The sequence below is a fragment of the Micromonospora sp. CPCC 206061 genome, from assembly GCF_036906915.1.
GTDB lineage: Bacteria > Actinomycetota > Actinomycetes > Mycobacteriales > Micromonosporaceae > Phytohabitans.
The window spans coordinates 1-55998 of the sequence record NZ_JBAKHX010000015.1 but is presented as its reverse complement, the minus strand read 5'-3'; the positions used below and the strand labels follow the sequence as shown (position 1 = coordinate 55998).

Below are 55998 nucleotides of genomic sequence, written 5' to 3'. Positions count from 1 at the left end.
GCGGCCGGTGAGCGGGTCGGGGAGGGGTATGTGCGCAACGCGCTCGGCTCGATGTACTACCTCAAGGGCGATCCGGACGCGGCGATCGAGAACGTGCGGCGGGCGCTGGACTGTTTCCGGGACGCCGGCCATGGGCGCGGCGAGACCATGGCGCTGGGCAACCTTGGGCTGATGTTCGCCGACCGGGGCGATCACCTGGCCGCGCGGCGCTACGCGGAGCTGGCCCTGGAGCGGTGCGAGGCCGTCGGCTACGACCGCGGCCGCGCGCTCAACCTCGACAACCTCGGGGTCGCGCTGTCCGCGGGCGGCGACCACGACCGGGCCATCGCCTGCCACCACCGGGCCGAGGAGATCAACCGTGAGATCGGCGACGCCAACACCGAGGCCATGAACCAGCACCACCTCGGCAAGGCGTACACCGCGCTGCGCCGGCACCGGGACGCGCTGCGCGCCTTCCGACGGGCCGCCTCGACGTACCGGCGGCAGGCCAACCGGCGGCTGGAGGCGCTGGTCTTCGCCGACGTGGGGCGCACGCTGCACCGGGCCGGACACGCCGCCCTCGCGCGGGGCGTGTGGGCCGCGGCGGTGGCGACGTTGAAGGAGTTCAACGACCCGCACGTGCTCCAGGTACAGGACGCGATCACGGCGATCGACGCGGGTACAGATCCGTGAAAGGTCGTTGTGGTTTCCTGACACCATGCTGATGTTGCGAGGTGTCACGCTGGTGCTGGCCGCGCTGACGGTCGGCATCATGGCGGGGATCTTCCAGGTGTACGCGTACGCGTTCATGCCCGGCCTGGGGCGCACCGACGACCGCACCTTCGTGGGCGCCTTCCAGCAGGTCGACAGGTCGATCCTCAACCCGCTGTTCCTGCTGACGTTCATGGGCGCGTTCGTGTTCACCGCGGCCGCCCTGGCGCTCAGCTTCGGCGAGGGCGGGCGGTCGGCGCTGCCGTGGCTGATCGCCGCGACGCTGCTGTACCTGCTGGTGGTGATCATCACGTTCGCCATCAACGTGCCGCTCAACGACGCGCTCAAAGCGGCCGGCGCACCCGACACGATCAGCGACCTGGCCGCCGTGCGCGAGCGGTTCGACGAGGCGAAGTGGGTGCGCTGGAACGTGGTGCGGGCGGTCGCGTCCACCGGCGCGTTCGGAGCGCTGATCTGGTCCCTGGTCCTGCACGGCCGATCGACGGGCTAGGTAGGCGGGGTAGGTAGGCTGCCGGGCTGTGGCCCACGTCCTCGCCCGGTTGGCCGGATTCGGCGGCACGGTCGTGGAACTGGCCTACGAACACGATGGATCGCCGTGGTGGCAGGGGCATTGGGTGCTGCCGTTCGGCGCCGAGCGCTGCCTGGTGCTGACCGCGCATTCGCTGCGGTCGCACGGTCGTGAACGACGACGTGGACCGGGCCGTCCCTCTGCCCGGACTACTGGGCCGCTAGGTCTGGGCGCTCCCTCGCGTCGGTCAGAGATCCACGGATCCCAGCAGTTCCAGCAGTTCGTCGGTGTTGTCGACCGCAGCCTGCAACACCTTGCACGCCTCACGGAGCCGGCCCGCCTGCGCGGCGAGCGCCGGCACGTCGCCGGCCGCGACCGCGCCCTGAGTCGCCGCGCAGACCGCCAGCAGGGTCTGCAATCCCTCGGCTGCCTGCGCGGCTGCCAGCGGGATCGGGTCGGTGGGGCTGTCGTGCGCCATCGCCGGCAGCGGCTCGCACGCTCGCTGTACCTGCCATTGCATGAGCTCGACCCACGCGCCCATGTCGTCGGTGAGGCCGGCGACGCTCAGTTGGCGTTCCCAGATCGCGTACCGCGCGTCCCTGCTTAGCGGCAGGCTGTCCGCGACCATCGCCTCGGACTGCGCCGCGCCCAGCAACGCGCTCGCCAGCCACGCCCGGTAGGCGTCGACACCGCCGAGCTGCTCGATCTGGGCCGCCCGGTCTTCAGGCCCCTCCTCGATCCCGAGAGCGTCGAGCGCCGCGACGAGACGCCGCACGTCATCTGACTCCTCAGCCGGTTCCATGCAGGCAAGCTATCGACGAACGCCCACGGCGTGCGGTAGCCACGCCTATCGCCCCCGCCGCCCGCGCTGTCGATCAAGGGATTTCACATCGATCAAGGGCAAATGCACACGGATCGGAGATCGAACCACGTGCGTTTGACCTTGATCGGCGGGAGATGGGGTGTGGGGAGACAGGAGCCGCGGGAGGAAACCGGACGCGTGGGCGTATTAGTCTCGGTGGCGATGAGCGAGGTCGAGTTCCGCGTGCTCGGCCCGGTCGGCGTGTGGACAGACGGCCGGCGCCTCGGTCCGGCGACCGCGCAGCAGCGCACCGTTCTGGCGTTGCTGCTGCTCAGCCTCGACAGTGTCGTGCCCGTCGAGAAGATCTCGACGGCGCTGTGGGCGGGTGCGCCGCCGGCGTCGGCGCGCAACGCGATCCAGGGGTACGTGGCGCGGCTGCGGCGGGTGCTGGCCGGTGCCGGTGGGGTCGCCGAACTCGCCACCTCCGGCCCCGGCTACCGGCTGTCGGTGGATCAGGCGGCGGTCGACCTGTACCGGTTCCGGGGCCTGGTGGCGCGGGCGCGTAGCGGCGACGCGGCCAGCGGCGAGTGGCTGCGGGAGGCGCTCGGGCTGTGGCGCGGCCCGGCGTTCGCGGACGTCGCGGGGGAGTGGCTGCCCAGCGCGGTGGCTCCCGCCCTCGACGAGGAACGCCTGGCGGCGATCGAGCAGCACCTCGCGATCGACGTCGACCTCGGCCGGCACTCGGACGCCATCGCGCGGCTGTCGGCGGTGGTGGCCGAGCACCCGTTCCGGGAGCGGTCGGTCGTGCTGCTGATGACCGCCCTGCACCACAGTGGACGCGGCGCGGAGGCCCTCGCCCTGTACCGCGACACCCGCCGGCGCCTCGTGGCCGAGGTCGGCATCGAGCCGGGGGAGGAGCTGACCCGCCTGCACCAGCACCTACTCGCGACGAGCGCGGGCCCGGCGGCCCGGCCGTCGCGGGGCGCGCGAGCGCCGAGCGGCCCGGGGCCGGCCGACGAGCAGCAGCCGCCGAGCGGGGAAGAGCGCGCACCGGCGGCGTGGATCGTGCCGCACCAGCTGCCGGCCGACGTGGCCGGATTCGTCGGGCGCGCCGACTCGATGTCCTTTCTGGATGGTCTCCTGCCGGCCGAGCCCGCCTCCGGTGGGCCGGTCATCGCTGTCGTCGGCGGACCGCCCGGCGCGGGCAAGACCACCCTCGCCGTGCGCTGGGCGCACCGGGTCAGCGACCGCTTCCCCGATGGGCAGCTCTTCGTCGACATGCGCGGCTTCCACACCGGCCCGCGCATGACCGCTACCGAGGCGTTGCCGCAGCTGCTCGTGGCGCTGGGCGTCGCCGCCGACCGCATCCCGATGGGCGTGGACGCCCAGGCCGCCCTGTACCGCTCGGTGCTGGCCGGCCGGCGCGTGCTGCTCGTGCTCGACAACGCCGCCGACCCGGACCAGGTGCGGCCGCTGGTGCCCGGTGGGCCCGGCTGCCTGGTGCTGGTCACCAGCCGCGACCGGTTGAGCGGTCTCGTGGCGGTCGACGGCGCGCAGCGCCTCACGCTCGACGTACTGTCCACATCGGATGCCATGGATGTGCTGGCGCGGGCGGCCGGCCGGCACCGGCTGGGCAGTGACTGCGCGGCCGTCGCCGAGCTCGCCGAGCTGTGCGGCCGGCTGCCGCTGGCCCTGCGGATCGCCGGGGCGCGGCTGGCGGACCAGGCGCACCTGGGCGTGCGCTGGCACGTCGACGAGCTCGCCGCGCGGGGCCGGATGGCGCGGCTGCGGGTCGAGGGCGACGACAGCGCCACGGTACGGCGGGCGTTCGACCTGTCGTACCAGGCGTTGCCCGCCGCGGCGGCCCGGATGTTCCGGCTGCTCGGCCTGGTGCCGGCGCCGGGCGGCCTGACCAGCCGCGCGCTCGCCGCGCTGGCCGGCGTGCCGCCGGCCGACGTCGAGCCGCTCGCCGACGCGCTGGCCCAGATGCACCTGGTCAAAAGGTCCGAAGAGGGCCGGCTGGTCAGCCACGACCTGCTACAGGAGTACGCGGCGCAGCTGGCCGCCGAGCACGACCCGGCCGCCGAGCGGGAGACCGCCGCGACCCGGCTGCTCCACTTCTATCTGCACTCCGCCGACCGGGCCGCGATCGCACTCAACGGCGTGTCCCGGCTGCGCGTGCCCCGCGACCCGGCGCCGGACGGTCTGTGGCTGGCCGAGTTCCCCGACCTGGTGACCGCTCGCGACTGGGTGGCCGCCGAATGGCCGAACCTGGTCGCCGCGCTCGACGTCGCCGCCTCGTCCGGCCGCGACCGGCTGGCGTGGCAGCTGGCCTGCGCGATGCACTCCGTGATGCGGCTGCGGGCGCCGCTGGCCCAGTGGCTGTCGGTGGCGGAGACCGGGCTGGCCGCCGCACGGCGGGCCGGCGATCCGCTCGGCGAGGCGACGATGCGGCTCAGCCTCGGCTTCCTGTACTGGCGCACGGCCGAGTTCGAGAAGGCGGCCACGGAGTACGGTGCCGCGGCGGCCCTGGCACACCGGGCGGGCTGGCGGCGCGGGCGGTCGGCGGCGCTGTGCAGCACCGCGATCGCGTACGCGGGGCTCGGGCGGACCCGGCCGGCGATCCGCCGGTTCGAGCAGGCGCTCGCGATCGACCGGGAGATCGGCGACGAGACGGGCGAATCGGCGACGCTGACCAACCTGGCCGCCGCGTACGAGGAGGTCGGCGACCTGAGCCACGCGGCGCGCCTCGGCGAGCTCGCGCTGCCGCTACTGCGCCGCACCGGCCAGCACCAGGGCGCGGCCGTCGCGAGCGACAACCTGGCGACGGTACACCGGGAGCAGGGGCGCCTCTCCGAGGCGCGCGCCACCGCGGAGAACTCGGTGGCGATCTGCCGCACCATCGGCGCCCAGCACGAAGAGGCGTCCGCGCTGATCACCCTGGGGCTGGTGCACCGTGACGCCGGCCGGTACGACGAGGCGGCCACGGCACTGACCTCGGCGCTGGACATCGCGCAGCGCCTGTCCGACAGCCGGCTGGAGATGTTCGCGCAGACCGGACTCGCGGTCGTCGAGCTGCGCCAGGGCAGCCTCGACGCCGCCGCCAAGCGCCTCGGCGTCGCCATCGACATCGCCCGGCGCACCGGACACCGCCGCGGCGAGACCGAGGCGCTCATCGCCCAGTCCACCGTAGACGTGGCGCGCGGCGCCCACGACGATGCGCACCGGCACGCCGTCGAGGCCCTGCACCTGGCGCGCACGTCGGGGTTCGCGCTGGCGGCGGCGCACGCCGAGGCCCGGCTGGCCGCCGCGGAGGTCGGCCTCGACGACGCCGCGGGCGCGGTCGAGCACTGCCGGCGGGCGCTCGCCACGCAGCGGCGTGCCGGGCAGCGGCTCGCTCAGGGGCGTACCCTCGTGACCATGGGTCACGCCTGGCAGCGGCTGGGCAACACCCAGATGGCACGGCACCGGTGGCAGCAGGCGCACGCACTGTTCACCGAGGTCGGCGCGGCGGAGCGAGACGATACCGCGGCGCTGCTCGCCTAGCTCGCCAGTGATGATCGTCGTTTCAGTGCGCTTTCAGCGCGGGATCAGCGGGCGGCGGTAGCGTGCTCCGCGCAGGACCTCGACCGGACCCAGCGGTCACCCCACCGCGACGGTCCGCACCGGAGTTCCTGCGCAAAGCGGCGCCCGCCGGCGACACCGGCCGGGGTCCGCTTGCGGCCGGCCAGTCCCCCTGGCCGGGCGTGCGGCCTTTCGGGCGCCATCTGTGGCTCGGAGTCCGGCGGTGGCCATGCCGTCCGCCAATCGGTCTACCCGTACCGGGCCGAGGCAGCGGACGGACAGAGAAGCCCCCCAACGGCGTGACCGCCGGACTCCGGGTCGCGACCTACTCCACGTAGGCGTCCACGTACTTGGTCAGCGCCGCCTCGATCTGCGAACCGAACGGGACGCTGACCTGTTGCTTCTCGTCGACCTGGCGGCCGAAGAGCCCGAGGCGGCACTTGTCGTCTTCGCCGTCGAACCGGACCTGCCCGACGACCCTGGCGGTGCGCGCCTCCCGGATCTCCATCGCGTACCGGCCCAGCACCATGTCCTGCGTGACGTCGCGGCTGTCGTTGCCGATACCGAGGTACTCACACTTGCGGAGCACCCGGCCGGTGCTGCTGGCTCCGCAGATCACCAGCTGGATCTTCGTGACGTCTTCGGTGTACCAGTTGGCGGGCCCCCTGACACTCGGGCCGTCGTGCACGTGGATCGGGTGCGGTCCGGCGCCCTGGTAGGCGGGCGCGCCGGGGAAGCCGCGGCCCACGCAGGCGGCCGAGTACTGGAAGACGCTCTCGGGCAGGCCGGGCGATAGCGAGGGCGTCGGCGACGCGGTGCTCTCCGATGACGGCGACGCGGCTCGGGTGCTGACGGGTCCGGCCGGTTCCTCGTCGTCTGTCGGGCCGACCGCGGCCCAGGCGACGCCCGGCAGCAGAGCGAGCGCGACCAGGCCGGCGAGCGAGGCCACAGCCCGGTGCCGACGCTGGCGGACCCGCTCGGCGAGGGTCTCGGCCGGGTCCGGCATGATCACGCTGGCGGTCGGCCGGAGCCCGGCGATCACCCGGACGGCGACCGGGGCGGCCGGCACGGCACCGCTGAACCAGGCGCGCGCCGCGCCGACCTCGCCGATGACGATCCGGTCGCCGCCGACCAGGCGGACCGAGCGGAGCCGTTCCAACGGCAGGTGCACGCCATCGGTGACCTCCGCGATCGCGTCGGCGGAGACGGCGAGCGGCCCGAACACCACCTGCTCGCCGTGGCGCACCGCGGCGAGCAGATGCGCCACGATCACCGGTGTGACCCGCTGGTCGATGGCGTCGACCAGGTCGGCGTGCGGTTCGAGCCCGTCGAGTGCGACCCGGGTGGGCTCGGCGGCCCCGTCGAGGCGGACCACGATCACGCCGGCCTCGACCCGGCCCAGCGTCCACTCCCACAGCACGACGCGCGCCGGCTCGGCCCTGCGGGCGTCGACGAAGCCCCGCTCGTACACCACGAGCCAGCGGCGGCCATGTCTTGGCGGGGCGAGCAGCGCGTACCCGACACCGGAGGCGATGGCCAGCGGTGCCAGCAGGGCGCCCGCCAGCGGTATCCCCAAAAGGAGCGTGAGCAGCGCGAGCAGTGAGCCGGCCGCGGCGCCCAGCCCCCGCTCTCATCGGGTCTGTGCGGCGGGTGCGGGCTGCGCCGAGCCGTGCGCCGAGATCGTGCCTGGCCGCTTCCGCGGCGACTGTCTCAGGTGGACGGAGCAACACGGAAACCTCCCCAACCCATGGTAAGGCCGCCACGGTCCACCTCGGACCGTGGCGGCTCGCGCGGGGAAGGGCCGGCGCCGACCAGGCCACCGTCATGAACGCCGGTCGAACCGTGCGTCCCGGCCTGTCAATCGATCCCGTCCCGGTTTGCTGCCGCTATCGGGGGGAATGGCAACCTCGCCGGCCGGTGCGCGCATAGGCTGCTCGGAAAGCGGATTTCAGCGATCGAGGAGGATCGGATGACGACGCGACTGAACCCATATCTCAACTTCCCGAACAACGCGCGCGCCGCGATGGAGTTCTACCGGGACGTCCTCGGCGGCGACCTTAAGATCAACACCTTCGGCGAGTACGGCGGCGACGAGGCGATCAAGGACAACGTCATGCACGCCCAGCTGGAGACGCCGAGGGGCTTCACGCTTATGGCCTCCGACCTGCCACCCGGTATGGAGCACCAGCCCGGCACCAACATCGCGATCAGCCTGAGCGGCGAAGACGGGGATGAGCTGCGCGGGTACTGGGAGAAGCTCTCCGCGGGCGGCACGGTGACGATGCCGCTGGAGAAGCAGATGTGGGGCGACGAGTTCGGCATGTGTGTAGACAAGTTCGGCATAGCCTGGATGGTCGACATCGTCCACCCCCAGTAGCGATTCCCCCGCCCGCCCCGCCCTGCGCCCGCGCCGCCGCGCGCAGCGTCCTTGATCGACGAGATTTTCCTTGATCGCGCGGTGCCCGGAGGCCCGGCGGGGCCCCACCGGGTGATCGGCACCGCGCTGGGAGGGCCGCGCTGGGAGGGCGCAGTGCGCCGCGCGCCGGACGGGCCCGCGCGGGATGCGGCGACATCGGGGAAGGCGCGGCCTCGACCCCGGCGGGCGGGCGCGGTATCTCCGAAGTTGCGCTGCTCGGCGTGCCGGGCCACGCTGTGGGCGCACGATGAGTAACGATCATCGGGTGGTACTGACCGAGGACTTCGACACGTCGACGCTGACCTCCCGGCAGCGGGGCATCCTGACCGTCATCCGGGACTGGATCGTCAGGTACGGCTACCCACCGTCCACCCGGGAGATCGGTGACGCGGTCGGGCTGGCGTCGACGTCGTCGGTCAGCAGGCACCTGCGCGCGCTCGAAGACCTCGGGTTCCTGCGCCGCGGGCGTACGGCCACCCGGCCGGTCGACGTCCGCATGTTCCTGGAGACGGGCGGCCGCGACGAGACCGACCCGCACACGGTGGGCGTACCCCTGGTCGGCGCAATCGCCGCCGGCGTGCCCATTCTCGCCGAGGAGACGACCGAGGAGACGCTCACCCTGCCGCGCGACCTGGTCGGCAGGGGCAACCTGTTCTGCCTGCGGGTACAGGGCGACTCCATGATCGACGCGGCGATCTGTGACCGCGACATCGTCGTCGTGCGCCAGCAGCACGAGGCGTACAACGGCGACATCGTGGCCGCGATGATCGACGACGAGGCGACCGTCAAGGTGTACCGGCGGCGCGGCGGCCACGTGCTCCTGGAACCCCGCAACCCCGCGTACGACGTGATCGACGGCGACCGAGCCGTGGTCCTCGGCAAGGTCGTGTCGGTCCTCCGTCGCATGTAACGCCGCGCGCCCGCGGAGTGCTAGCGCGACGGCGTGGGGCGTTCGACGCGGGTTGGGTTGCCGCGGACCAGCTGGTCGTGGACGCGCCAGCGGGCCGTGGTGACCGCGCGCTCGGCCACGTCGTCGCCCTGCTCGATGCGCTGGCGCAACAGTTGCAGCGCGATCCGGCGGTTGAGGCTGAACTGCCGCTCGGTGTCGACCACGACCACCATCCCCGTCGGCCGGTGCGTCGCGCGAACCGCCGTGCTGGCCTTGTTGCGGTGCTGGCCGCCGGGCCCGCCGGTGCGGCAGGGGACGATCTCGACGTCCGCCTCCGCGAACGCCGTCCGCGGCGCGTCGACCTCGCACGGCTCGGAGATCACGTACCAGTTCTTGCGGCCGGTGCTGGCCCGGTACGGGCTGGGTGCCTGCCAACACAGCGTCCCGGTCCACGCGTCGGCGAACTCCCCGGCGCCGGCTCCGGAAATCCGGACCAGGACCGACCGGTACGTGCCCGGCCGGTCGCCGGCAACGGTCTCGACCCGGTGGGTCGCCAGGCCGCGCCGGGCGGCGTCGCCTTCCAGGCGCCGCAGCAGGTGGGCCAGGGCCCACGCGCATTCCTGCGGGCCGCGCCCCGCCGACATCAGCAGGTGTACGGTCACCGCCGACCCCGCCTGGGGTGGTCCGCCGTCTTGTACGTGACCAGCGGGACCGTCGTGGCGATCGGCGTGGCGAGGCCGTGGTCGACGAGGTCGGCGATCACCTGCTCGATGCGCTTGTACGCCGTCGGTGCCTCCTCGAACAGCAGTTGGCGGTCGCCGCACACCACCAGCGACCCCACCGGCGTGCGGCGCAGCTCCTCGACGGTGTGCTTCACCCGGCCCCGGCGCAGCGCGTCGGCGCGCGACATCTTGCGGCCCGCGCCGTGCGCCACCGAGTGATTGGCCTGCGGTCCGGCGTGGGCGGCCACTAGGTACGAACGGGTGCCTCGCGTGCCGGCGATCAGCACGTCGCGGCCGTCACCCGGCGCCGCGCCCTTTCGGTGCAGGTAAACCCCGTCGCGGACCTCGACGAGGTTGTGGCACACGTCGACTACCGGCTCGGTGGGCTCGGCGCCGAGGGCGTACGCGACCCGGGCGGCCATCAGGCGCCGGTTGAGCGATCCCCACCGTACGGCGGCGTCGTGCATCGCAAGATAGCCGGCGGGATCGGGCGTTGGCCCCGCGCCGTGCACCTCGGTGTGCGCCCGCAGGATCCGCTCACCCAGCCCTCGTGATCCACTGTGGACGATAAGGGCGAGGTCGCCGGTGTCCAGCCCGAGACGGCTGGCGTGACCCGGCTCGAAGACGGTGTCGACCCGAGCCAGCTCGACGAAGTGGTTGCCGCGGCCGACAGTACCCAGACCCTCGGTGAATCCGGCGGGGACGTCACCTTCGGCGGCGGCCCAAGCCGGGTCGTCCGCATCCCGTTCAGGGTCCAGCGGGCGGTCGAGGTCGGGGAAGCGGGCGGCGAGCTTTTCGGGTACGGCGCGCTTGAGCTTGATCGGGAACACGGCGATGCCGCAGCCGATGTCGGAGCCGACGAGGAACGGGTACAGGGTGGTGGACGCCATCGCGGCCCCGATGGGTGCCCCCTTGCCGGGGTGCAGATCGGGCATGCCGGCGACGTGGAGCATGCCGTCTAGGGCGGCCACCTGGTGGCATTGCGCGACGGCGTCGGACTCGATCCAACTGGTCGGTGAGGCGAGGACGGTGACGGTAGCCATCTACTTCCCTGGTGGATGGGGCGGGGACTGGCGAGGAGCTCCGTCAGTACGTCATGGCGATCACGATCCCGGATCCCGTCCGGGAGCGGCAAGCGGTTTTCGGGCGTGACAGAGTCGTGGTGTGTTGAGTGATCAGGTCCTCGTGTTGGACGGCGGGCTCTCCAACCAGCTGGCGGCCCAGGGGCACGACCTGTCCGACGAGCTGTGGTCGGCCCGGCTGCTGCGCGACGACCCGGAGGCGATCGTCGAGGCGCACCTCGCGTACTTCCTGGCTGGCGCGAGCGTGGCGATCACGTCCAGCTACCAGGCGACGTTCGAGGGCTTCGCCAAGCACGGCATCGACCGCGACGAGACCGCCCGGCTGCTGCGCCGCAGCGTCGCACTCGGTCGCGAGGCGGTGGACCGGGCACGGGCCAGCGGGATCGACCGGCCGATGTGGGTGGCGGCGTCGGTCGGCCCGTACGGCGCGATGCTGGCGGACGGCTCGGAGTACCGGGGGCGGTACGGGCTGAGCGTGGACTCGTTGGAGGCGTTCCACCGGCCGCGGATGGAGGTGCTCGCCGACGCGCGGCCGGACCTGCTGGCGGTCGAGACGATCCCCGACGTCGACGAGGCGCGGGCGCTGGTGCGGATCGTCTCCGACCTGGGCGTGCCAGCGTGGCTGGCGTACAGCATCGAAGGTGCCCTTACGCGGGCCGGGCAGCCGTTGGGGGAGGCGTTCGCGCTGGCGGCCGATGTTCCGCAGATCGTGGGGGTGGGCGTGAACTGCTGCCTGCCCGAGGACGTCGGGGCGGCGGTCGGGGCGGCCGCCGAGGCCAGCGGCAAGCCCGTCGTGGTGTATCCGAACAGCGGGGAGTCGTGGGATGCCCAGGCGCGGAGCTGGCGGGGTCGGTCGACGTTCGACCCGGAGCGGGTGTCGGCGTGGCGGGAAGCGGGCGCCCGGCTGATCGGCGGCTGCTGCCGGGTCGGCCCCGACCAGATCGCCCAGCTCGCGGCGGTACTGAACGACGCCGGCGAGGGGGACGTTCGGGCGGCCCGGCGTGGCCGTGTGGCGAAGGGGACGTAGCGGGTCGGCACGGTCTGTCCTGGTTATGCTCAAGCCACGTGCGGCTCCTGGAGGGGCGGGGGGTTCTGAATTGGCGCGTGGACTCACCGTCGGTGTGTTGACGCCGCTGCTGTCCGGCCACTACTTCGGAGGGCTGCTGCGCGGTGTCGCGCGCGCCACCGCCTCCGCCGGCGGCAAGGTCGTCGCCGTGCAGACGTTCGACCCCGGTGTGGACGAGATCGCCTACCTGGACCTTTCGGACTTCCAGCTGCCCGTCGCCTGGCAGCACGTGGCCGGCTTCGTCGTCATCCTCAACTCCGCCGACCGGCGATACCTGGACGCGCTGCGGGACGCGGGTAAGCCGGTGGTGATGGTGAGCCAGGAGGTGCCCGGGTTCGACTGCCCGGTCGTGCTGCCCGACAACCAGCGCGGCGCGCAGCTCGCCGTCGAGCACCTGATCGAGCACGGCCACGAGCGGATCGGGTTCGTGGGGTGGATGGCGCAGGAGGACATCCGGCAGCGGCATCAGGCGTACCAGGAGACGCTCGCCGCCCACGGGATCCCGTACGACCCAGGTCTGGTCTTCCCCGCCGACGACAACGTGACCACCGGTGGGGAGGCGGCCGCCGAGCTGATGCTCGGCGCTGGCATGCCGGCCACCGCGTGTTTCTGTGCCAACGACTACAACGCGGTCGGGCTGATCCGGGGGCTCACTGCCGCGGGACGCACCTTGCCCCGTGACCTCGCGCTGGTCGGCTTCGACGACGTCACGGCCGCCCAGCATGTCGTGCCGAACCTGTCGACGATCGACTCGGCGTTCGACGACGTGGGGCAGGAGGCCGGCGAGGTGTTGCTGGCGATGCTGGCGGGGCGGGAGGTGCCGCCGGGGAAGCGGTACGCCCGGGAGGGGCAGTCACGCCTGGTGACGCGCGAGTCGTGCGGCTGCCCGCCGCAGGACGCGGGTGGCGAGCCGCAGCGGCTCGCCGCCGAGAACCAGTACCTGGAAAGGGCGCTCAACAGCCAGTACGGGATCACCATGGAGCTGCTGCGCAGCGACGGCAATCCGGCGGCGCTGCAATGGCTCGAACACTCCCAGGCGACCAGCGGGTGTCTTGGCCTGTGGATGCCGGATCATCATGCAGAAGATCCGCTATTGGAGATCGTCGGGACCTATCACCGTGACCCGGCCGTGGAGCTCAAGCCCGACGAGCCCGTTCCCGTGAGCGCGTTTCCACCCGCCGAGTTGATCGAGGAGTCAGACCCCGGCGCCGGGCAGATCGCGGTGGTGGTGCCGGTGCGGCTGCGCGACAGCGACCGCGGGATGCTGGCTCACGTCGGCCCGATCGACACGCAGAAGTCGTCCATCGTCGAGACCGTCAACCAGTGGGCAGCGCTGCTGTGCGGCATGCTCGACCACCGGGCGGTGGTGACGTCGCTGCGGGAGCAGGAAGACCAGCTCCGCCACGCCGCCCTGTACGACCGGCTGACGGGCCTGCCCAACCGCACGCTCTTCCTGGAGCGGGTCGGGCACGCGCTGGGCCGCACCGGCGACGGGTACCGCTTCGGGATCCTCTTCCTCGACCTCGACGGCCTGAAGGTGGTCAACGACAGCCTCGGGCACCTGGCCGGAGACCGGCTGTTGTGCCAGGTGGCGGAGCGGATCAGCGCGGAGGTCAGGCCGGTCGACACGCCGGCGCGCTTCGCCGGCGACGAGTTCGCGGTACTGGTCGACGGGATCGGTGACGCCGACGCGCTGACCGCTGTCGCCGAGCGCCTGCAGGAGGCCATCGGCCGCCCGCACCGGATCGCCGGCCAGGAGGTGGTCGTCAGCGTAAGCATCGGCATCGCGGAGGGGACCAGCCAGTACCAGAGCGCCGAAGACCTGCTGCGCAACGCGGACATCGCGATGTACCGCGCGAAGGCCCGCAAGAAGGGGTCGCACGCGGTCTTCGACGTGTCGATGCGCGCGGAGGCGATCGACCGGCTGCGCATCGAAACCGAGCTGCGCCACGCCGTCGCCGCCGGGCAGCTGGAGCTGCACTACCAGCCGATCGTCGACCTTGCCACGGGCGGGACGGTGGCGGTGGAGGCGCTGCTGCGGTGGCAGCATCCAAGTCGCGGCCTGCTGTCGCCCGCGCAGTTCCTGCCGGTGGCCGAGGAGGCCGGGCTCATGGTGCCGATCGGCCGCTGGGTGGTCGCGGAGGCGTGCCGGCAACTGGCCGGCTGGCGCCGGGACGCCGTCGTCTCCGAAGATCTGTGGGTCAGCATCAACCTTTCGGACCGCCAGTTCTGGTACGGCGACGCCGCCGCGATCGTCGCGGCGTCCCTGGAGCACGAGCGGCTGCCCGCGCGCTGCATCGCGCTGGAGATCACCGAGGGCGTCGTCGTGCACGACGTCAAGGCCGCGCAGAGCATGCTGCAGGGCCTGCACGACCAGGGGCTGAAACTGTACGTGGACGACTTCGGCACCGGGTACTCGTCGCTGAGCGTGCTGCGCGAGCTGCCCATCGACGCCCTGAAGATCGACAAGTCGTTCGTGAGCGACGTGGCCACCAGCGCCAGGGCGCGCGAGCTGGTCCGCACGATCATCTCGATGGGGCACAACCTGGGCATGGGTGTGATCGCCGAGGGGATCGAAAACCCCGTTCAGCACGCGCTGCTGCGGGAGCTGGGCTGCGAGCTGGGTCAGGGCCACCTGTTCTCGCGCCCGGTGCGGCGGCTCAGTCCCACGCCTCGCCCAGAGCGGTGAGCTGATCGGCGTACTCGATGCGCTCGCGCCATCCCGCCGGCCAGGCGGGCATGCCGAGCCACGCGCCGAGGAACGCGCCGGCCAGGCACGCGATCGAGTCGGAGTCTCCGGACGTGGCAGCGCCGCGGGCCAGCGCGCCCACCGGGTCGTCGGCGTGCCTGATCGCGCACAGCAGGGCGGTGGCCAGGGCCTCCTCGGCGATCCAACCCTCGCCGGTGACCTGGCAGGCGTCCTGCCCGTCGTCGGGCCGCGACAGGGCGAGGTCGAGCCGGTCCAGGGCGGCGAGGCACTCGTCCCAGCCGCGCCGGATGAACTCGGCCGGCGTGGTGACGCCCGGCTGCTGCCACAGGTCGTCGAGCCAGTCGCCGCGGTACACCGTGCGCTGGTCGTGGCAGCGAGCCCGCAGCAGGGCGGGCACCGCGGCCGGTTCGGCGCCGTCGCGCAGCAGCCGGATCGTGTACGCCGTGAGCTCGCTGGCCGCCAGCCCGGTGGGATGCCCGTGTGTCATCGCCGCCTGTAGCTGTGCCGCTCCGGCCAGGGTGTCGAGGTCGTAGGTGGGGACCAGTCCGACGGGCGCGACGCGCATGTTCGCGCCGCAACCCTTGGACCCGGCCACGGTGGCCCGCGTCCACGGCACGCCGAGCGACAGGTCACCGCAGGCGCGCAGGCATGTCATGCCGGGGGCACGGTTGTTGTCGGGGCTGGCGGCCCACTCCAGAAAGCGGTCACGCAGCAGCGGTACCAACACGTCAGGCGTCGGTGCTGGTGCGGCCAGCACGGCCTTGCCCACGGCGAGCGTCATCTGGGTGTCGTCGGTGACGAGAGCGGGATCGCCCTCGAGCTCGCGCGGGCCGTCCGGGCCGTACCGCGCGCGGATCTCGGCCACGGTCATGAATTCGGTCGGCTTGCCCAGCGCGTCGCCGTACGCCAGCCCGAACAGGCACCCCGATGCGGTCGCGGACGCCATCAGAAGGCCGTGTACCCGCCGTCGATGACCAGCACCGAGCCGGTCATGAAGGCGGACGCGTCGCTCGCGAGGTAGATGAGGCTGGGCGCGATCTCGTCCGGGGTGGCATAGCGCTTCATGGGTGCGTCTTCGATCCAGTGCTGGCGGAACTCGGGGCGGTCGACCGGGGCCATCTCGGTCTTGATGTAGCCGGGGGCGAGGGCGTTGACGCGGATGCCCAGCGGCGCCCACTCGGCCGCGAGGGACTTGGTGAGCTGGTGCACGGCCGCCTTGGACGCGTTGTACGCCGGCTGCCACTGTGGACGGTTGACGATCAGCCCGGAGATCGAGCCGACGTTGACGATGGTGCCGCCGCCGCGCTGCGTCATGTGCTGGCCGAACGCCTGGCAGCAGTTCCACACGCCGTTGACGTTGGTGTCGATGACCTCGTGCCAGTCGTGTTCGGTGACGTCGAGGGCGGGGGCGTGCACGCAGGTGCCGGCGTTGTTGACGAGGATGTCGACGCCGCCCATCTCGCCGACGATCTCCTGGACCACGCGGTCGACATCTCCGCGCTGGCGTACGTCGGCCTGGAACCCCCGGACGGTCGCGCCGTCCTGAAACTCGCCCAGCACCTGGCCGGTCTTGGCGGTGTCGCGGGCGACGATGGCGACGCTCGCGCCGGCCTCGGTAAGTGCGGTGACGAACGCCCGCCCGAGCCCCCGGTTTCCGCCGGTCACGACCGCCACCCGCCCCGCGAGTCCGAACGCGTCGAGCACTGACATGTCACTCCTCCCGCATGTTGTTCAGCGCCAGTTACGGCGCATCCAGCGTCGCAGCAGCGGCGGCACCACCCAGGAGTACACGCAGAACACCAGCCACAGCAGCCCGACTATGGCCGACAGTACGGGCTGACCTATCGCGCGGAGGCCGAAGATCATCGCGGCCGCGACCGCCCAGGTTTTCAGCGCCCCGAAACGCAGCGTGGGGCGCAGCGGCAGCATCAGCGGGTGCCGCGCGATCCGCAGCTCCAGCGCCGACTCGGCGAACGCCTGCTCGGTCGGCATCGTGGCCGCCGCCTGCCGGTAGCCCTCGTACGCCGTGTCGACCTGGCCGCGGATCGCGCTGGTGCCGCCGAGCAGCGCGTGCGCGGCCGGGTGCTCCGGGTGGGCGGCGACGAACTCGCGGCTCATCCGCTGGGCGCCCTTGTCGTCGCCGCTGGCGTACGCCACCTGGATCCGCGTGGCGTACACGATCGGCGCCTCCGGCCGCAGGGCGGCGGCCCGCTCGACCAGCTTCGCCGCCTTGTCGGTCTGGCCGTTGGCCGCGCAGACGTCGGCGTACGTGCAGAGCAGCTCGACGTCCTGCGGCGCCAGCGCCAGCCCGTCCAGCAGCGCGCGTTCGGCGACCTGCGAACGCCCGAGCCGGTGCTCGGCGCGGCCCAGGTGGCGCAGCAGGTCGGGGTCCGGTCCGGAGGCGGCCAGGCCGGCGCTCGCGGCCTCGACCACCTCCTGCCAGCGCTCCATCTGGCCCAGCGCGGCGCAGCGCAGCTGGGTGGCGGCTGCCCCGACCGCCTCGGCGGGAGGCAGGGTGGCCAGCTCGGCGAGCGCCTCCTGCGGCCGGCTCGCGAGCAGCAGCGCCTCAGCGCGGGCAAGGGCGGGCGACGGCGCGGTCATGCGCCGCCTCCCGCAGCCGACACGAAGCGGAGGGAGCGGGGCGGCTTTGGGGCGCACGACCCGCGCGAGCGGAGGCGAGCGCCGGCTAGCCCTGTCATCGGACGAGGACCAGGATCAGGATGGCTTCGAGGACGCCGAAGCCGATGGCCGCCGCGATGCCGGGGCCGACCAGGCTGGCGGGCTCGCCGCCACGGTAGGTGTAGGACCGGAACGGCTTGCGCTGGAAGGCCAGCACCACCAGCGAGACGAGAATGCCGGCGATCATGGCGCCGAATCGCACAGGGGCGTTGCCGTCGACGGCCGCGGCGACCGTGAGCCGCGCGCCGAAACCGACCAGCCCGGCCGCGCCGATGGCGGCCAAGTGCCGGCTGGGCAGCGCCAGACGACCGCCATTGAGTACGCCCAGCGCGGCGGCTGCCAGCGGGCCGCCGAAGAAGGCCGGGTACAGGATGGACTCGGGACGCCACGGCGGTTTGCCGGGTGCGGGCTGCTCCCGGATCGTCGGGCTGAACAGCTCGTCCTGCATCGGTCCCCCATCCTGCCGGCGGTGCGGCGCCGGCACAGCATAATGGCCGACCATGAGCGCCCCGTTGATCGATAGCCTGATCGCCGCCGTCGAGGCCAGCCCTCAGGATCTGCCGCTGCGGCTACACCTGGCCGAGCTGCTCGTCACCGCTGGCCGCGGCCCGGAGGCGGTCACACACCTCGCTGTGGCTCTCCAGCAGGACCCCGGGCACGCCGGGGCCCGGGAGTTGATGGCGCGAGCGCTGGCTCCGCCGGCCTCGGCGGCGCCCTCGCCCTCGCCGTCGCCTTCGCCGTCTGGGCAGGAGGGCATGGACTGGCGCGCCTACGAGGAGGAGTTCGCCGAGTCGGTGCCGCCCCGGTTCGTCCGCTCGGACGACGAACCGGACCCGGTCATGGGGGAGGAGGACCGGATCGTCGACGTGGAGACCTCGTCGGTACGGCTCGCCGACGTCGGCGGCATGGCAGATGTCAAGAAGCGCCTGGAGATGGCCTTCCTGGGGCCGTTGCGCAACGAGAAACTGCGCTCGCTGTACGGCAAGAGCCTGCGCGGCGGCCTCCTGCTGTACGGGCCGCCCGGCTGCGGTAAGACGTTCCTGGCCCGGGCGGTAGCCGGCGAGATGGGCGCCCAGTTCGTCACCGTCTCGCTGGTCGACGTGCTGAACATGTGGATCGGGCAGTCGGAGCAGAACCTGCACCAGATCTTCGAGACCGCCCGCCGCAACGCGCCCTGCGTGCTGTTCCTCGATGAGGTCGACGCGCTCGGACACAAGCGCAGCCAGTTGCAGTCGTCGGCTATGCGCACGCTCGGTAATCAGCTGCTCGCCGAGATGGACGGCATGGAGGGCGTCAACGACGGCGTCTTCGTGCTCGCGGCCACCAACGCGCCGTGGGACGTCGACCCGGCACTGCGCCGCCCCGGACGGCTGGACCGGACGGTGCTGGTCGTGCCGCCAGACACCGACGCGCGCCGGGCGATCCTCGAGGTGCACCTGCGCGACCGGCCGATCGCCGGCATCGACCTCAAGCGCCTGGCCGGCGCCACCGAGCGGTTCTCCGGCGCCGACCTGGCCCACCTGTGCGAGACCGCGGCCGAGTACGCGATGCACGACTCCCTGGTCAGCGGTCAGGTGCGGATGATCGAACAGCGCGACTTCGAGACCGCGCTGCGCGAGATCCAGCCGTCTACCGGCGCGTGGATGACGACCGCGCGCAACGTCGCGATGTTCGCCAACCAGGACGGTTCATACAACGACCTGGCCAAGTACCTGAAGAAGAACAAGCTCATGTAGCCGCGCCGGCGTTACGGGATCAGGGCCTCGCGGCGGCAGAGGACGGTGATCCGGTACGACAGGCCGACGTTCGACCAGATCTCGCCACGCAGCGTCAGGCAGAGGCCGACCCGGTCGTCCTGCTCGGGGTGCTCGAAGAAGTCCGCCTGCGGGTCCGCGATAGCGCCGATCAGCCCCTGCGTGCCCTGCTTGGTGCCGGGCACCTGGAGCAGGCCGACCGACACCTGCACCTCGGCGTCGTCGAGCGCGCCGACCGTGTACCAGTGGGTGTCGGGCAGGAACAGCTGCGAGTCGACGGCGCGCCGCTGGTACAGCGGGCCCATCATCCCGGACACCGGGTCGGGGATGTCGCCGATCCAGGCCGTCCCGGCGAAGTCGGTGCCCAGCCGCAGCACGTCGGAGTGGAACTCGGTCACGAGGGTGTCCAGGCGCGGCTGGGCGACCAGGTGCACGTCGGCGTCGATCACAGCGGCACGCTAACACCAAGCTCCACCGGAACGGTGAACCAGGTCGGCCGGCGCGCTCGAACCGCCCTCACCCACTATCTCGGCTCTCCCGCCGGCTCTCCCGCCGATCAAGGGCGAACGCACGTGGAAAAGAGATCGAACCACGTGCGTTTGCCCTTGATCGACGGCGCGAGAGAGCGGGGTGCGGCGCCCCCGGGCCGTGGGAGAGCCCACAAGGTCTCTTGGTCAACCTGAACAGCCCTTAAGTCGCCACGGGTCCTGGTCCGGCGCCCGGCGTTTCGTCAGACCCGCGTGTGATGCTGAGCGCGTGGTCTTCGTTTTCGATGCTGAGCTGTGGATCTGGGATGCCAGGCGCGCCGACAGCTGGACGTTCGTGAGCCTGCCGGCCGAGACGGGCGAGGAGATCCGTGACCTGGCCGGCGGGGCTCCGCGCGGCTTCGGCTCGGTCCGGGTCCGCGCCACGGTCGGCGGCACCACCTGGCTGACGTCGATTTTCCCGGACAGCGCACGCGCCACCTACGTGCTGCCCGTCAAACGCGCCGTTCGCAAGGCGGAGGCCCTCGACGCGGGCGACACCGCGACCGTGACGGTCGAGCTCATCGCTCCCTGACGGGTTGTGCCGCGGCCGGAGCCCTGTCTACTAAACGGGCGGCACGCGGATTTCGCCCCGGGCGACCGGGGCGACCTGGCCGGTGACCGTCGCGCTGACCACCTGGCCACGGCGCGCGGTCACCCCACAGTCCAGCGTGGACGGACGCTGGATCTCGCCGCCCTGCCGGACCGTGTAGGACGACTCGGCATCGGCGGGCAGCAGGCCAGACGTGACGAGCCACACGCCCAGCCCGAGCGCCGCCGAGCCGGTCGCCGGGTCCTCGGGTACCCCGACGCCGGGGACGAAGACCCGCGCATGGGCGGTGCTGGTCGCCGCGTCCCAGGCGACGACGCTGACCTGGCGCACGCCGTGCGCGCGCGCCGCGGTGGCGTCCAGGTCGGCTTTCGCGACCGACTCAGCGTGTACCGCCAGGAAAGGAAACTCCAGCCCGCATCCGGCCATCCGCGGCGCCGGTCCTGCGAGGTCCACATCGGACAGCCCGGCGACGGCCAGCAGCGGGCCCGGGTCGAGCTCGGGACCGATCGTCGGCGCGCCGCCGGTGAGGGTGGCGTGACCCGCCTCGTACACGTCGATGGGCAGCAGCCCCGCGCCGCACTCCTGCACCACCTGGCCGGCCGGAAACAGGCCCCGGCGCAGTTGCGTGACCGCGACGCCGACGCTCGGGTGCCCGGCGAACGGCAGCTCGGCGGAGGGAGTGAAGATGCGGGCCCGGTAGGTGGCGTCCGGCGCCGTGGGCGGCAGCACGAACACCGTCTCGGAGAGGTTGAACTCCCGCGCGATCGCCTGCATCTGGTCGCCGCTCAGCCCGTCGGCGTCGAACACCACCGCGAGCGGGTTGCCGGCGTAGGGCCGGTCGGTGAACACGTCGACGATCTCGTACGGGAGCGCGGCTGACATCCGGCGACCCTACCCGCCACCTGGCCCGGCGCGGCCGACCCGCGGCCAGAAAGATCCACCCGTCCCCGATTGGCCCGCGGGGCGCCGTGGCGACCAGTTCGGGGCTGCCGTGTGGGAGCGTCTCGATCTCGTTGCCGGCGGCGACCTGCCCGCCGCGCCCTACGCGGTGGTCACGCCGATCCGCCAGCCGGTGGCGGTGCGGTCGGCGCCGAGCACCAGGACGGGGCCCGGCGGCGGGGACGACGCCGGCCAGCGCACGACGGCCGGCGACTCCTGCTCGCGGTACGGGTATACGTAGGAGCCGGTGGCGTCGACGTACGCGAACTGGGCCGCTTTCACGGCACCGGGCGGGGTGTCGATGCGCAGCCCGTCAGAGCCGTCCGGGACCACACGGAGATCGAGCGCGGCCGGCTCGGGGTCGACGCGCTCGCCGCCACCACGGCCGTACCAGAGCTGAACAGCCACTGTGGACAGTATCCGGGGTGGCGAGCCGCCATGCTTGACCAGGGCTGCCTCGCTGGGCGTACCAAAATTGATGTCATCGGCGACCTGCAGCCAGTCGCCGGCGGTGGCTGACCCGGGGGAGCCGTAGGCGGCCTTGAGCCTGGCCACGACGGGGCGGAAGCCCGCGACGTCGCCGTACCGGGCGCGGGCACCGTCGGTCAGCATCGCCCACGCGCCTTCGACGTCGTCCGCGCGGGCCAGTTCCTCGAAGCGCCGCGCGGTCTGCTCCGCCGCCGGCCTGATGTCGGGCCGGATGTCGCATCCGCACGCCACGCCGCTGTCTCGCGTCAGCACCGTCACCGTCGTCCCGAGGGCCGCCGCGAGGGCGACGAGCCCGACCCACCACCGTTTTCTCATGGGGATGGGACGGGCGGGACGGCGTGGGGCGTTCCGGGGCGACGGTCTCGGCTCGGTCACGCCGGGGCGCGGAGGACGCGGAAGAGGGTCTCGCGCCGGACCTCGAAGCCCAGGGCGGTGTAGAGGCGGATCGCGTTGGTGTTCGTGGCCGCCGTGTGGAGGAAGGGAACCTCGCCGCGGTCGCGGATGCCGGCCGCCACGGCGCGGATCAGGCGGCTCGCGTGACCCCGGCCGCGGTGCGCGGGATCGGTGCAGACCGCGCTGATCTCGGACCAGCCGGGCGGGCGCACCCGTTCGCCGGCCATCGCGATCAGCGTGCCGCCGCGCCGCACGCCGAGGTAGCCGCCGAACTCGACGGTGCGCTTGCGGAACGGGCCCGGCTCGGAGCGGGCCACCAGGTCGAGCATGTCCGGCACGTCGGTGGCGGTGAGGTGGACGGCGTCCGGGTCGCGCGCCGGAGACACGCCGGCGTCGACCATCTGCACGCCGTCGAGGGACCAGACCACGGTCCAGCCCTCCGGCGGCGTGGCGTCGACGCCCGCGACGGCGACCTCGGCGCCCGGCCCGGCGAGCTCGGCGAGATCGGCCCAGCCGCGCGCGCCCGAACCGGGGCGCAGCGTGGCGAACGCCGCGACGTCCGGGTGGTAGCGGGCTGCGGCGCCGTGCACCTCGGCCAGGTGCGCATGGGCGCCGGTCAGTGCCGCCCACGCCGCGTGGTCCAGCACGTGCGTCATCCTTCGATCCTCGCGTACGGGTCACGGCGCCCAGTGATGGCAAGCGCGGTGGTGGCGCGCGCCACAACGAACACGGTGATCCGCCCAGCCGCTGGGGTATGTTGGCCGGCGTGCGCCGCCCTGATCGCGCTGGTCCTCACCACGCCGGCGATCGCGTTGCTGGCATCGGCCACCGCCCACAGCGGCGTGCGCGCACACCATGCCTGTGCCGACATGGCCTGCGATCCCGGCCTCGCCGAGCGGGCGCGTTCCTCACCTGGCCGAGCCGGCCCGGCTTCACGGCAGACCTACGCGCTCTCCTCTAGGGCCCCGTCCCTCGCGCGCGCCGTCCCTCGCGCCCCCGCGCGACACGCCGACAGCGCGGAGAAAGTGGCGCGCGGGCGTCACCGGTTGCCGTGTTTCGTTCGACGGACAGTTAGTGCGTCGGGATGGTCGTGGATTCGTCTGACGATGCGAGTCCTGGTTCTGGGATGGCCGCTCTGCCAGCTAGGAGGAAGACATGACCAGTGGACCCTGGATTCGCCGCGGGGTGGTGAGGGCTGCCATCGCGGTGGGCCTCGCCCTCGCCCTCACCGCCACGATCGGGCCGGTACCCGCCGCCGCGGCGCAACCGAGCGCCGTCGTGACCTGGAACTCGTACGCGCAGATCGCGATCTGGGACGTCGCGCAGCAGGGGCCGCACGTGCAGTCACGCAGCTTCGCGATGGTGCAGGGCGCCGTCTACGACGCGGTGAACGCGATTGCCGGCAAGCCCTTCCAGCCGTACCTGGTGGCGCCCGCGGCGACCGGCACCGAGTCCGTGGAGGCGGCCGTCGCGGCGTCGGCGCACCAGGTGCTGATGAGCCTGTTCCCGGGGCAGTCGGCGAGCCTGCAAGCCCGCTACGACCAGTACCTCGCCACCATCCCGAACGGCCCGAAGAGGCAGGCCGGCATCGCGATCGGCAACCAGACGGCGGCCGCCATGATCGCGTCCCGGCAGAACGACGGCGCGTTCGGCCCGCAGACGTTCGCGGTGGGCAGCCAGCCCGGCCAGTGGCGGCCGGTGCCACCCACGGGCAACGACGGCGGGTGGGTCGGCTTCATGAAGCCGTTCATGATCCCGAGCCAGTCGATGTTCCGCACCAGTGGTCCGAACCCACTGACCAGCGCCGCATACGCGAAGGACTTCAACGAGGTCAAGCAGATCGGTGCCTTCGACAGCGCCACCCGCACCGCCGACCAGAGCAGCGCCGCGGTCTGGTGGCACGACCGGCGGCTGACCGAGTGGGAGATCAAGCGCCAGGTCGCCACCAACAAGAACCTCAACAACATGCAGGCGGCGCGGATGTTCGCCATGGCCAACCTCGCGGAGGCGGACGCGCTCGTGGCCTGCTACAACGAGAAGTACTTCTGGAACGACTGGCGGCCGTACCACGCGATCCGGCTCGCCGACACGGACGGCAACCCGGCAACGGTCGCCGACCCGAACTGGACGCCGTGGCTCACCACGCCGCCGTTCCCGGACTTCACCTCCGGGCACACCTGCTACACGGCGGCCACGATGGGCACCCTGGCGTACTTCTTCAAGACCGACAACATGTCGTTCAGTGCGTTCAGCCCCGCGTCGAACTCGACGCGTTCCTTCACCAAGTTCTCGCAGGCGCTCACCGAGGTCGTCAACGCGCGCATCTGGGGTGGCATCCACACCCGCCACGCCGACGTGCAGGGCGCGAAGATCGGCGCGCTGGTCACCTCGTACATGATCGCGCACCACTTCCGGCCGCGCTGACGCGCGACCGCTGACGGCGGCGTCCCCTCGTGAGAGGGGACGCCGCCCCGCCATTACCCTTGATCCACAAGGGGAGGTACGGGGATGGCTGAGGTCCGCGGACAGTCCAGGCGCGACCTGGGAATGACCGCTCTGGTACTGGGATTCTTCGCGGCGGCGTGGTTTGGCTGGGGCGGTGGGGCGGCACCCGACGGCTGGCAGCCGTTCCTGACCGTTGGCTCAGTCGTGGCGCTGATCGCGGCGGTTGCCGGTGCGGTGGTCGGGTTCACGAGCCGCTCCGCGACCAGGCTCAGCCGCGACCGGGCGGCGTCCCGGCGGTACGGGATCATCGTGGGCATCGAGTTCGCCGCCATCGCGCTCGGCGGGGTCGTGCTGGGCCTGGCCGGCGCCGCGGAGTACGTCGCGGCGTGGGTGTGTCTCGTCGTCGGCGTGCACTTCTTTCCGCTGGCGCCGGTGCTGCGCGACCCGCTGCTGGTGCCGCTGGGCGCGCTGGTGTGCGCGGTGGCCGTGGTGGCGACCGTCGTCGGCCTGACCACGTCCGTGGCGGCCAGCTCGGTCGCCGGCCTGGGCGCCGGGGTGCTGCTGGCGGCGTACGCGGCGATCGCGCTGGTGCGCGGGCTCCGCGCCTAGGTGTTGATGATGCTGCGTCCGTTCTATCCGATCAGGACCGCCCGCCTGCTGTTGCGCCCCTTCACCCGGGCCGACGTCGACGACGTCTGGGCATACCAGCGCCGGCCGGAGGTCGCCCGGTACATGAGCTGGGAGCCGCGGACCCTGGCACAGACGGAGGCCGCCGTCGCGCAGATGGCGCGCGAGGACCGGCTGGCGGGGGAGGGAGACTGCCTGAGCCTCGCCGTCGTGCGCGCCGACAATGACCGTGTCGTCGGCCAGGTCGAGCTGGTGTGGCACAGCACGACCAGCAGGCAGGGCGAGCTGGGGTACGTCTTCAACCCCGACCACCATGGGCAGGGCCTTGCCACCGAGGCGGCCCGGGAGATGCTGCGGCTCGGCTTCGAAGGGCTCGGCCTGCACCGGATCGTCGGGCGCTGCCATGCCGAAAACCACGCCTCCGCCCGGCTGCTGGAGCGGCTGGGCATGCGCAAGGAAGCGCACTTCGTCGACAACGAGCTGGTCAAGGGCGCCTGGCGCAGCCAGCTGGTGTATGCCGTGCTGGCACCGGAGTGGCGGCTCAGATCGTGATGACGATCTTGCCGCGAACCGTGCCGCCGGTCAGGTGGCGCATCGCTTCGGGCAGCTCGTCCAGCGGGTAGGTGCGGTCGACGACCGGCTTGAGGGCACCGGACTCAAGCAGCGCGGAGAGCCTGCCGGTCAGCTCGCCCTTCGGGGGCAGCTTGCCGGTCGGGCGGGGCAGCTGGCGGTTGACCGCGCTGCGCGCGACCAGACCCAACAGCCGTGGGATGCTGCCGAGCCACCGCCGCCCGTCGCGCCCGTACTGGTCGTGGCCGACAAGGACGTACCGGCCGTCGGGCGCGAGCAGCGGGCGCAGCGCGGGAAACCGGTGGTTGCCGACGATGTCGAAGACCAGGTCGTAGGGGCCGCCGTCGAGGTCTTCGCGGGTGTGGTCGACGACCCGGTCGGCGCCCAGCGAGGTGAGCAGGTCGAGCTTGGCGCCGGTGTCGACGGCGGTCACCTCCGCACCGGCCGCCTTCGCCAGCTGTACCGCTACCACGCCCACGCCGCCGCCGGCCCCGTTGACGAGCACGCGCTGGCCGGCGGCGAGGGGGCGATCGCGCGGCAGGTTGATCAGCGTGATGATGCCCGCGTTGAGCACGGACGCCGCTTCCTCGAACGTCACGCCAGCCGGCTTGGGGGCCACCACGTCCTCCGGCACCGCCACGTACTCGGCGAACGCGCCACCGTTGCGCCACGTGTAGCCGCGGATCGTCTCGCCGTACACCTCGTCGCCGACCCGGAACCGCGTCGCGCCCGGCCCGAGCGCGGCGACCTCGCCGGCCATGTCGGTGCCGGGGACGGGCTGCTTCGGCCGGCGCGGGCCCGAGCCCATGAGGCGCAACGCGTACGGCAGGCCGGTCACCACGTGCCACACGTCGGGGTGCAGTGAGGCGGCGCGGACGCGTACCAGAATCTCGCCCTCGCCCGGCGCCGGCCGCGGGATATCGCGGACGCGCAGCGCGTCCGGCGAACCGTACCCATCCTGGACGACCGCACGCATGCCGCCACCCTAGCGATCGTGAGCAACCGAGCGCGGGGTGGCGGCAGCGGGCGAGTCAGCGCGTGGGTGCCACGACGCACTTCGGGCCGGGTGCCTTGTAGAAGTCGAGCTGGACGGCGGGCTTGCCGCCGTCCAGCGGCGTGAGGGCCACTAGCACCACGACCACGCCGTCCGGGAGGCTCTCCGGCCGTACCCTGACTCGGGTCACGCTGGCGGACGCCTCTCCCAACCTGACCCACACCGTGTCCGGCAAGGCCTTCATCCGCGTGCCGCGGTCCTCCACCGGGCAGTCCTCGGGGGCGGAGGGTCGCAGAATCTTCACCTTGTCGTCCACGGCGACAGCGAGTTCGCGGTTCGCATCGCCCGGGTCTCCGGGGCGGTTGACGGCCACCGCGAGCGTGCCGTCCTTCTCCTTGGTAACGGCGTACGCGGGGCCGCCGCCGCCGCTGGTGGCGAGGACGGTCGCGATGGCGGCCGCGGCGGCGACCAGGGCGCCGCCGAAGGCGAGCCGGGGCCGCGTCAACCGGTGCCGCGCTTTTGCTGGTACCGGGTCGGCCACCACCCGGGACTGGAGCTCGTCGAGCAGTGCCTGTCGGAAACGGGTCATTCCAGTTCCTCCTGGATTCGCAAGGCGGAACGCAGCTTTGCCCGGGCGCGGAACAACCGCACCCTCGCCATCCCGGGCATTAGTCCCATCGCGGTGGCGGCCTCTTTCGGGCTCAGGCCCGTGATATCGACGAGCTCGACGAGTTCGCGGTCGGTGGCGGACAGCTCGCTGAGCATGCGGTACGCACGGTGCGCCCGCCGCTCGTTGTCGATCTGGTCCTCCAGCAGCGCGACATCGTCGGCGTCCAGCAGCCGGCGCCCGGCGAACCGGGCCACCGCCTGTCGATCGGCCAGCCGCTGACGGTAGAAGCGGCGCAGGGTGTTGTGCCCGATGCCGAGCAGCCAGGGCAGCGGTCGGCCACGGCGCGGGTCGTACGTCGGCGCGTTCTCCAGCGCGGCGATGAACGTGTCCGCGACCAGGTCGGCCACGTCGTGCGGATCCTGCAGGCGGCGGGCGAAGTACCGGACCACGTCGGCGTAGTGCGCCGCGTAGAACGCCTCCAGCGCCGACGGGTCGCGGCCGATGTCGCACACCCGCTCCGCGTCCAAGGCTTGAGTATCGGTCACGTTCTCTATAGCCACGAACCCGCTTCGCCGTTACAGGCAGGCCTTGAGGGTGATCGCCGTGGCGGCGCGGTGGATGGACGCGACCATCTTCGCCATCAGGCGCCGCCGTCGCCGAAGGCGAGCGCTTGGGCGCGCGAGTGCACGCCATCGGCGCCTTCTACCAGGTGCTGGTCGCCGGCCCGGCCGCCGCATGGCTGGTCGACCCGGATAGCGTCCCATCCAGTGCCGACCTGCTGGCCGCCATGCGTACCATCGCAACGTGATCTTGGAAGTCGACCTGAGCCTTATCGAGTCCCTCGCCGTGCTCGGCGCCGGAGCGGCCGCCGGCGCCATCAACGCCGTGGTGGGCTCCGGCACGCTGATCACGTTTCCGGTGCTGCTGGCCCTCGGGTACCCGCCTGTTGTCGCGAACGTCTCCAACACCGTCGGCCTGGTGCCCGGCTCCCTCTCCGGCGCGTACACGTACCGCCGCGAACTGGCCGGGCACGGCCGGCTGCTGCTCACGCTCGCCATCGCCGCCGTCGCCGGTGCGATCACCGGCGCGTTGCTGCTGCTCTGGCTGCCCTCCGGTGCGTTCGACACGATCGTGCCGGTACTGATCGGGCTAGCACTGATCCTCGTGGTGGCGCAGCCGTGGCTCGCCCGCCGCCTGGCCGGTATCCCGCCGGGAGAGAAGCACCGGCCCGTCGGGCCGCTCCTGCTGCTCGGCGTGTACGCGGCCGGCACCTACGGGGGATACTTCGGCGCGGCCCAGGGCGTACTGATGGTGGGCCTGTTCGGCGTGCTGCTCTCGACCGACCTGCAGTGGCTCAACGGCATCAAGAACCTGCTCACCGGCCTGGTCAACGCGGTAGCGGCGGTGCTGTTCGTGATCGTGGGCGACGTCGCGTGGGAGCCGGCACTGCTGATCGCGGCCGGCTCCGTGGTGGGCGGCTTCGTCGGCGGCCACTGGGGCAGAAAACTCCCCCGGGCGGTGCTGCGCGGCGTGATCGTAGTGGTAGGCCTAGCCGCGATAGCCAACCTGCTCTTCTAACCCGCCTCACCCCTGCGCCCCGCTCCGCGTCGTGCGGGCTCCGCCTCGTGCGCGCTCCGCCTCGTGCGCGCTCCGCCTCGTGCGCGCTCCGCCTCGTGCGCGCTCCGCGCGCCCTCTTGCCGCCGATCAAGGGCGAACGCACGTGGTTCGATCTCTTTTCCGCGTGCATTTGCACTTGATCGATGCGATTGGCCTTGATCGGCGTCCTCCACAGGCACGGCGCTACCCGTATGCGAGGCGGCGGAAAGCCAGCCTCGGACGCCGCGGCATCAGACAGGCGGACGTCGACCACCCCGAAGCCCAGACCACCGCGCGGTCGCGGGATTTTGGCGGGTCAGACGGGCGCGGGCGCCGTTTCCCCGATGTCGCGCGACTCGTGTCGCACCCGGGCGGCGAATCTTGAACGCTTCTTGCTGCCAGGGCGACATAAGCGGGCGATCCGACCGAGGGCGACGCTGGCGAGAGGGACCGCGCCCCGCTGCGGCCTTGACAGAGCATCGCAACGCCTAGTCCCAAGGGCGCCGATCAAGGAGATCTTCATCGATCAAGGGCGAACGCACGTGGAAAAGAGATCGAACCACGTGCGTTCGCCCTTGATCGGCGCGAGGGCGCGAGGGCGCGAGGGCGAGGGCGCGAGGGCGCGAGGGCGAGGGCGCGAGGGCGCGAGGGGGAGAGGGCGCGAGGGCGCGAGGGCGAGGGCGCGAGGGCGCGAGGGGGAGAGGGCGCGAGGGGGAGAGGGGGAGAGGGCGCGAGGGGGAGAGGGGGAGAGGGCGGGGAGCGGCGGGGGCGCCGCCGGCGGGTCAGGTGTTGCGGCGGCGGAGGGCTGTGTAGGCGGCGAGGGCTGCCGCTGTCCAGGTGAGGGCTATCGCCGTCTGTGCCGCCAGGGCGGGGGCGTCCAGGCCGTTCACTGTCGCGCGGGCCGTGGGAAGAAGGGGCGGGACCAGCCACGGCACCGGGGAGCCCTTGGTGCCCAACACGAACGCCAGCACCGTGCCGCCGGCCAGTACCGCCAGCCCGCGCGCTGCGTTGCCGACCACCGCCCGGCTGGCCAGCGCGCCCAGCAGCAGCGCCGGTGGTACCAGCAGCAGGTGTGCCCATACTCCGGCGGTCACCCCGGAGGCGAGCGACGGGTCGCCTGGCGCTTCGGGACCGGTGATCCCGCTGATCGGCCAGGGCACTGCGAGCACCAGCGCCACCATGGCCAGCGCCGGCACGAGCGCCGCGAGCAGCCCGGCGGCCAGCTCCCGGCCGCGGCCGCCGACGGCCACAATGGACAGTTGGCGCTGGACGTCGGGCTCGGCGTTGAGCAGTATCTGGGTCTGCCACGCCAGCACGGGAAACAACACGGCGGCGGAGAAGCCGTACGCCTCACCCGCCTGCGCGCGGCCGCCGCCGTAGATGACGCCGAGCACCACGAGCACCGTCAGCAGCGGCGCCAGCGCCCGCCCGGTCCGCACGAACCCGGCCAGCCGCATCCGCACCAGCGCGATCACTGTGCCTCCTGGTTCGCTCGGTCGCGCGGCGCCAAAGGCGACGCCTTCCCTCGCGCCGCGCGCGACTTCGTCGGCGCGTCGCTTGGTCCAGGCGCCGCCGCGCCAGCTCCCTCGCTCACGGTGCCTCCTGGTTCGCTCGGTCGCGCGGCGCCAAAGGCGACGCCTTCCCTCGCGCCGCGCGCGACTTCGTCGGCGCGTCGCTTGGTCCAGGCGCCGCCGCGCCACCTCCCTCGCTCACGGTGCCTCCTGGTTCGCTTGGTCGGGCGGCGATGGAAGCGACGCCTTTCCGTGCGCCGCGTGAACTGCCTCGCTCACTGTCCTCGCACTCCCAGCACTCGGTGGCCCGCGGCGCGCAGGCTGGCGACGGCGGCCGGCACGTCGGAGGTCGCCACCGCCACCTCGATCACGCACTCCAGGCGTTCGTCGGCGGCCTCGACGAGAGTGCCGTCGACCAGCTCCCAGCGCCGCACCCCGGGCAGCTCGCCGGCGCTGCCGAGGTGGTCGCTGATCAGCGCTCGGCCGCCGGCCGCGACGGTCTCGGCCACGATGAGCGGCACCTCCGCCCGGGTGGCCGCGTCGAGCCCTTCCCACGGCTCGTCGAGCACCAGCAGCTCGGGCCGGCACAGCACCGCCTGGATCAGGCCGACCTTTTGCGCCGAACCCTTGGACAGCTCGACCATCGCGGTGTCCAGCAGGCCCGCGCAGTAGAGACGCTCGGCCCAGCTGTCGACCGCGGGGCCCGCGTCGGCCGCCGCGAGGCCGTGGATCCGGGCCATCCCGACGAGGTACCGGCGGGCCGTGAACGGCTGGTCGGCGGGGAACCGCTCCGGCACGTACCCGATGCGTGCTGGACGGTCGCGGACCGCGCCCTTCTGGGCGCGCAGTAGCCCGGCGGCGAGTTTGAGCAATGTGGACTTGCCCACGCCGTTGCGGCCCACCACGGTCGCCGCCTCACCCGGCCGCAGTTCGATGCTGGCGCCGCGGAGCACCCACGGATCACCGCGCCGGTATCGCAGCCACACGTCGTCGAGTCGCACCGGTCGATGGTGCCACGCGAGCCTGGTGCGGGTGCCAGCGAGCCGGGGGCCCTGCGTGGGGAGCGGGGGTCCCGGCAGCGGCATAGGGTGAGAGGTGCAGGCCATGATCATGGGAGGGCGGATGAGCCAGAACGGGCGGGCCGAGGGGTTCGACGAGTGGAACGTGGTCGAGGACGACGGGGTGCTGGACACCTCCGACACGCTCGACGACGACCGGGTAGCCGATCCGCTGGACACCGGTGTGGCGCCGGCCGACCGGTGGTCGGGGGCCAACCGGTTCGGCACGACGCCGGCTGAGGCGCGGGCCGGTGAGTCGCTGGAGCAGTTGCTCGCCGAGGAGGAGCCGGACGTCGACCCGTACGCCGAGGACGGCGCCGACGACGAGGACGAGCTGTCCCGGCGGGGGTATGAGCGGGACGTGCGGGCCGGCCGGTTGGTGGCCGATGACCAGGGGTTTGGCGAAGACGCGGAGGCGGAGTCGGTGGCGTGGGACGTGGGCATCGACGCGGGCGGTGCCAGCGCCGAGGAGGCCGCCGTGCACGTGGTCGACGACCCGTTCGGCCCGGGTGAGGGTCCACTGCGGTAGGTTGACACCGCACTAGTAACTCAGTTACTACTGTTTTCGTGACGATCGCGGAGACCCTGCTCGGCCTGCTCGAACCTGCCCCACGGCACGGTTACGACCTGCGCCGGGAGTACGACGCCCAGTTCGGCGAGCGCCGGCCGGTCAAGCCGGCCCAGGTGTACGCCACGCTCGGCCGCCTGGCCCGAGACGGCGACATCCACGTCGTGTCCGTGGAGCAGGTCGGCGGGCCGGAGCGCACCACGTACGCGCTCACGCCCGACGGGGTGACCCGGTTGGAGCGGTGGCTCGTTGAGCCCGAGGCGCACACGCCTTATCTACAGTCAGTGATCTTCACGAAGGTGATCCTGGCGCTGCGGTCGGGGCGCCCGGCCGAACGGCTGCTCGACGCCCAGCGCACCGCGCACGTCGCGGCGATGCGCGAGTTGATCCGCCGCAAATCCGGCGCCGATCTCACGACCGTACTGAGCTGTGACTTCACGATCTTCCACCTGGAAGCCGACCTGCGCTGGCTGGAGCACACCGCGGCCCGCCTGGACAAGCTGGCCGAGGAACTCGCCGAGGAGCTGTAATGAGTGAGCCCCTGCTGCACGCGACCGACCTGCACCTGGCGTTCGGTCCCACGAAAGCACTGGCCGGTGCCGGCATCGAGGTGCGGGCCGGTGAAATGGTGGCCCTGGTCGGCTCGTCCGGGTCGGGCAAGTCGACACTGCTGCACTGCCTGGCGGGCATCCTGCGCCCCGACAGCGGCGAGGTCACCTACCGCGGCGCCCGCCTCGACACGCTCTCCGAGGAGGCGCGAAGCAAGCTGCGGCGCGACGAGTTCGGGTTCGTGTTCCAGTTCGGCTCTCTGGTGCCGGAGCTGACCGCCGTCGAAAACGTCGCCCTGCCGCTGCGGCTGGCCGGCGCGAAGCGGCGCGGTGCCGAGACCAAGGCGCGCGAGTGGCTGGAGCGCCTCGGCGTACTGGAGGTCGCGGCCAAGCGCCCCGGCGAGATGTCCGGCGGCCAGGGGCAGCGGGTCGCGGTCGCGCGAGCCCTCGTGGCCGGCCCGCGGGTCGTGTTCGCCGACGAGCCGACCGGCGCGCTCGACAGCTTCAACGGAGAGCTCGTCATGGAGGAGCTGATGGGCGCGGCCCGCGCGCAGGGCGCGTCGGTCGTGCTGGTCACCCACGAGACCAGGATCGCCGCGTACGCCGACCGTGAGATCGTGCTGCGCGACGGCCGCGTCACGTCCCCGATGGTCGCACTGTGACTGGCTTCGACGTGGCGCTCGGGGTGAGGTTGACCCTGAGCGGCAGCCGGGTGCGGCTGCTCATGATGGTCGGCGGTGTCGCGGCCGCGGTCGCGCTGATGCTCGGGATGTCCGGCGCGCTGCCGGCCGCGGCGGAGCGGATCGGAAAGACCGCCGGCCGCGGCGTGGAGCCGGCGGCAGAGGGCGGGGCGCGCACCGACGGGGTGCGGGCACGGTTGTCCGTCGGGCTGTGGCGCGGCCATCAGGTACGCGTGCTGCTCGTGGCGAAGGCGGGCGTGTCGCCCGCGGCGCCACCCGGTGTGCCGCGGACGCCGGGTCAGGGTGAGGTCTTCGCGTCCCCGGCGCTGGCTGCCGCGCTCGCCGGCCCGCGCGGTGCGGAGCTCGCGCCCCGGTTGCCCGGCAAGGTGGTCGGCACGGTGGCGCGTGAGGGTCTGGTCGGGCCGGACGAGCTGTACGCGGTGGCCGGGGTGAGCGCGGACGCGCTCGACGGCGTCGGTGCGTCCGCCGGATGGGCGGCCGACTTCGCGAAGCCGGCCGGTGGCCTGTTCACCGGGCAAAGCGCCTATGTGGACGGCAGCGGGATGCGGCACTCCAGCAGCCCGGCCGAGGCGATGCCGCTGGTGCTCGGGCTGGCGGCGGTTGGCCTGATCACGCCGCTGCTGGTGCTGGTCGGCACGTCGACGCGGCTGTCGGCGGCCACGCGGGAACGGCGGGCCAGCGCGATGCGCCTGATCGGCGCCACGCCGCGCCAGCTTCGCCGGCTCGGCGCGGTGGAGGGCGCCATCGTGGGCGTCCTGGGCGCCGCCGCCGGGCTCGCGCTCTTCTACCTGCTCCGCACGCCGGTCACGGCCGCGATCCCGATCCAGGACGGCCTGTACGCGGGCGACGTCGCGCCGCCACTGGGCGCCACGCTCGCGGTGCTCCTTGGCGTGCCGGTGCTGACGACGGCGGCCGGGGTGCTCTCGTTGCGCCGTGCCCTGTCCACGCCGCTTGCCGCGCGGCGGCAGGTCGCGCTGTCCGGCGCCGGATCGCTGCGACTGGCGCCGCTGGCCGCCGGGCTTCTCGCACTGTCCATCGTGTACGCCGACCGCGGCGCCCTCGCCACCGGTGCCTTCCACGCGAAGGTGCTGCTGTTCGGTGGGGGAGCGGCCTGCCTGGTCGGCCTCGCGATCGGCGCGGCGCCGCTGTCCCGGCTGGCCGGTGCGCTGCTGGCGCGCTGGGGTCCGGGATTGGCCAGCCAGTTCGCCGGACGGCGGCTGCTGACCGACCCGGCCGGCGCGGCGCGCACCGTCACCGGCACCGCGCTGGTGGTGGTCGTGGTCGGGTGGCTGATGGCGTTCCTGCCGATGCTCACGCCCGGCCCTGTCGAGGGCAATGGCCACCTGATCGGCGTGCTCCCCGAACGTACCGTGGTCGTCATGCTCGCTGCGGACTCCGATGTGGACGATGCGGTGGCGGGTGCTCGTGCGGTCCCCGGTGTCGCCGAGGCGGTCGCGTTCCGCGAGGTGACGCTGCTCCCGCCGGGCGTGCCGATGGCCGAGGAGATGGACCTGGACAACCCCACCGTCGACCAGGGTGTGCGCGCAGTGGTCGCCGACTGCGAGGCGCTCGGCGCGGTGCTTGGTGGTGCGGTGGCCGGATGCCGGCCGGACACCGTGCAGCGACTGTCCACAAGCGACTTCGAGGCGGGTGTGCTGGCCGCCGCCGGCAAGCTGGCGCCGGACGGCACGGGGCCCGCCATACCGCTCCCGGACGGCATCGACACCCTCACGCTGCCGGACGGGCTGACGCAGGACGTGTCGTACGGCTTCACGATCCGCGGTGACCTGCTGGTGCCGCCGGCGCTGCTGGCCGGCTGGGACGAGCCGGGCCGGTGGTTCCCGACGCTGCTGGTGACCACCGACGGCCGTGACGGCACGGTCGAGGCAGTGCGCACCAGCCTGGGCGCGACCGCGACCGTCCTCCCGCCGACCACGCCGGGGGAGGCCGCCGAGCTGGAACGGTCCGAATCGGACGGTTACCGGCAGGCCGCCCTCATCGCCGCGCTCGCCGTGGTGCTGACCGGTGGGCTGTCGCTCGCGGTCACCACCGCCGACGCGGTCCGCGAGCGGTACCGGGTGCACGCCGCGCTGACCGCCATGGGTACGCCGGCACGGCTGCTGCGCCGCGGGGTGCTGCTGCATACCGGCGTGCCGCTGCTGCTCAACATCGGGCTGGCCATCCTCGTCACGGCGGCGACCTCGTGGCTGTACGTGCGGGTCACCGCCCATGCGGAGCTGGTCGTCCGGCTGCCGTGGGCCGGGTACGCGGCCATCGGGGCCGCCGCGGTGGCGGCCAGCCTGCTGGCGACGGCGGCCGTGCTGCCGTTCGTGCGGGCGGCCACCCGGCCGGACGCGCTGCGCACCGAGTAGTCACTCGGGTTCGTTGGCGGCCTGACCGTCCACCTGGTACGGGGTCGTCACACCCTCGTACATGTGGGCGGTCAGGCCCTGCCCGCCTGCGGCAGGTTGTGGCAGTCGGGCCACCCACTTACCACCAAGCCCTGGCCCAACAGGTATGTGGCCATCACCCATGCCGGCCCACCGGCCCGCTCGCCGGCCAGGTCCGCGCCCAGCAGGGCGTCCGAGACCAGCAACAAGGCCGCGCCGGCCGCGACCCGCCCGCCCTGCGTCGTCGCGGCAGCCGCCATCGCGGCCACCAGCATCGCGTACCCGGACAGCGGCACCGCCAGACCGGTGGCGCGCAGACCCGGCCACAGCCGCGCGAGCACGGCCCCGGTCAGTGCGCCGTACCCCACCGGCGCGAGCCACCGCACCCGGCCCTGCGCACGCCGGCCCCGGGCATCCCGGCGCACGAACTCGGCGGCGTAGACGCCGTACGCGGCGAGAAACAACGTGGCGCCGGTGGCCAGAGCGGCGGTACCGCGGAAGCGCAGCGCCACGTCGCCGGCCCAGGCCAGCGCGAGCGCCAGCAGCAGCCGCCGGCTGACCCGCCGGCGACGCTCCCGGCAGGCGGCGACCGCGTACAGGGCCAGCAGCGGCATCAGCAGCGGCTTGGCGGCCCAGCGCACCTGCTCCTTGCGCGCGCCCGCGGCCAGCACGTCGACCGCTCCCGCGGCCGCGTACAGAACGGCGGCCTGCCGAGCGCGCGACACCACCCCATCGTCTCGCCCGGCGCCGCCGCGCGCGCGGGAATAGGCGCGCGGGAATAGGTAGGCTGAGCGCGTGCCGTTGTACGAGCATCGCGGGCGCGGCCCGAGGGTCCATCCGAGCGCGTACGTGGCGCCGACCGCGGTGCTCTGTGGCGACGTCCGGGTCGGGCCGGAGGCGCGGGTGCTGTTCGGGGCCGTGCTGACCGCCGAAGACGGGTTCGTCGAGGTCGGGGCGCGGTGCGTGGTCATGGAGAACGCGCTGGTACGCGGCCGGGCCGCGCACCCAGCCCGGCTCGGCGACGACGTGCTGGTCGGGCCGCACGCCCACGTCAACGGCGCCACCGTCGGGGAGGGCTGCTTCCTTGCCACCGGCGCGGCGCTGTTTCCCGGCGTGAGGCTGGAGCCCGGCTGCGAGGTGCGCGTGCACGGCGTCGTGCACGTCAACACGCTGCTGCCGGCCGGCAGCATGGTGCCGATCGGCTGGGTCGCGGTCGGTGATCCGGCGCAGATCCTGCCGCCCGACCAGCACGAGCGGATCTGGGCCATCCAGCGCGACCTGGACTTCCCCGGCACCGTCTACGGTGTACCGCGCGGCACGGCCGCCGCCGAGATGATGGCCCGCCAGTCCGCCTGGTACGGCGCGCACCGCGACGACCGCCCGGTGGACCCCGCCTGAGGTACGGTGCCGCACGTGGATCAAGGGATCGACTGGGGTGACCTACCCACCTGGCTGTCGTCGATCGCGACGGTGGGCGCGCTGCTGTTCGCGGCCGTCGCCGCGGTGGCCGCCCAGCGGGTGTACAAGATCGAGTCCGAACGCGACCGGGTCACCGCCGAGCAGCGCAAGGAGCAGGAGGCGTACCTGCGGCGCACCCAGGCCGCGCTCGTGTCGGCGTGGTGGGGGCACGAGGCCGGCGGCGGGTGGGGCGCCTTCGTCCGCAACGCCTCCGAGACGCCGGTCTACCAGGCCAACCTCACCGTGCTCGACGTGCACGACCCCGACGTGCACGAACGCGTCGACCTGCCGGTGATCCCGCCGGCCGGCGAGCCCATGTTCCGCCCGACGGGGATGACCGACGGCGGCGGCAGCGCGGCCGACTACCGCGTGGAGATCACCTTCACCGACTCGGCCGGCGCCCGCTGGATACGCGACCAGCAGGGTCGCCTGTCGGAGCTGCGGTCCGAGGTGGTGATCTGGGCCGACGAGCGGCGGGCCCGGGCGCTGCGCGGGTTCGCGTCCGAGTTCCTCGCCACGCACGGTGTGAAGGTGCGCTTCCGCACCGGCCGGATCGAGGCCCTGCGCGCCGAGCTGCTCGGCGCCGCCGGCAGCGACGAGGTACCGGACATCCTGGTCGGGCCGCACGACTGGCTCGGCGAGCTGGTGCGAGCCGGCGCGATCGAGCCGCTGGCCGTGTCGCAGCGGCGCCGGCAGGACTTCCTGCCCGAGGCGGTCGCCGCGATGACGTACCAGGGCGAGCTGTACGGCGTCCCCTACGCGCTGGACACGGCCGTACTGCTGCGGCACACCGGGCTGGCGCCGGAACAGCCGGCCACGTTCGAGCAGCTGCTGGCCACCGGGCAGGCGCTGCGGGCGGACGGGCGCGCCGACGAGGTGCTCGCCATGCAGGTCGGGCCGGACGGCGACGCGTACTACATGTACCCGATCCTGGTCGGCGCCGGCGGCCGGCTGTTCGACCGCAACCGCGGCGGGGTCCTCGACACGGGTGCGCCCGCCGTGGACGCGCCGGAGACGGTGGCGGCGTTCGAGCGGTTCCGCGGCCTCGGCGCGCGCGGCGCCGGCGTGCTGCGCCGCGAGATCGACCGCGAGCGGGCCACCGAGCTGTTCGCGGCCGGGCGCACGCCGTACCTCATCTGCGCCTCCCGGGTCTTCGCCGACCTGGCGCGGGCCGGGCTGCCGTTCGAGGTCGGCCCGGTGCCGCCGTTCGAGGGGTTCGGCGCGGTGCGGGCGTTCTCGTCGGTGCACGGGTTCTTCCTGACCCGGCACGGGCCCAACAAGACCATCGCCCAGGACCTGGCCGTGCACTACCTGACGCGCACCGAGGTGGCGCTTGCGCTGTACGAGGTGCAACCCCGGCCACCGGCGCTGCGGGTCGCGCTGGAGCAGGTCGTCGACACCGACCCGCGGATCGCCGCCTTCGCCGCGGAGTGCCGCAACGGTGACCTCATGCCGTCAGTACCCGAAATGCCGCAGGTGTGGCGGCTGCTCGGCCGCGCGGAGGCCGACCTGGTCGCGGGCGCGGACACCGCGGCGACCGTGCGGCGGCTCGCGCAAGGCCTGCGGGCGGCGCTGGGCGCCGCCCCGCGCCGGTCGGCGCCCGCACCCCGCGCGGGAGTCTGACGCGGGAGTCTGAGTGGGGGAGAGCTGGGCACGGCACGCGGTCGTCTGCCAGGTGTACGTGCGCAGCTTCGCCGACGCGGACGGTGACGACGAGCTTGGCCTGCCAGAGGTGCTCGACCTGCCGTCCACCGCCCGCGAGGACCCGATATGGCGCCGCTCCGGCGGCGGACTGCTGGGGCGCGACGGCTGCCGCGTGCCGATCCCGTGGTCCGGTGATACGCCGCCGTACGGCTTCGGACCGGCCGGCACCCGGCCGTGGCTGCCGCAGCCGCTGTCGTGGGCGGGCCTGACGGTGGCCCGCCAGCGGGCCGACCCCGGCTCGACCTGGTCCCTGTACGTGGCGGCGCTGCGCCTCCGAAAGTCCTTTGTGGACACCCCGTTTCGCTGGCTGCCGGCGCCGCCGGGAGTGCTGGCGTTCGCGCGCGGCGCGGAGCTGGCGTGCGCGGTCAACTTCGGCCCCGACCCGGCGCCACTGCCCGGCCGCGTCCTGCTGACAAGCGGCCCCGGCGGCTCTCTAGCGCCAGAAACGGCCGCCTGGTACAAGCCCACGTAGCGGCGATCCCCGCTCCACGCGCCTTGCACTCCGCGGGTCTTGCGCTCCGCGGGTCTTGCGCTCCGCGGGTCTTGCGCTCCGCGGGTCTTGCGCTCCGCGGGGCTTGCGCTCCGCGGGTCTTGCGCTCCGCGGGTCTTGCGCTCCGCGGGGCTTGCGCTCCGCGGGTCTTGCGCTCCGCGGGTCTTGCGCTCCGCGGGGCTTGCGCTCCGCGGGTCTTGCGCTCCGCGCGGGCGTTCGCCCGGCGCGCCTTTCCGTCGATCAAGGGCAAACGCACGTGGTTCGATCTCTTTCCGCGTGCATTTGCCCTTGATCAATGTAAATGCCCTTGATCGACGCGCGTCCGCGCGGCAATTCGGTCTCGCGGCGCTGGCCCTCGCACGCGCGGCGCGCGCAGCGCCAGGACGCTCGCGGGCGAGGCCGCGCGGCGAAGCTCGATGGTGCGGTGCTTGACGGCTGTGGCGGTGGTGATCCGATGCCCGTACGGGCTGCTGCACCGGGCCTACCAGGCAGAACACTCACCGCGCCGTAGGGTCAGTTGCGGGACTTGCGCTGGCGCCAGGACAGCGGACCGGGCAGGTCGACGCGGTGGGCGCGGGCGCGGGAGTTCCACGACCAGCGGCCGACCTTGATGCTCCACGACGAGAAGCCGTTCTCGGTGAAGTTCAGGATCAGCGGGCCGAACTTCTTGCGCTTGCGAAAGATCAGTGGCATACCCGCAGATTGCCCGGCGTCACCGTCCGCGAAACGCGTGGTCCGATGTGGAGCTATTTGCGGCGGATGGAACGCCGGCGGAAGTACACGTAGATGCCGAAGTTGACGGCCAGGGCGAGCGCCATGGCGCTCGCCGCGGCGGCGCCCACGGTCAGCGACCCCAGCGCGGCGAACGTTATCGCGGCGAGCAGACAAGCCGCGTCGTCCGGCGTCGCGGCGGCCCGGATCAGGTCGGGGCCGTCGACGGCCTCCAGCACCGCCGTGGGCATCGAGCGCAGCAGCCCGTCGAGCACCTGGTGCCCGTACGCCTGCAGGGCCAGGCCGTCGGTGGGTGAGGGGCTACGCCAGCGGGTGGCATCGGCGCGCAGGTGGTCGAGGTGGGCGTCCGGCCAGGCACTGTGCCGGGAGGCATGCGGGAAGTCGATCGGAAGTACGCCACGACCCGGACAGGACAGGGCCTAGTCGCGATAGCGGGGTGTTGGCGGCGGGGGTACCGGGCCCACCGACCCGAACCAGCGGCGGTAGCTGGCCGTCCACGAGCCGTCGGCGCGCATCTGGTCGAGCACCCCGTTGACGAAGCGCACCAGGTCGTCGCGGCCCTGCGGCATCGCGATGCCGGCCGGGTCGTCGGTGACCCGTTCGCCGACGATGCGGGTGTTGGGATCTTGCACGGCCAGCGTCGCGAGCAGCGTGTCGATGCTGGAGACCGCGTCGACCTGGTTCTGCTGGAGGAGCACCAGGCAGTCGACGAGCAGGTCGGCGGCCACCGCGACGGGCTTGGACGGCGCCTTCTGAAGGTTGGGGATGCTGCTGCTGCCGCTGGTCGCGCACACCTTCCGGCTGCCCAGGTCGGCGAGGCCGTCGATGCCGGAGCCGTCGCGCACCAGCAGCCGCTGGCCGGACGACAGGTACTCGGTGGAGAACGCCACCTGCTTCCAGCGCTCACAGTTCATCGTCATCGTGCGGATGACCATGTGGACCTCGCCGCTGCGCAGCACCGGTATCCGCTGGGCGGTCGAGATGGCCCGGAACGTCACCGCGTCCGGGCTGCCGAAGATGGCCGCCGCGATCCGCCGCGCGATGTCGATCTCGAACCCGACGAGCCGTCCGTCCGGATCCCGGTAGCTGAACAGGTACGCGTCCTGATCGATCCCGACGACCAGCCGGCCCTGCTTCCGGATGGCGTCCATGGTGGAACCCGCCGGCATCCGGCCCGGCGCCGGCAGCGCGCCGCGCGGCCGTAGGCTCGCGCGGCGGTCGCAGCCCTCGTCGGCCGCCGGCGCCGCGCTTACCAGCGGCGCGGGGTCGCGGACCCCGACAGGCTGGGGTTCGACCACGGCAGCGCCGCGGTCGTCCGGTAACCCGGATCGGGTACCGCAACCAGCGGCCAACAGGGCCGCCAACACGACCAGAGCAGCGGTACCTACTCGCGTCATGCTGGCATCATGGCAATACCGGGCCACCCCTCCGGCCAGCACCAACTGAAAAGATCGTTCCCCGTCCGACGCCGTAGAAAGCCTGCGTGTGCTATCAACAGTGAGTGCGACCCCCGCTGGCACCCCTCACCGCCGCGGGCCAGCCGCGCGCCGGGGAGGACGTAGCGGTGACCGTCGGCGCTGACCTCCGGCAGCGGGCCGAGGAGCTCGTCGACAGGGCCGAGACCGCCCGTAACCAGGGCGATTATCGTGCCGGCGCGGCTCTGGCCCGGCAGGCGGCCGACCTGGCCGCCGCGGTGCGTGACGACCGGTTGCACGCGGCGGCGCTGCGGGTGCACGCGGAGCACTCGGTGCGCATCGGCGACCACGAGCAGGCGGTGCGCTCCACCGAGCTGGCCGCCCAGCTACTCGCCGGCGGGATAGACGACCGGGCACTGTGCAAGGTGCAGACCGTGCAGGCGCTGGCGTACACCAAGCTCGGCCTTTACGACGAGGCGTTGCGCGCCCTGTCCACCGGCCTCGACATCGCGGAGCGGGTCGAGGAGCCCGAGCTGCTGTTCTGGGTGTTCAACCGGATCGGCGGGGTGCACGGTTTTCTCGGCGACTACGGCCAGGGCAAGGCGTTCCTGACCAGGGCACTCGACCTGGCCCGCACCGACCTCGACGACGAGTCGGTGTTCTGCATTCTCAACAACCTCAGCGACAACGCGGTCGGGTTGGTCAAGGAGCTGCACGCGGCCGGCGACCTGGCCGGAGCCGAGGCCGCGCTCGGCGATGGCCTGTCGTACGCCAAGGACGCGCTCGTGCTGGCCCGCTCCGCCCAGCACCCGTACCGCGAGTCGATGTGCCTTGGCAACTTCGGCACCCTGCTCACCCTCGCGGGCGAGTACGCCGAGGCCACCGAGATGCTGAAGGTCTCCGGGGCCCTGGGCGCGAAGCACGGATACAAGTCACTGGAGCTGGCCGCGTTGCAGGGCATCGCGACCATCCACATTGAGCAGGGGCGCACCGCCGAGGCGATCGCCATCCTCGGCACCGTGCTGGAGATGGCCTCGGAGCCCAACGAGAAGACCACCATCATGGCGGTGCACCAGCAGCTCGCGGAGGCGTACGAGGAGCGCGGCGACGCGGCCACCGCGCTGCGCCACTACCGCACCTACCACGAGGCCGAGCGCACCGTGTACTCGGCGATGGCCGAGACGCGCGCCCGGCTGCTGACCAACCGGTTCGAGCTCGACAACGCCCGCATCGAAGCCGAGCGCGCCCGCCTGGAGGCCGAGCTGCACCGGGTGCGCCGCGAGGAGCTTGAGCAGGAAAAGCTGGCCTGGCAGGCGGAGGCCCGCGAAGACCAGCTCACCGGCCTGTGGAACCGCCGCCATCAGGACGAGGAGCTGACCCGGCTGGTCGGCGCGGCGACCGCCGGCAACCGTCCACTGTGCGTGGCGGTCGGCGACGTCGACCGGTTCAAGGGCATTAACGACCACTTTGGACATCCGCTCGGTGACGAGGTGCTCAAGCGGCTCGCCGGCATCCTGCGCGCCGGCAGCCGCCCCGGCGACCTGGTCACCAGGATGGGCGGCGAGGAGTTCTGCCTCGCGTTCCCCGACACCGACCTGCCGGCGGCGCGCGACATCTGCGAGCGGCTGCGCGCCGCCGTTCAGGCGTACGACTGGGGCGCGTTGCGGCCGGGCCTGGCCGTCACGATCAGCCTGGGCGTGGCCAGGCTGGCGCCGGGCAGCACGGCCACCCAGGTGCTGGACGCGGCAGACGGTCAGCTCTACCGCGCCAAGCGCCACGGCCGTAACCGCGTAGAGCCCGTCCAGCGCACCTTCGCCTTCACGATCCCCGACCCCACCGCCTAAGCGCGCCCCGCGGCGCGCTCGCCTTGCGGGGCCGCGCTCGCCTTGCGGGGCCGCGCTCGCCTTGCGGGGCCGCGCTCGCCTTGCGGGGCCGCGCTCGCCGATCAAGGGCAAACGCACGTGCTTTGATCTCAAAACCACGTGCATTCGCCCTTGATCGATGGGAATCTCCTTGATCGCGGAGCGGATTGCGGCACGAACGCCGCGGCCCGCGCGGCTTCAGCGGCGCGGCAGGTCAACGACGCCGAGCTGGGCCATCAGGCCGAGGGAGTCGTAGTTCCACCAGCCTTCCTGGATCTTGCCGTCGGCAAGGTGGTGTACGGTCATCCCGCTCATCTCGACCCGGCGGTTCGTGGGCGCGAGGCCCTGGAACTCGCCCGTGTGCGTGCCCGTCCAGGACCACCGGTTGCACACCTTGTCGCCCTCCGCGATCTGGTCCTCCAGCGAGAACCGGAAGTCCGGGAACCCGTTCCGGTACCCGGTCACCTCCGCGCGGGTGCTCTCCAGGCCGACCGTTTCTTGCTCGTTGGTGGGGTCGTGGTCGCGGTAGTCGCTGGTCATCACCTGGTCGAGCGCGTTGAGGTCGCCGCCCGCGAGGATGTCGAAGAAGCGGCGGCACACCATCTTGTTGAGCTGCTCGTCGCGGACGACGTCGAGGTCGGTGAACGTCGGCGGCATCTCGCAGAGCGCCACCATCTCCTCGAAGATCCGGTTGGTCTCCGGGAGGTTCGACTGGCGCATCGCCTCCTCGTACGAGGGGAACTCCACGATTTCGATCACGTGGTGCGAGTCGGACCGATCCATGGCGACCGTCGCGTGCGTGGCGGTCCGCTTGCCGTGGGTCTGCTCGACCCATTTGTCCAGGAGTCGATTCATGTCGTCGACTCTGTCGGTCTTGCAGTCGATGATCTGAACGAAGGTCATGCCCTCACCTCGTCTCGGGGCCCCCGTGGCAACCACAGCTCAGCCTAGAAGCGCCCTGACCAGGGCGAAGGCATTATCGACACCCGTAACCGCCGCCCGTCCCGGTCAGTCCGACGAGGGATCGACGAGTCGACAACCGCTACGGCGAGGCCTACACGTGGCAGAGCCTGGGCTACACCCACCACCGCGGCAGCGGCTACCGCCAGGCCCTGCTCTGCTGCGGCAACGCCTTGAGACTTGTCGAATCATCCGCCGAATCGACAGCCGGATTCAGACATGCAGGGTGGGCCGGTAGACGAGTTCTTGGATGTGGCCGTCCAGCGTCCGGCTCTCGATCAGCTCGAGGTCGAAGTCGGCCGCACCCTGGAAGATCGAGTCCAGCCCGGTCTGACCGGTGATCACGGGGAAGAGCGTCACCTGGACGCGGTCGACCAGACCGGCGGCCATCAGCGCCCGGTTCAGCGACAGGCTGCCGTGCGAGCGCAACGGCACCTCGGACTCCTCCTTGAGCCGGGCGACGACGTCGACAGCGTCGCCGCTCACGACGGTCGCGTCCGGCCAGTCGAAGGCACCTTCCAGCGTGCTCGACACCACCGTTGCCGGCAGGTTCCTCATCCGGGTGACCCATGGGTCACGGACGTCGGACTCCTCGGTGCTCGAGGCCAGCATCTGCGCGAACGCCCGATACGTGTTGGCCCCGAAGACCATCCGCTGCTCCTGGCTGTACAGGGCGAGGCGGTGGGCGAGCAGCTCCGGGCCTTGCTTGCCCCAGTAGCCGGTCCAGTTGCCGCTGGCGGCGCCGAAGCCGTCGAGGCTGGAGAAGACGTCGAACGTGTAGGTGGCGGTCATGATGTTCTCCTCGAGTGCGGTTGGTCGCGTGTCAGGGATAAGACCGGCAACCACGGCGAAACTCATCGCCGTTGGACTCCTGGAGATCAGTCTGGTGCTCGGCACGCGAGAACCCTGCGATAGCGGGGATACCCGCTCGACGGCGCGCGGGGAAGCAGTTGGGGTCAACGGTCGGATGTGGTGAGGTTGATGGTGGCCTTGCCGGGCAGGGTCAGCGCGGTTTGGTACTGGCCACGGATCGGGTCGAGCAGGACGACGTCGGTGCGGGTGTGGTCGCAGAGGGTCAGGATGATTCCGTCGGTGGGGTGGTAGGCGGTGACGAGCCACTCGCCGGCCGTCGGTGGCACCTCGTGTCGGGCCATGAGGTGGCGGTCTTCCAGGTCGTATTCGAGCAGGCCGGTCAACCCACCAGCGTCGTAGACGCCGAGCAGGGCGGTGCTTGCGGGGCCGGGCATGACGGTCAGCCGCTGCTCGTTGGGTTCGACGAGCGTTCCGCCGTTCAGCAGGTCGTCGGGTGCGGCGAGCGGGATCTCGGTTTTGGCGCCTGTCGCCGGGTCGTAGCGGGTCAGGAGCGGGTCGGCGCCGGCTGATCGCATGAACGGGTCCGCCGTGTAGAGGATCTCGCCGCTGGGCAGGACTGCGTCGGCGAATCCCAGTGGCACGTCGGAGGTGCGTTGGGCGCCGTCGCGGGTGTCCAGGCGCAGGTACCACTTTTGGCGTGGCTCGGTGCCGTCGGTCAGCAGCAGCCAGCGGCTGTCGGCGGACCATTCGAGGCCGCCCATGCCGCCGCTGACGGGCCAGACGGTGTCGCTTGTCAGGTCACGCACGAGGTAGCGATCGGGGGCGAGGCCGTACCCCAGCCAGCGGCCGTCGGGGGACAGCAGGCCGGAGTTGGGCAGGTTGAAGCGGCGCCCGTCGTCGGTGACCAGGTAGTTGCCGCCGAGGGTGGTGTAGGCGTAGGCGGCGCGGCCGACTGGGCCGGTGGTGGGCAGGGTTTGCGCGACCGCCTCGGGTATTGGCCAGGGCGCCGTCGCGATCTGCGGCAGGGGAGGGGGCGAGGTTTTTGGCAGGGCCGCGATTACTCCGCCTCCGAGGGCGATGGCGAGGACCGCGGCGGCTGCGATTACGGTACGCCGGCGGCGGCGCCGCCCGGTCTCGGCGAGCACGGCGTCGACGGTGGCGTACGAGCCGGCCTCGTCGGCCAGGTCGTTGAGTGCCTTCGACAGTCGGGGTGTCACGAGGTCACCTCCGTGTGGAAGTCGGCGAGAAGGTCAGGGGCGAGCGCCCGCAGGCGCCCCAGAGCGGCATGGGTTTGTGATTTCACGGTGCCGACCGAGGACCCCATGGCGTCGGCGGTCTGCGCTTCGGTCAGGTCCTCGAAGAATCGCAAGACGATCACGGCTCGCTGGCGCGCCGGTAAGGCGGCGAGGGCTCGGCGGAGGCTGATTCGGCGTACCGCTGCCTCGGCCTCGTCTCCCGTGCCTGGCGCTGGGCCGGCGGCCAGGATCTCGTCGGTGGCCGGGCCTGCTACCTCGGTGTAGCGGCGGCGTCGCCACCAGGAGGTGCGTTCGTTGATCATGACGCGGCGCACGTAGCCCTCGGGGTTGCCGCCGGCTTGGATACGCCGCCAGTGCGCGGCCGTCTTGGCCAGCGCCTGTTGCAGCAGGTCCTCGGCGAGCTGGTGATCCCCCGTTAGCAGGTATGCCGTGCGGGACAGCGCCGGACCACGGGTAAGCACGAACTCGCTCAGCCCCTCGTACCGCTCCATCGCACCTCCTCGCCGGGTTAAACGCCGACGGGGTGCGAAAGGTTGGGTTGGTCGTTGTGGTCTGCCATGTCGCCTGGGACCCTATGCCGCGCCTAGGAAGCCTCAATGTCGTCCGCGGTGCGGTGCCGATTTGCAGCCTCTGTTGCGCTGTCACTCTCCGTAAACGCAGACCGAGTCACGCGTGCTCGGCTGGTGCCCTCATCTGGCTCGAGGTCAGTGCACGCGATCTTGCCGAAGACATTGCGTTGTTATGACCATGTCGACTGAACATGTCGCTCATGTGGTTCGCTATGACTGGTAGCGCAAATGGCGGTCACGCCTGTTCGGCGAGGCGAATGTTGAGTTCAACCTGCCATTTGGTCTTCATCGGCTGGGACCGGGGGTCGGTCAGGTACGCCTCGTACCGGCAGGCGAAGCGGTCGCCGGCCGGTTCGTCCCAGCGGTCGGCGGTGAGGCCGTTTTCCCGGATCCAGGTGACCAGAAGTTGGTTCGCGCGCCGCGCGTGGTTGATGTACGTAAGGCTCGCGTACCTGCCCCCGGGTAGGGTGCCTGGGCGGACCCGGCCGTCGCCATCGAGTGTCTGCTTCGTGGTGACACCGACCTCGATGTCCATCGGCCCGTTCATGTCGATCACGTGGAGGCGGAAGAAGGTGCTGCCGACGTCGATCGGGTCGCGCTTGTCGAGCCAGTCATAGAGTTCCGCCATCAGCTTGTCGCGGACGGCTAGCATCCCGCGGAACGGAGTGACGAGGCGGATACCGACGTAGGGTGTCTTGGTTTTCACCACGATCCGCGGTCCTTCGACGATGTCCACCCGTACCTCCATCGTGGAACGACTCATTGGCGTTCAACCTAGTCGATGGTTCGAGCGGGCACGCCGCGTTGATCCAGCACCGTCCGCGTGTCTCCAGACGGGGCGAACATCATCGCCGTTGCGACGTGCCGCCGCTGGCGGGCTGCTGATACGGCCGTCCGCCGCTGTCGGCGCTGTCGTCCTGGTGGTCCGAAGTGCTCACCAGCGTCACGGGCCCATCTGGGCGGGGAGATTCTGCGGTGGAAACGTCTCTCAAGACGCAAGTTCACTGTCGAGGAGCGTGACCATCGCATGCAGCCAGCGCAACTCCTGTGCGCGGAATTCGAGGTTCTCTGCCGCTTCCGCGGGTGTCAGCGGTGCGTACTTGATGCGGTCGGCCGTGAGTAGCCGGGTGTGTTGGAGAGCGGGCACGACGGTCCGTCGATCGCCGATACCGTAGGCGTCGGCGAACAGCCGCAGACGGACGGCGATGTTGGGCACAGGGTCGAAGCCCGATTGCCGGAGCACCTCGGGCGGTGCGAGCGGAACGAACTCCCACGCCGCCGCGGCGAAGTCCACCACGGGCTCGACTGGGCCGGCGCAGTCCCAGTCGATGAAAGCCGCGGGAACGCCGCCACGGTAGACGGTGTTCCACGGGCCGAGGTCGCCGTGTGAGACGATCTCGCCCGGACGAGGCGGATGGGGATGGAAGCGGTATTCGGTGTTGACAGGCTGGAACCTACGAGCCGCCTCATGCAGTCGTCGCAGCAGTCGGGCCGCAGCGACAAGGCTGGTGTCCGACCGGGCATAGGACGGCAGTCGGCTGCCTCGTCCCGGCGTCCACTGCGGGTCGACGGGCACGTCGCCTTCGACGAAGGTGAGGATTTCGCGTCGGCCGTCGGTACCGAGGAGCCGGGGCGCTGCGTCGAAGCCCACGGACTCCAGATGCCTCAGGTACTCGTGCACGGCGCCCGACCAAGAGCCCATCGGGCGCAGCGACTGCCCGCCCCGCCGGACGACGCCGGGCGTCATCCTCCCCGCGGGAAGCGGAACATCCACCGCGTGTCCGGGCTGTTCACCTTCCACCCGGCCAGTATGGATCAACACCTCATCCTGAACGGCGTCCGCATGGGGCCGCGTGGTGAGCTGGCCTCCTACGCGTTTGGCTGGACCACCGGCTCGGACCCGCATGTCGCCCGCCTGTCTGTCGGGATCGGTGCCGGCAATCGCGGCGGTGGCACGTTCCATGCCATCTTCGCGAACGAGGGCGGTCATGCGTTTTCGCTCATCGACGAGCCGTTCGAGCGGGTTCCGCAGGGCGGTCCGGATCTGGCCGCGGGCCAGGCGCGTGCCCACGAGGACCTGCATCCGTAAGGTGTTCGTCACGCGGCACGTACACCATGGCACCCGAATACTCGCGACAGGTTGAACACCAGGCCGAGGCGATGCAGCGTTCGTAGAAACTGTCGGGCGGCGCGTAGCGGCGGAACCTGTACGAGCGGGTCTCACCGTCGCATATATTGCCTTGTGCGGGACGAGTTCCATGGATGATGCTCACTTTGGACCAACCCGAAGCCCTGCGTCCCATGACCCGATCTTCCCGTCCGGCAACCGGCACCGCCATCCGGATCCGTAGCCGCGATCCGCTCGTTACCGAAGGTGACGACGGGTGCCGCTCGCCGGCGTGCGGTCGTGTCGAGAACAGTGCGGTGGATCATGGATCACGACTCGATCCACCGGTAGCGGATGTCGAGACCGGCGGCGTTGGTCGCGACGGCCAGCAGGGCGCGGGCCACGGTGTTGCGGCCGTGGATCGGCTGCAGGCTGGTTGCGGAGCCGCTCCGGGCCGCCCTCGCACGCGTGCGAGCGCGGCCCGCCGTTGAGCGCACCTATCATCCGCCCTATGCGTACGGCGCCCCCACCGCCAGAACTGATGGCCCGCCTGCCCGGCATAGCCTCGCTTGGCCGCACCGCGACCCGACTGCATCCACGGCCGGCCACCGTGTCCGCGTTCGAGAGCCACGTCGCAGGTCCAGTGCGCTGGCCGGTCGACGAGCCGTGGCCCACCTGCGACGCACCGTACAAGGGGGTTGAGGAGCTACCGCTACCGGCCGACCTGGGGGAGCGTTGGCTAGCCGCCATGAGCCAGCCGCTCCAGCCGCGCATCCTCACCGGCGAGCGCCGGGAGGTGCGCGACGAGGTCGCCCGGTTGTACCCGGGCAGCAGCGTCAGATGGCAGAGGGGAATGAGCACACCGGTCGCGCGCAGACCGGTGACACGTCGGCACCCGCGACCCAACCCGCTGGCGGTGCTGGCCCAACTGCGCGCAGAGGATGTGCCGGACCTGCCGCGACCCCGCGGCGCCGACCTGCTGCAAATCCTGTGGTGTCCCTTCAGCCACGTGCTGGACGAATGGTCGGCGCTGCCCACCGTCCGGCTGTACTGGCGTCGGGAGGCGGACCTTCTCGAGGTCGTCGCACAGCCACCGCCCGGCGAACCCGCCGAGGCCACCTGGACGGTACGCCCATGCAGGCTGCACCCCGAGCAGATCGTCGACTACCCGCATCCGACCGCACTCCCCGAAGAGCTCCGGGAGTTGGTGGAGGGACAGGTTGACGACTTCGACTACATCGGCGCCCTCATGGCCTCTGGGTGGAAGGTCGGCGGATACCCGGAAGTGCCAGAGACAAACTGCCTCAGCTGCGCCCAACCGGCCACCCTGATCCTCACCACCTCCCCAATGGAGTACGACTTCGGCGGGGCGAAACGCTGGCAACCGATCGAGGATCGACACCTCAACCCAGATCATCCCAACCTGAAACGGTCCCAGGAACCGACCGGGCTCGACGCCTACTGGAGCCGCCTCCACATCTACACCTGCCTAAGCTGCACGGACCTACCGATCCGGCTAGACCTACGCTGACCCCGCTCCGAACGCCGGCGCGACGTTCTGATCTGCCGCTTTGCGCGCGGGACGCGATGCGCAGTCGGGTGGTGCGTGGCTTGCCTTGTCACGCTGTACTTCGTGGATGAGTCCGGTCCGGGTCGGTACAGTCGCGCGGTGACCCCGGCAAGCCGGTACCGCTATGTCGGTCCGGTCGAGATTCGCGACCAAGCGGTCGCATGGGACGCCGTTGCCGTTGAGACGGTCGCCGCGTTGGACAGCTGGCTTGTCAAACGGGAACGCGCCGACCTGGCCGAGCCCTTCACGTTCGTCGTCGCTGTCGACGGGACGCTGTGGCTGGCGCCTCGACGCAGCGAACACGTCGCTCTCGCCGGCGGCCAGGACGTCCTCGCCGCCGGGGAGATCGCCTTCGCCTCAGCCGAGACCGGCTGGTGTGTCGCTGCGGTGACCAACCAGTCAACGGGGTACTGCCCCGATCCGGGCAGCTGGCCTGCCGTGGCGCGAGCACTGGACAGCCTGGGAGTCCCGCATCCCGGCACCTTCACCGACACCGTCATCTTCCGTCGTTGTCCCACATGCAGCGAGCGCAACCTCGTGCGGGACGACGACTTCATCTGCGCCGTTTGTGACAGCGCGTTGCCGATGCAGTGGAACTTCGCGCCTGACTGATCAGACAGTCGATGGCGTCCAGATCTGCCGCTGATCGGGCGGAGGGAGCAAGCGTGACGGCGTGAGGACGTACGTATCGGACGACGCGTCGGATCTGGCGCCTGGGGTATGCGCGCCGCCGGGTTTCAGGAGTCGCTGGCAGCGATGACCGTGGCGATCTGCGCGGGGAGCGGGTACGGCCGTTCGGATGGCAGGAGCGCCGCGGCGGCCCGCTCTCGTTTGAATGGCGGTACAAACCGGCCAGCCGCCACCGCTGGGTCGGCGATCTCAAGCGGGTACGCCTGGTACACGGTGATTGACTCTGCCGAGTACGTTGCCCGGACCTGACGAGTGGGAACCGTCATACCGTGATCGTCGCTGACCGGTCAACCAGGCGCCATCGCATACGTGGTCGACCGGCCTGCCCATGGCGCACGGATCTAGGCGCTCCAGGTGTGCTGGCGTTCGTCGTGGTTGGTGACGCACGGTAATGTATGGCTGCTCTTCCTGCTCCCGCTTCCGGCTTCGCACACGCGGCTGCACACCGAGTCCGACCTGCGACTGTTCCTCAGTTGGTGCACGGGCCAGGACCTCGACCCGCTCGCCGCGGTCCGGGCGGACATCGAACGGTACGTGCGCTGGTTGCAAGACGTCCGCCGACACCAGTCCTCAACCGTCTCCCGCCGACTATCCATTGTGGTCGGCTTCTACCGCGTCTGCGTCATCGACCAGATCCTGCCGCACTCGCCAGCCGACTACGTCCGCCGGCCCACCGTGCCCACCGTGCCCACCGAGTCACCCACCCTCGGCCGGGGCCATCTGCAGTTCGAAGCCCTGATCACCACCGCGAGGCTGTCGGCCAACCCGAACGACTTCGCCCTCATAGCGCTACTCGGGCCTACTCGGGCTGCGGATCTTCGAAGCCTGCGGGGCGAGCATCGCCGACCTGGGCGAGGAACACGGCCACCGCGTCCTACGTGTCCGCGGCAAGGTCGGCAAGGTCGTGCTCGTCCCGCTGCCGCCAGCGGTGGCGCGAGCGGGGACTCCGCGGTGGTCGAGGCCGGCCACCGGTGGAAGCAAAGCGTATGGCGTCTCGAATGGTTCGCCCGAGGTCGATTGGATGGACGAAGCGACTGGGACCGCGCTTTGACGCAAGTTGGTGACGCTAAACATGAGTTCTACAAGGCAGTTCGCCGATCAACTGGTACACCTGGCGGGCCTCTGCCACGATTCCGAAGGTCACCGATGGATATCGACGGAGCTGGTGACGCGGGATGTGCCGGTCAATCCGCTGACATCGGGCGAGGTTGCGTCGAACAACACTTTGACCGCATAACGATCATCCATGCATGTCATCCGGTCATGCCGCGAGTCGCGCTCGGCACCGGGTTCATAGGGCGAGGGGACGGTACGCCAGCGCTTTGTCTACCACCTCATCATCGGATAGTTCTGGTGCCTGGAAGAACAGCAGGTCGGATACGTGCGGGCAAACAAGCAGTCTTTCGAGTTCGTCCAGATAATCGCCAACCACCGCATCAGATTCCGTTGGATCCCGAAGGCGGGCGATCAGCCAAAGGGCACGATTACGAGATTGACTGTCTATGGAACGGGACCTTACCAACACGAACCTCGATCACACCTGTGGGCTTTACCTGCATCTGCGCTAAGTAACACTCTCATGGCTCGCGAGTCGAGCGCTACACAGCGTAACGGTGATCGGGTGGGCCGAGTCCGCTCGTGCCGATGAGCGAGTACCCCACGGATCGGCCAATGTCGGCCGTAGGTTTCGGTCATGCGTCGAGGTCTGACCGAGATCGCTTCCGAACTGGAAGGGCTCATGCTGTTCGACTTTGACCCGATGAATCTCGACGCGAACGGTGACCACCGGCTCCAGGCCGTCTGCAACGACACTGGTCGAACGGGGGGATCGACCACCTTGGGCGACGGGGCCGATGAGGAGCGGGATTCAGGAATTTTGGGCCTTGGCGGCGTCGCCGGGCAGGGTGTTGAGCCAGTGGGTGAGGCGGGCTCCCTCGCGGGTCATGATCTCTGGGTCGCGTAGGGCGTTGGCCAGTAGTGACATGCCTTGGTAGGCGCCGACGAGCGTGATCGCGAGGTCGCTGGGATTGGGTAGTCCCAACTCGTGGAATTGGTGTTCGACCCAGTTCAGCAGCAGCCGGATGACCTTGCCGGCTTCCAGGTCGATGCCGCCCTCGGTGCGTTTGTCGAGTTCGACGGCCAGGGTGCCGGTGGGGCAGCCGTAGCGGGCCGCGAGGTCGCGCTGGCCGACCCACCAGGCGACCAGGGCCTTGAGGCGTTCGAGTGGGTCGGGGAGTTGGTCGAGTTCGTGGGTGAGTTCGGCAAGGTGCCCGGCATGCTCGGCCAGGGCGGCCTGGACCAGTTCGTCCTTGGTTTTGAAGTAGTAGTACACGTTCCCCACCGGAACGTCGGCGGCGTCGGCGATGTCGGCGATGGTGGTGCGCTCCACGCCCTGTTGGTGCAGGACCTGAGCGGCGGCGGCCATCAGTCGCCGCCGCTTGTCGACTCCCCGCGCCCGAGACTTCGTTGAGTTAGGCACCTCACTAACTATAGACGTGCGATCACCGGACTGTGCTAGCTTCTTCTAAGTCATCCAACTAACTAACTAGGTAGGGACTGCATGATCGTAGTAACAGGAGCGACCGGGAACGTCGGGCGAACCCTGGTGCGGCTACTGACCGAGGCGAACGCGCGGGTAACGGCCGTGTCGCGCAACATCACCGAGTCCGACGTGCCGAACGCAGTCCCGGTGATCGGCGCCGACCTGACCGAACCAGCGAGCCTGCGACCCGCCCTCGACGGCGCCGACGCGATGTTCCTGCTGATCTCCGGCCACTTCGTGTCCGCCGCAGACAACCCGAGCGGCGTCGTCAGCGACATCCTCGATGACGCCAAAACCGCCGGAGTCAGACGGATCGTGCTGCTGTCCTCCCAAGGCGCCGCAACACGGCCGCAGTCGTCCTCGCATGGGAGCACGGGACGAGCCATCGAAGACGCCGTCCAGCGGTCGGGCATGGACTGGACGATCCTGCGGCCCGGCGGCTTCGACTCCAACGCCTACGCGTGGGCCGAATCAGTTCGCGCGCGGCGGACCGTTGCCGCACCGTTCGGGGACGTCGGCCTGCCACTCATCGACCCGGCCGACATCGCCGCGGTCGCCGCTGCGGCCCTGCTTCAGGACAGCCATGCCGGGCAGATCTACGAGCTGACCGGACCCGCCCTCACCACACCCCGGCAACGAGCCGAGGCGATCAGCCACGCGCTCGGCGAACCGATCCAGTTCATCGAGCAGACCCGCGAGGAGGCACACGCGCAAATGCTGCAGTTCATGCCCGAAGCCGTAGCCGAGACCACCCTGGCCATCATCGGCGAGCCCACCCCTGCCGAACAGCGCATCAGTCCCCACGTCGAACAGATCCTCGGCCGAGCCCCCCACACCTTCGCTGACTGGGCCCAGCGCCACATCGCAGCCTTCCGATAGGCCAGCACCCCACCCTGCCGGCGGGCCGTCATTGGGCCCACACCACCACGCCACACTGACCACACAGCTGAGGTTGCGACGGTCGCCCTGGCTTACCCGGCGCAGGATCGAGGCAGGTACAGCAGGTCCTCGGCCGGCTTGCTATCCGGGTCGAAGGTGAACCAGGTGGGCGGCTGCGTGTTGTCAGCGATCGGGACCGACATCGCGTTGTGGCACTGGAAACAGAATGCGACCTCCGTCAGAACGAGTGACCCGCCACGCAGGCGAATGGCATAGAGAGGGACGAAACAGCGCATCGCTTCTGACTCGGGGAGCGCCGCGACGAGGTTGAGCACCACCGAGACGCGCTCGCCCGACCACGTGCCGATGACCTTGCGCAGTAGGGCACTATCCTCACCCGTCGTGGCGTCGTTGCCGAACGAGTTGCCTGATGAACTGGCGGAGCTGTTCGCCGGCGCGGACACCCGCCACCGTGGGTTGTCGGTGTCGCTTCCGCCTGGGCGGACGGTGCGCGGTGAGGAGGGATCAGGTGAGCGACCCGCTTTGTGGCTGAGTAACGATCCTGCGCCGACGGGGCTGTGGCGGCTGCTACACGCGGAGCATCAGCGCTCCGGATTGTGGCCGCTGCTGTTGGACAGCTACACCTATGACGCCTCGCGGCCCTGGGACGACGGCGAGATCTGGCCGAACGCCATGTCCTCGCCGGCGCAGCATGACGCCGAGCCGCTGCTCGCCGGCTGGTGGGCTTCCTACACCGAGGTCGACGACGAGGACGATGAGCTGTCCCCGGACCAAAGGCTCGCTGTGACGGCCCCGTACGGCCAGCAATGGCCCGGCTCGGCCGCGCCCGCACAGCAGCAGATGGCGCCCGATCGTCACGCGGACCACTGCGCGGAGCAGCTGTTGCAGGCGCAACCCACCGTGCGCCTCGGGCTGGTCGCCGCGGACAGCGGCAGCGACGCGCTCACCGTCGCCGGCTGGCAGGGAGCGGTCAACTATGTCAACGACACCGCCAAGCTGTCGGCCGTGCTGCACACCTGGGAGGACCGGTTCGGCGCCCGTGTGATCGGCGTCGGGTTCGCCGAGCTGTACGTGAGCGTCGCCGCGCCACCATCAGGTACCGCCGAGGCGTTGCACGTGGCGGCGGAACACTTCGCCTTCTGTCCTGACAACGTCTGGCAGGGGCCCAGTCCATGCACGCTCGCCGCCTACGCTGAACGGCTCATCGGCGCCCCGACCTGGGTCTTCTGGTGGGATTGAATCGAGTTACTGTCATGCTGCTGACCGCTCGGCATGTTCCGTGCCGTGTTCCGGCTGGCAGGATTGATGGATCTCTCAGGAGGTGAGTTTCCGGTTGAGGTACCGCTGCTCCGGCAGGCTCGCTGTCAGTCGGGCGGCGATCCGATACTGCTGCTTCGCGCTATCGGCGTCGCCGTTGAGGTCGAGCAGATGCCCGCGCACGGCGTATAGCCTGTGGTGGCGTTGCATGGCGGGATCGTCCAGCAGCGGTTCGAGCATGGCGAGACCGGCGG

57 protein-coding genes and 2 pseudogenes (1 of these 59 only partly in view) are annotated in these 55998 nt (G+C 71.4%); 26 read left to right on the top strand and 33 right to left on the bottom strand.

Annotation, left to right across the window (positions count from 1 at the left end):
• A protein-coding gene (locus V6V89_RS13990) for an AfsR/SARP family transcriptional regulator (RefSeq protein WP_334619519.1) crosses the window boundary here: on the top strand, nt 1-672 show its end. Its footprint begins 2088 nt before the window's first position; the window shows 672 of its 2760 coding nt (coding positions 2089-2760); its start codon lies beyond the left edge, outside the window; its stop codon occupies nt 670-672.
• Nucleotides 673-697: 25 nt separating this feature from the next.
• On the top strand, nt 698-1201 hold the full coding sequence (locus V6V89_RS13985; RefSeq protein WP_334619518.1) for an anthrone oxygenase family protein: 504 nt from the start codon (nt 698-700) through the stop codon (nt 1199-1201).
• Nucleotides 1202-1466: 265 nt separating this feature from the next.
• Here V6V89_RS13985 and V6V89_RS13980 read toward each other — a convergent pair whose 3' ends face one another.
• Nucleotides 1467-2021 carry a DUF6245 family protein gene (locus V6V89_RS13980; protein WP_334619517.1) on the bottom strand — a complete coding sequence of 185 codons (555 nt, stop codon included), beginning with the start codon at nt 2019-2021 and terminating at the stop codon, nt 1467-1469.
• 222 nt (nt 2022-2243) lie between these two features.
• Here V6V89_RS13980 and V6V89_RS13975 point away from each other — a divergent pair, with 222 nt between their 5' ends.
• Entirely contained in the window at nt 2244-5567 is a 3324-nt protein-coding gene (locus V6V89_RS13975) for an AfsR/SARP family transcriptional regulator (RefSeq protein WP_334619516.1), read from the top strand.
• Between the two features lie 343 nt (nt 5568-5910).
• On the opposite strand, the gene V6V89_RS13970 is transcribed toward V6V89_RS13975, so the two are convergent.
• On the bottom strand, nt 5911-7161 hold the full coding sequence (locus V6V89_RS13970; RefSeq protein WP_334619515.1) for a hypothetical protein: 1251 nt from the start codon (nt 7159-7161) through the stop codon (nt 5911-5913).
• Between the two features lie 393 nt (nt 7162-7554).
• Here V6V89_RS13970 and V6V89_RS13965 point away from each other — a divergent pair, with 393 nt between their 5' ends.
• Nucleotides 7555-7962: a VOC family protein gene (locus tag V6V89_RS13965; RefSeq protein WP_334619514.1), complete on the top strand. Its 408-nt coding sequence runs from the start codon at nt 7555-7557 to the stop codon at nt 7960-7962.
• Nucleotides 7963-8146: 184 nt separating this feature from the next.
• Complete coding sequence (gene lexA, locus V6V89_RS13960) at nt 8147-8911, top strand: transcriptional repressor LexA (RefSeq protein WP_442935135.1); 765 nt, start codon at nt 8147-8149, stop codon at nt 8909-8911.
• Nucleotides 8912-8931: 20 nt separating this feature from the next.
• Here the strand turns inward: lexA and prfH are convergent, their stop codons facing one another.
• Nucleotides 8932-9552 (bottom strand): peptide chain release factor H, encoded by a 621-nt coding sequence (gene prfH / locus V6V89_RS13955; RefSeq protein ID WP_334619512.1) that lies wholly within the window; start codon nt 9550-9552, stop codon nt 8932-8934.
• Complete coding sequence (locus tag V6V89_RS13950) at nt 9549-10655, bottom strand: RNA ligase RtcB family protein (protein ID WP_334619511.1); 1107 nt, start codon at nt 10653-10655, stop codon at nt 9549-9551. Before V6V89_RS13950 ends, prfH begins: the two co-directional genes overlap by 4 nt.
• Nucleotides 10656-10776: 121 nt before the next feature.
• Between V6V89_RS13950 and mmuM the strand changes: the two genes are divergently transcribed.
• Nucleotides 10777-11721, top strand: coding sequence for a homocysteine S-methyltransferase (gene mmuM, locus V6V89_RS13945; protein WP_334619510.1), 945 nt, complete (start codon nt 10777-10779; stop codon nt 11719-11721).
• A gap of 70 nt (nt 11722-11791) precedes the next feature.
• Nucleotides 11792-14449, top strand: coding sequence for an EAL domain-containing protein (locus V6V89_RS13940; protein ID WP_334619509.1), 2658 nt, complete (start codon nt 11792-11794; stop codon nt 14447-14449).
• On the opposite strand, the gene V6V89_RS13935 is transcribed toward V6V89_RS13940, so the two are convergent.
• The 4 genes from V6V89_RS13935 to V6V89_RS13920 form a co-directional block, all read right to left on the bottom strand.
• Nucleotides 14421-15416, bottom strand: coding sequence for an ADP-ribosylglycohydrolase family protein (locus V6V89_RS13935; RefSeq protein WP_334619508.1), 996 nt, complete (start codon nt 15414-15416; stop codon nt 14421-14423). The two genes, V6V89_RS13940 and V6V89_RS13935, sit on opposite strands and share 29 nt — an antisense overlap.
• The gene (locus V6V89_RS13930) at nt 15416-16180 is read right to left on the bottom strand and encodes a glucose 1-dehydrogenase (RefSeq protein WP_334619507.1); all 765 of its coding nucleotides are present in this window, start codon (nt 16178-16180) and stop codon (nt 15416-15418) included. The genes V6V89_RS13935 and V6V89_RS13930 overlap by 1 nt, the downstream gene beginning before the upstream one ends.
• A 21-nt stretch (nt 16181-16201) precedes the next feature.
• Nucleotides 16202-17071, bottom strand: a complete 870-nt coding sequence (locus tag V6V89_RS13925; RefSeq protein WP_334619506.1) for a hypothetical protein — start codon at nt 17069-17071, stop codon at nt 16202-16204.
• Between the two features lie 94 nt (nt 17072-17165).
• Nucleotides 17166-17597, bottom strand: coding sequence for a hypothetical protein (locus V6V89_RS13920; protein ID WP_334619505.1), 432 nt, complete (start codon nt 17595-17597; stop codon nt 17166-17168).
• A gap of 52 nt (nt 17598-17649) precedes the next feature.
• Here V6V89_RS13920 and V6V89_RS13915 point away from each other — a divergent pair, with 52 nt between their 5' ends.
• Nucleotides 17650-18885, top strand: a complete 1236-nt coding sequence (locus tag V6V89_RS13915) for an AAA family ATPase (protein ID WP_334619504.1) — start codon at nt 17650-17652, stop codon at nt 18883-18885.
• Nucleotides 18886-18896: 11 nt separating this feature from the next.
• Here the strand turns inward: V6V89_RS13915 and V6V89_RS13910 are convergent, their stop codons facing one another.
• A complete protein-coding gene (locus V6V89_RS13910; protein WP_334619503.1) occupies nt 18897-19352 on the bottom strand; it encodes a hypothetical protein in 456 nt (151 codons plus the stop codon).
• A 307-nt stretch (nt 19353-19659) separates the two neighbouring features.
• Between V6V89_RS13910 and V6V89_RS13905 the strand changes: the two genes are divergently transcribed.
• A complete protein-coding gene (locus V6V89_RS13905; protein ID WP_334619502.1) occupies nt 19660-19962 on the top strand; it encodes a DUF1905 domain-containing protein in 303 nt (100 codons plus the stop codon).
• A 30-nt stretch (nt 19963-19992) separates the two neighbouring features.
• Here the strand turns inward: V6V89_RS13905 and V6V89_RS13900 are convergent, their stop codons facing one another.
• The 4 genes from V6V89_RS13900 to V6V89_RS13885 form a co-directional block, all read right to left on the bottom strand.
• Nucleotides 19993-20862 carry a PhzF family phenazine biosynthesis protein gene (locus tag V6V89_RS13900; RefSeq protein WP_334619501.1) on the bottom strand — a complete coding sequence of 290 codons (870 nt, stop codon included), beginning with the start codon at nt 20860-20862 and terminating at the stop codon, nt 19993-19995.
• Nucleotides 20863-21021: 159 nt separating this feature from the next.
• On the bottom strand, nt 21022-21723 hold the full coding sequence (locus V6V89_RS13895; RefSeq protein ID WP_334619500.1) for a hypothetical protein: 702 nt from the start codon (nt 21721-21723) through the stop codon (nt 21022-21024).
• Between the two features lie 56 nt (nt 21724-21779).
• Entirely contained in the window at nt 21780-22457 is a 678-nt protein-coding gene (locus tag V6V89_RS13890) for a GNAT family N-acetyltransferase (protein WP_334619499.1), read from the bottom strand.
• Nucleotides 22454-22672 (bottom strand): hypothetical protein, encoded by a 219-nt coding sequence (locus V6V89_RS13885; RefSeq protein WP_334619498.1) that lies wholly within the window; start codon nt 22670-22672, stop codon nt 22454-22456. Before V6V89_RS13885 ends, V6V89_RS13890 begins: the two co-directional genes overlap by 4 nt.
• A gap of 284 nt (nt 22673-22956) precedes the next feature.
• Here V6V89_RS13885 and V6V89_RS13880 point away from each other — a divergent pair, with 284 nt between their 5' ends.
• From V6V89_RS13880 to V6V89_RS13870, 3 genes are all read left to right on the top strand, one after another.
• The gene (locus V6V89_RS13880) at nt 22957-24225 is read left to right on the top strand and encodes a vanadium-dependent haloperoxidase (protein WP_334619497.1); all 1269 of its coding nucleotides are present in this window, start codon (nt 22957-22959) and stop codon (nt 24223-24225) included.
• 84 nt (nt 24226-24309) lie between these two features.
• Nucleotides 24310-24855, top strand: coding sequence for a hypothetical protein (locus V6V89_RS13875; protein WP_334619496.1), 546 nt, complete (start codon nt 24310-24312; stop codon nt 24853-24855).
• 9 nt (nt 24856-24864) lie between these two features.
• Entirely contained in the window at nt 24865-25425 is a 561-nt protein-coding gene (locus tag V6V89_RS13870; protein ID WP_334619495.1) for a GNAT family N-acetyltransferase, read from the top strand.
• Here V6V89_RS13870 and V6V89_RS13865 read toward each other — a convergent pair.
• Genes V6V89_RS13865 through V6V89_RS13855 form a run of 3 tightly spaced genes read right to left on the bottom strand, consistent with a single transcriptional unit; the run spans nt 25415 to nt 27592 of the window.
• Nucleotides 25415-26419: an NAD(P)-dependent alcohol dehydrogenase gene (locus V6V89_RS13865; protein ID WP_334619494.1), complete on the bottom strand. Its 1005-nt coding sequence runs from the start codon at nt 26417-26419 to the stop codon at nt 25415-25417. The genes V6V89_RS13870 and V6V89_RS13865 overlap by 11 nt on opposite strands.
• A 55-nt stretch (nt 26420-26474) precedes the next feature.
• Nucleotides 26475-27026: a hypothetical protein gene (locus tag V6V89_RS13860; RefSeq protein WP_334619493.1), complete on the bottom strand. Its 552-nt coding sequence runs from the start codon at nt 27024-27026 to the stop codon at nt 26475-26477.
• Nucleotides 27023-27592, bottom strand: coding sequence for an RNA polymerase sigma factor (locus V6V89_RS13855; protein ID WP_334619492.1), 570 nt, complete (start codon nt 27590-27592; stop codon nt 27023-27025). The genes V6V89_RS13860 and V6V89_RS13855 overlap by 4 nt, the downstream gene beginning before the upstream one ends.
• A gap of 125 nt (nt 27593-27717) precedes the next feature.
• Between V6V89_RS13855 and V6V89_RS13850 the strand changes: the two genes are divergently transcribed.
• Nucleotides 27718-27855: a hypothetical protein gene (locus tag V6V89_RS13850; protein WP_334619491.1), complete on the top strand. Its 138-nt coding sequence runs from the start codon at nt 27718-27720 to the stop codon at nt 27853-27855.
• Nucleotides 27852-28625 (top strand): sulfite exporter TauE/SafE family protein, encoded by a 774-nt coding sequence (locus V6V89_RS13845; RefSeq protein WP_334619490.1) that lies wholly within the window; start codon nt 27852-27854, stop codon nt 28623-28625. The genes V6V89_RS13850 and V6V89_RS13845 overlap by 4 nt, the downstream gene beginning before the upstream one ends.
• A gap of 800 nt (nt 28626-29425) precedes the next feature.
• Here the strand turns inward: V6V89_RS13845 and V6V89_RS13840 are convergent.
• Entirely contained in the window at nt 29426-30118 is a 693-nt protein-coding gene (locus V6V89_RS13840) for a hypothetical protein (RefSeq protein ID WP_334619489.1), read from the bottom strand.
• 311 nt (nt 30119-30429) lie between these two features.
• Nucleotides 30430-31155, bottom strand: coding sequence for an ABC transporter ATP-binding protein (locus V6V89_RS13835; RefSeq protein ID WP_334619488.1), 726 nt, complete (start codon nt 31153-31155; stop codon nt 30430-30432).
• A 103-nt stretch (nt 31156-31258) separates the two neighbouring features.
• On the opposite strand from V6V89_RS13835, the gene V6V89_RS13830 reads away from it, so the two are divergent.
• The 4 genes from V6V89_RS13830 to V6V89_RS13815 are packed head-to-tail and all read left to right on the top strand — an operon-like array spanning nt 31259 to nt 35401.
• Nucleotides 31259-31741 (top strand): DUF5709 domain-containing protein, encoded by a 483-nt coding sequence (locus tag V6V89_RS13830; protein WP_334619487.1) that lies wholly within the window; start codon nt 31259-31261, stop codon nt 31739-31741.
• 38 nt (nt 31742-31779) lie between these two features.
• Nucleotides 31780-32310 carry a PadR family transcriptional regulator gene (locus V6V89_RS13825; protein ID WP_334619486.1) on the top strand — a complete coding sequence of 177 codons (531 nt, stop codon included), beginning with the start codon at nt 31780-31782 and terminating at the stop codon, nt 32308-32310.
• Nucleotides 32310-32990, top strand: a complete 681-nt coding sequence (locus V6V89_RS13820; RefSeq protein ID WP_334619485.1) for an ABC transporter ATP-binding protein — start codon at nt 32310-32312, stop codon at nt 32988-32990. Before V6V89_RS13825 ends, V6V89_RS13820 begins: the two co-directional genes overlap by 1 nt.
• Entirely contained in the window at nt 32987-35401 is a 2415-nt protein-coding gene (locus V6V89_RS13815; RefSeq protein WP_334619484.1) for an ABC transporter permease, read from the top strand. The genes V6V89_RS13820 and V6V89_RS13815 overlap by 4 nt, the downstream gene beginning before the upstream one ends.
• 71 nt (nt 35402-35472) lie before the next feature.
• Here V6V89_RS13815 and V6V89_RS13810 read toward each other — a convergent pair whose 3' ends face one another.
• Nucleotides 35473-36144, bottom strand: coding sequence for a lysoplasmalogenase family protein (locus V6V89_RS13810; RefSeq protein WP_334619483.1), 672 nt, complete (start codon nt 36142-36144; stop codon nt 35473-35475).
• A 70-nt stretch (nt 36145-36214) separates the two neighbouring features.
• On the opposite strand from V6V89_RS13810, the gene V6V89_RS13805 reads away from it, so the two are divergent.
• The 3 genes from V6V89_RS13805 to V6V89_RS13795 are packed head-to-tail and all read left to right on the top strand — an operon-like array spanning nt 36215 to nt 39053.
• The gene (locus V6V89_RS13805; protein WP_334619482.1) at nt 36215-36817 is read left to right on the top strand and encodes a gamma carbonic anhydrase family protein; all 603 of its coding nucleotides are present in this window, start codon (nt 36215-36217) and stop codon (nt 36815-36817) included.
• 15 nt (nt 36818-36832) lie between these two features.
• Nucleotides 36833-38500, top strand: a complete 1668-nt coding sequence (locus tag V6V89_RS13800) for a sugar ABC transporter substrate-binding protein (protein WP_334619481.1) — start codon at nt 36833-36835, stop codon at nt 38498-38500.
• 13 nt (nt 38501-38513) lie between these two features.
• A complete protein-coding gene (locus V6V89_RS13795; RefSeq protein WP_334619480.1) occupies nt 38514-39053 on the top strand; it encodes a DUF3459 domain-containing protein in 540 nt (179 codons plus the stop codon).
• A gap of 531 nt (nt 39054-39584) precedes the next feature.
• Here V6V89_RS13795 and V6V89_RS13790 read toward each other — a convergent pair.
• The 3 genes from V6V89_RS13790 to V6V89_RS13780 all read right to left on the bottom strand — a co-directional run bounded on the left by V6V89_RS13790 (nt 39585) and on the right by V6V89_RS13780 (nt 41200).
• Nucleotides 39585-39764, bottom strand: coding sequence for a DUF4236 domain-containing protein (locus V6V89_RS13790; protein ID WP_334619479.1), 180 nt, complete (start codon nt 39762-39764; stop codon nt 39585-39587).
• Between the two features lie 53 nt (nt 39765-39817).
• Nucleotides 39818-40057, bottom strand: coding sequence for a hypothetical protein (locus V6V89_RS13785; RefSeq protein ID WP_334619478.1), 240 nt, complete (start codon nt 40055-40057; stop codon nt 39818-39820).
• A 165-nt stretch (nt 40058-40222) separates the two neighbouring features.
• Nucleotides 40223-41200 carry a glutamate ABC transporter substrate-binding protein gene (locus V6V89_RS13780; RefSeq protein WP_334619477.1) on the bottom strand — a complete coding sequence of 326 codons (978 nt, stop codon included), beginning with the start codon at nt 41198-41200 and terminating at the stop codon, nt 40223-40225.
• A gap of 104 nt (nt 41201-41304) precedes the next feature.
• On the opposite strand from V6V89_RS13780, the gene V6V89_RS13775 reads away from it, so the two are divergent.
• Entirely contained in the window at nt 41305-43062 is a 1758-nt protein-coding gene (locus tag V6V89_RS13775; RefSeq protein ID WP_334619476.1) for a tetratricopeptide repeat-containing diguanylate cyclase, read from the top strand.
• A gap of 216 nt (nt 43063-43278) precedes the next feature.
• Here the strand turns inward: V6V89_RS13775 and V6V89_RS13770 are convergent, their stop codons facing one another.
• From V6V89_RS13770 to V6V89_RS13740, 7 genes are all read right to left on the bottom strand, one after another.
• On the bottom strand, nt 43279-43983 hold the full coding sequence (locus tag V6V89_RS13770) for an ester cyclase (protein ID WP_334619475.1): 705 nt from the start codon (nt 43981-43983) through the stop codon (nt 43279-43281).
• A gap of 270 nt (nt 43984-44253) precedes the next feature.
• Nucleotides 44254-44832 carry a dihydrofolate reductase family protein gene (locus tag V6V89_RS13765; protein ID WP_334619474.1) on the bottom strand — a complete coding sequence of 193 codons (579 nt, stop codon included), beginning with the start codon at nt 44830-44832 and terminating at the stop codon, nt 44254-44256.
• Between the two features lie 164 nt (nt 44833-44996).
• Nucleotides 44997-46070 carry a hypothetical protein gene (locus V6V89_RS13760; RefSeq protein WP_334619473.1) on the bottom strand — a complete coding sequence of 358 codons (1074 nt, stop codon included), beginning with the start codon at nt 46068-46070 and terminating at the stop codon, nt 44997-44999.
• The gene (locus tag V6V89_RS13755; protein WP_334619472.1) at nt 46067-46600 is read right to left on the bottom strand and encodes a SigE family RNA polymerase sigma factor; all 534 of its coding nucleotides are present in this window, start codon (nt 46598-46600) and stop codon (nt 46067-46069) included. The genes V6V89_RS13760 and V6V89_RS13755 overlap by 4 nt, the downstream gene beginning before the upstream one ends.
• Nucleotides 46601-46913: 313 nt before the next feature.
• The gene (locus V6V89_RS13750) at nt 46914-47441 is read right to left on the bottom strand and encodes a GyrI-like domain-containing protein (protein ID WP_334619471.1); all 528 of its coding nucleotides are present in this window, start codon (nt 47439-47441) and stop codon (nt 46914-46916) included.
• A gap of 225 nt (nt 47442-47666) precedes the next feature.
• Nucleotides 47667-48779: a phosphotransferase gene (locus tag V6V89_RS13745; protein ID WP_334619470.1), complete on the bottom strand. Its 1113-nt coding sequence runs from the start codon at nt 48777-48779 to the stop codon at nt 47667-47669.
• A 335-nt stretch (nt 48780-49114) separates the two neighbouring features.
• The gene (locus V6V89_RS13740; protein ID WP_334619469.1) at nt 49115-49282 is read right to left on the bottom strand and encodes a hypothetical protein; all 168 of its coding nucleotides are present in this window, start codon (nt 49280-49282) and stop codon (nt 49115-49117) included.
• 14 nt (nt 49283-49296) lie between these two features.
• On the opposite strand from V6V89_RS13740, the gene V6V89_RS13735 reads away from it, so the two are divergent.
• Nucleotides 49297-50316, top strand: a complete 1020-nt coding sequence (locus tag V6V89_RS13735) for a hypothetical protein (RefSeq protein ID WP_334619468.1) — start codon at nt 49297-49299, stop codon at nt 50314-50316.
• 138 nt (nt 50317-50454) lie between these two features.
• Complete coding sequence (locus V6V89_RS13730; RefSeq protein ID WP_334619467.1) at nt 50455-50967, top strand: hypothetical protein; 513 nt, start codon at nt 50455-50457, stop codon at nt 50965-50967.
• A 209-nt stretch (nt 50968-51176) separates the two neighbouring features.
• On the opposite strand, the pseudogene V6V89_RS13725 reads toward V6V89_RS13730, so the two are convergent.
• Nucleotides 51177-51311, bottom strand: a pseudogene (locus tag V6V89_RS13725) (DUF4291 family protein); the annotation flags it as partial.
• 1601 nt (nt 51312-52912) lie between these two features.
• Nucleotides 52913-53524: a TetR/AcrR family transcriptional regulator gene (locus tag V6V89_RS13720; protein WP_334619466.1), complete on the bottom strand. Its 612-nt coding sequence runs from the start codon at nt 53522-53524 to the stop codon at nt 52913-52915.
• An 81-nt stretch (nt 53525-53605) separates the two neighbouring features.
• On the opposite strand from V6V89_RS13720, the gene V6V89_RS13715 reads away from it, so the two are divergent.
• Nucleotides 53606-54466: an SDR family oxidoreductase gene (locus V6V89_RS13715; protein WP_334619465.1), complete on the top strand. Its 861-nt coding sequence runs from the start codon at nt 53606-53608 to the stop codon at nt 54464-54466.
• A 92-nt stretch (nt 54467-54558) separates the two neighbouring features.
• Here V6V89_RS13715 and V6V89_RS13710 read toward each other — a convergent pair whose 3' ends face one another.
• Nucleotides 54559-54930: a hypothetical protein gene (locus V6V89_RS13710; protein WP_334619464.1), complete on the bottom strand. Its 372-nt coding sequence runs from the start codon at nt 54928-54930 to the stop codon at nt 54559-54561.
• 79 nt (nt 54931-55009) lie between these two features.
• On the opposite strand from V6V89_RS13710, the gene V6V89_RS13705 reads away from it, so the two are divergent.
• The gene (locus V6V89_RS13705; protein ID WP_334619463.1) at nt 55010-55726 is read left to right on the top strand and encodes a DUF4253 domain-containing protein; all 717 of its coding nucleotides are present in this window, start codon (nt 55010-55012) and stop codon (nt 55724-55726) included.
• Nucleotides 55727-55801: 75 nt separating this feature from the next.
• On the opposite strand, the pseudogene V6V89_RS13700 reads toward V6V89_RS13705, so the two are convergent.
• Nucleotides 55802-55998 (bottom strand): annotated as a pseudogene (locus V6V89_RS13700) (RNA polymerase sigma factor); the annotation flags it as partial.

Bases quoted from the DNA above. Each gene is read 5' to 3' on its own strand.
- V6V89_RS13870 (WP_334619495.1), top strand. From the start codon at position 24,865: ATGCTGCGTCCGTTCTATCCGATCAGGACCGCCCGCCTGCTGTTGCGC.
- V6V89_RS13965 (WP_334619514.1), top strand. From the start codon at position 7,555: ATGACGACGCGACTGAACCCATATCTCAACTTCCCGAACAACGCGCGC.
- V6V89_RS13885 (WP_334619498.1), bottom strand. From the start codon at position 22,672: ATGTCGGCACAGGCATGGTGTGCGCGCACGCCGCTGTGGGCGGTGGCC.
- V6V89_RS13750 (WP_334619471.1), bottom strand. From the start codon at position 47,441: ATGAGTCGTTCCACGATGGAGGTACGGGTGGACATCGTCGAAGGACCG.
- V6V89_RS13920 (WP_334619505.1), bottom strand. From the start codon at position 17,597: ATGCAGGACGAGCTGTTCAGCCCGACGATCCGGGAGCAGCCCGCACCC.
- V6V89_RS13735 (WP_334619468.1), top strand. From the start codon at position 49,297: ATGCGTACGGCGCCCCCACCGCCAGAACTGATGGCCCGCCTGCCCGGC.
- V6V89_RS13790 (WP_334619479.1), bottom strand. From the start codon at position 39,764: ATGCCACTGATCTTTCGCAAGCGCAAGAAGTTCGGCCCGCTGATCCTG.
- V6V89_RS13860 (WP_334619493.1), bottom strand. From the start codon at position 27,026: ATGACCCGTTTCCGACAGGCACTGCTCGACGAGCTCCAGTCCCGGGTG.
- V6V89_RS13820 (WP_334619485.1), top strand. From the start codon at position 32,310: ATGAGTGAGCCCCTGCTGCACGCGACCGACCTGCACCTGGCGTTCGGT.
- V6V89_RS13780 (WP_334619477.1), bottom strand. From the start codon at position 41,200: ATGACGCGAGTAGGTACCGCTGCTCTGGTCGTGTTGGCGGCCCTGTTG.
- V6V89_RS13890 (WP_334619499.1), bottom strand. From the start codon at position 22,457: ATGACGCACGTGCTGGACCACGCGGCGTGGGCGGCACTGACCGGCGCC.
- V6V89_RS13915 (WP_334619504.1), top strand. From the start codon at position 17,650: ATGAGCGCCCCGTTGATCGATAGCCTGATCGCCGCCGTCGAGGCCAGC.
- V6V89_RS13880 (WP_334619497.1), top strand. From the start codon at position 22,957: ATGACCAGTGGACCCTGGATTCGCCGCGGGGTGGTGAGGGCTGCCATC.
- V6V89_RS13770 (WP_334619475.1), bottom strand. From the start codon at position 43,983: ATGACCTTCGTTCAGATCATCGACTGCAAGACCGACAGAGTCGACGAC.
- V6V89_RS13985 (WP_334619518.1), top strand. From the start codon at position 698: ATGCTGATGTTGCGAGGTGTCACGCTGGTGCTGGCCGCGCTGACGGTC.
- V6V89_RS13980 (WP_334619517.1), bottom strand. From the start codon at position 2,021: ATGGAACCGGCTGAGGAGTCAGATGACGTGCGGCGTCTCGTCGCGGCG.
- V6V89_RS13925 (WP_334619506.1), bottom strand. From the start codon at position 17,071: ATGACCGCGCCGTCGCCCGCCCTTGCCCGCGCTGAGGCGCTGCTGCTC.
- V6V89_RS13715 (WP_334619465.1), top strand. From the start codon at position 53,606: ATGATCGTAGTAACAGGAGCGACCGGGAACGTCGGGCGAACCCTGGTG.
- V6V89_RS13975 (WP_334619516.1), top strand. From the start codon at position 2,244: ATGAGCGAGGTCGAGTTCCGCGTGCTCGGCCCGGTCGGCGTGTGGACA.
- V6V89_RS13865 (WP_334619494.1), bottom strand. From the start codon at position 26,419: ATGCGTGCGGTCGTCCAGGATGGGTACGGTTCGCCGGACGCGCTGCGC.
- V6V89_RS13930 (WP_334619507.1), bottom strand. From the start codon at position 16,180: ATGTCAGTGCTCGACGCGTTCGGACTCGCGGGGCGGGTGGCGGTCGTG.
- V6V89_RS13755 (WP_334619472.1), bottom strand. From the start codon at position 46,600: ATGGAGCGGTACGAGGGGCTGAGCGAGTTCGTGCTTACCCGTGGTCCG.
- V6V89_RS13935 (WP_334619508.1), bottom strand. From the start codon at position 15,416: ATGGCGTCCGCGACCGCATCGGGGTGCCTGTTCGGGCTGGCGTACGGC.
- V6V89_RS13900 (WP_334619501.1), bottom strand. From the start codon at position 20,862: ATGTCAGCCGCGCTCCCGTACGAGATCGTCGACGTGTTCACCGACCGG.
- V6V89_RS13950 (WP_334619511.1), bottom strand. From the start codon at position 10,655: ATGGCTACCGTCACCGTCCTCGCCTCACCGACCAGTTGGATCGAGTCC.
- V6V89_RS13875 (WP_334619496.1), top strand. From the start codon at position 24,310: ATGGCTGAGGTCCGCGGACAGTCCAGGCGCGACCTGGGAATGACCGCT.
- lexA (WP_442935135.1), top strand. From the start codon at position 8,147: ATGCGGCGACATCGGGGAAGGCGCGGCCTCGACCCCGGCGGGCGGGCG.
- V6V89_RS13765 (WP_334619474.1), bottom strand. From the start codon at position 44,832: ATGACCGCCACCTACACGTTCGACGTCTTCTCCAGCCTCGACGGCTTC.
- V6V89_RS13895 (WP_334619500.1), bottom strand. From the start codon at position 21,723: ATGAGAAAACGGTGGTGGGTCGGGCTCGTCGCCCTCGCGGCGGCCCTC.
- V6V89_RS13830 (WP_334619487.1), top strand. From the start codon at position 31,259: ATGATCATGGGAGGGCGGATGAGCCAGAACGGGCGGGCCGAGGGGTTC.